General features: G+C 71.6%; 51 protein-coding genes and 1 pseudogene (2 of these 52 running past the window's edge). 25 read left to right on the top strand and 27 right to left on the bottom strand.

The genetic code is table 11. From position 1 onward, the window contains the following. Positions 1–411, bottom strand: the beginning of a protein-coding gene (locus AC3AGO_RS35155; protein ID WP_487824363.1) for a cytochrome P450. The gene continues 828 nt to the left of window position 1, outside the view; 411 of the gene's 1,239 nt are visible here — the first part of the coding sequence; the start codon lies at positions 409–411; the stop codon falls past the left edge of the window. A gap of 150 nt (positions 412–561) precedes the next feature. Then, positions 562–1,209, bottom strand: coding sequence for a TetR/AcrR family transcriptional regulator (locus tag AC3AGO_RS35150; protein ID WP_487824362.1), 648 nt, complete (start codon positions 1,207–1,209; stop codon positions 562–564). A gap of 228 nt (positions 1,210–1,437) precedes the next feature. Here AC3AGO_RS35150 and AC3AGO_RS35145 point away from each other — a divergent pair, with 228 nt between their 5' ends. From AC3AGO_RS35145 to AC3AGO_RS35130, 4 genes are all read left to right on the top strand, one after another. Continuing rightward, positions 1,438–2,160: a GntR family transcriptional regulator gene (locus tag AC3AGO_RS35145; protein ID WP_487824361.1), complete on the top strand. Its 723-nt coding sequence runs from the start codon at positions 1,438–1,440 to the stop codon at positions 2,158–2,160. Continuing rightward, on the top strand, positions 2,157–3,155 hold the full coding sequence (locus AC3AGO_RS35140) for an ADP-ribosylglycohydrolase family protein (RefSeq protein ID WP_487824360.1): 999 nt from the start codon (positions 2,157–2,159) through the stop codon (positions 3,153–3,155). Before AC3AGO_RS35145 ends, AC3AGO_RS35140 begins: the two co-directional genes overlap by 4 nt. A gap of 83 nt (positions 3,156–3,238) precedes the next feature. Continuing rightward, the gene (locus tag AC3AGO_RS35135; RefSeq protein ID WP_487824359.1) at positions 3,239–4,756 is read left to right on the top strand and encodes a purine-cytosine permease family protein; all 1,518 of its coding nucleotides are present in this window, start codon (positions 3,239–3,241) and stop codon (positions 4,754–4,756) included. Continuing rightward, positions 4,753–5,721, top strand: a complete 969-nt coding sequence (locus AC3AGO_RS35130) for a PfkB family carbohydrate kinase (RefSeq protein ID WP_487824358.1) — start codon at positions 4,753–4,755, stop codon at positions 5,719–5,721. The genes AC3AGO_RS35135 and AC3AGO_RS35130 overlap by 4 nt, the downstream gene beginning before the upstream one ends. Positions 5,722–5,773: 52 nt before the next feature. Here the strand turns inward: AC3AGO_RS35130 and AC3AGO_RS35125 are convergent, their stop codons facing one another. The 7 genes from AC3AGO_RS35125 to AC3AGO_RS35095 form a co-directional block, all read right to left on the bottom strand. Further along, positions 5,774–6,574 (bottom strand): helix-turn-helix domain-containing protein, encoded by an 801-nt coding sequence (locus AC3AGO_RS35125; protein ID WP_487824357.1) that lies wholly within the window; start codon positions 6,572–6,574, stop codon positions 5,774–5,776. Positions 6,575–6,735: 161 nt separating this feature from the next. Beyond that, positions 6,736–8,373, bottom strand: a complete 1,638-nt coding sequence (locus tag AC3AGO_RS35120; protein ID WP_487824356.1) for an FAD-dependent oxidoreductase — start codon at positions 8,371–8,373, stop codon at positions 6,736–6,738. A gap of 82 nt (positions 8,374–8,455) precedes the next feature. Beyond that, positions 8,456–9,415 (bottom strand): AurF N-oxygenase family protein, encoded by a 960-nt coding sequence (locus AC3AGO_RS35115; RefSeq protein WP_487824355.1) that lies wholly within the window; start codon positions 9,413–9,415, stop codon positions 8,456–8,458. A 67-nt stretch (positions 9,416–9,482) separates the two neighbouring features. After that, positions 9,483–11,009: a flavin-containing monooxygenase gene (locus AC3AGO_RS35110; protein WP_487824354.1), complete on the bottom strand. Its 1,527-nt coding sequence runs from the start codon at positions 11,007–11,009 to the stop codon at positions 9,483–9,485. 362 nt (positions 11,010–11,371) lie between these two features. Beyond that, positions 11,372–12,064 carry a TetR/AcrR family transcriptional regulator gene (locus tag AC3AGO_RS35105; protein ID WP_487824353.1) on the bottom strand — a complete coding sequence of 231 codons (693 nt, stop codon included), beginning with the start codon at positions 12,062–12,064 and terminating at the stop codon, positions 11,372–11,374. A gap of 320 nt (positions 12,065–12,384) precedes the next feature. Then, positions 12,385–13,506 (bottom strand): epoxide hydrolase family protein, encoded by a 1,122-nt coding sequence (locus tag AC3AGO_RS35100; protein WP_487824352.1) that lies wholly within the window; start codon positions 13,504–13,506, stop codon positions 12,385–12,387. A gap of 52 nt (positions 13,507–13,558) precedes the next feature. Next, on the bottom strand, positions 13,559–14,908 hold the full coding sequence (locus AC3AGO_RS35095; protein WP_487824351.1) for an MFS transporter: 1,350 nt from the start codon (positions 14,906–14,908) through the stop codon (positions 13,559–13,561). A 165-nt stretch (positions 14,909–15,073) separates the two neighbouring features. Here AC3AGO_RS35095 and AC3AGO_RS35090 point away from each other — a divergent pair, with 165 nt between their 5' ends. The 4 genes from AC3AGO_RS35090 (at position 15,074) to AC3AGO_RS35075 (ending at position 19,226) form a co-directional block, all read left to right on the top strand. Beyond that, positions 15,074–15,658 carry a CGNR zinc finger domain-containing protein gene (locus AC3AGO_RS35090; protein WP_487824350.1) on the top strand — a complete coding sequence of 195 codons (585 nt, stop codon included), beginning with the start codon at positions 15,074–15,076 and terminating at the stop codon, positions 15,656–15,658. A 96-nt stretch (positions 15,659–15,754) separates the two neighbouring features. After that, positions 15,755–16,297 (top strand): nitrobindin family protein, encoded by a 543-nt coding sequence (locus tag AC3AGO_RS35085; protein WP_487824349.1) that lies wholly within the window; start codon positions 15,755–15,757, stop codon positions 16,295–16,297. 266 nt (positions 16,298–16,563) lie between these two features. Then, positions 16,564–18,783 carry an AMP-binding protein gene (locus AC3AGO_RS35080; protein WP_487824348.1) on the top strand — a complete coding sequence of 740 codons (2,220 nt, stop codon included), beginning with the start codon at positions 16,564–16,566 and terminating at the stop codon, positions 18,781–18,783. 173 nt (positions 18,784–18,956) lie between these two features. Then, entirely contained in the window at positions 18,957–19,226 is a 270-nt protein-coding gene (locus tag AC3AGO_RS35075; RefSeq protein ID WP_487824347.1) for a hypothetical protein, read from the top strand. Between the two features lie 52 nt (positions 19,227–19,278). On the opposite strand, the gene AC3AGO_RS35070 is transcribed toward AC3AGO_RS35075, so the two are convergent. The 3 genes from AC3AGO_RS35070 to AC3AGO_RS35060 all read right to left on the bottom strand — a co-directional run bounded on the left by AC3AGO_RS35070 (position 19,279) and on the right by AC3AGO_RS35060 (position 23,565). Continuing rightward, a complete protein-coding gene (locus AC3AGO_RS35070) occupies positions 19,279–21,627 on the bottom strand; it encodes a winged helix-turn-helix domain-containing protein (RefSeq protein ID WP_487824346.1) in 2,349 nt (782 codons plus the stop codon). Positions 21,628–21,975: 348 nt separating this feature from the next. Then, positions 21,976–22,359, bottom strand: a complete 384-nt coding sequence (trxA, locus tag AC3AGO_RS35065) for a thioredoxin (RefSeq protein ID WP_487824345.1) — start codon at positions 22,357–22,359, stop codon at positions 21,976–21,978. 465 nt (positions 22,360–22,824) lie between these two features. Then, positions 22,825–23,565: a transglycosylase SLT domain-containing protein gene (locus AC3AGO_RS35060; protein WP_487824344.1), complete on the bottom strand. Its 741-nt coding sequence runs from the start codon at positions 23,563–23,565 to the stop codon at positions 22,825–22,827. Between the two features lie 942 nt (positions 23,566–24,507). Here AC3AGO_RS35060 and AC3AGO_RS35055 point away from each other — a divergent pair. Both AC3AGO_RS35055 and AC3AGO_RS35050 read left to right on the top strand, forming a co-directional pair. After that, positions 24,508–24,723 (top strand): DUF5133 domain-containing protein, encoded by a 216-nt coding sequence (locus AC3AGO_RS35055; protein ID WP_487824343.1) that lies wholly within the window; start codon positions 24,508–24,510, stop codon positions 24,721–24,723. Between the two features lie 239 nt (positions 24,724–24,962). Then, positions 24,963–25,924: pseudogene (locus AC3AGO_RS35050) on the top strand (alpha/beta hydrolase family protein). A 191-nt stretch (positions 25,925–26,115) separates the two neighbouring features. On the opposite strand, the gene AC3AGO_RS35045 reads toward AC3AGO_RS35050, so the two are convergent. From AC3AGO_RS35045 to AC3AGO_RS35030, 4 genes are all read right to left on the bottom strand, one after another. Continuing rightward, a complete protein-coding gene (locus AC3AGO_RS35045) occupies positions 26,116–26,289 on the bottom strand; it encodes a hypothetical protein (RefSeq protein ID WP_487824342.1) in 174 nt (57 codons plus the stop codon). 253 nt (positions 26,290–26,542) lie between these two features. Next, a complete protein-coding gene (locus tag AC3AGO_RS35040; RefSeq protein WP_487824341.1) occupies positions 26,543–28,519 on the bottom strand; it encodes a glycoside hydrolase family 3 protein in 1,977 nt (658 codons plus the stop codon). 300 nt (positions 28,520–28,819) lie between these two features. Beyond that, entirely contained in the window at positions 28,820–29,488 is a 669-nt protein-coding gene (locus AC3AGO_RS35035) for a response regulator (RefSeq protein ID WP_487824340.1), read from the bottom strand. Then, complete coding sequence (locus tag AC3AGO_RS35030) at positions 29,485–31,275, bottom strand: sensor histidine kinase (RefSeq protein ID WP_487824339.1); 1,791 nt, start codon at positions 31,273–31,275, stop codon at positions 29,485–29,487. The genes AC3AGO_RS35035 and AC3AGO_RS35030 overlap by 4 nt, the downstream gene beginning before the upstream one ends. 414 nt (positions 31,276–31,689) lie before the next feature. Here AC3AGO_RS35030 and AC3AGO_RS35025 point away from each other — a divergent pair, with 414 nt between their 5' ends. The 3 genes from AC3AGO_RS35025 to AC3AGO_RS35015 all read left to right on the top strand — a co-directional run bounded on the left by AC3AGO_RS35025 (position 31,690) and on the right by AC3AGO_RS35015 (position 34,787). Further along, positions 31,690–33,177 (top strand): GntP family permease, encoded by a 1,488-nt coding sequence (locus tag AC3AGO_RS35025; protein ID WP_487824338.1) that lies wholly within the window; start codon positions 31,690–31,692, stop codon positions 33,175–33,177. Between the two features lie 285 nt (positions 33,178–33,462). After that, positions 33,463–34,074: a TetR/AcrR family transcriptional regulator gene (locus AC3AGO_RS35020; protein ID WP_487824337.1), complete on the top strand. Its 612-nt coding sequence runs from the start codon at positions 33,463–33,465 to the stop codon at positions 34,072–34,074. 41 nt (positions 34,075–34,115) lie between these two features. Continuing rightward, positions 34,116–34,787: an enoyl-CoA hydratase-related protein gene (locus AC3AGO_RS35015; protein WP_487824336.1), complete on the top strand. Its 672-nt coding sequence runs from the start codon at positions 34,116–34,118 to the stop codon at positions 34,785–34,787. Between the two features lie 168 nt (positions 34,788–34,955). Here the strand turns inward: AC3AGO_RS35015 and AC3AGO_RS35010 are convergent, their stop codons facing one another. The 4 genes from AC3AGO_RS35010 to AC3AGO_RS34995 form a co-directional block, all read right to left on the bottom strand. Continuing rightward, positions 34,956–37,037 (bottom strand): ATP-binding protein, encoded by a 2,082-nt coding sequence (locus tag AC3AGO_RS35010; RefSeq protein WP_487824335.1) that lies wholly within the window; start codon positions 37,035–37,037, stop codon positions 34,956–34,958. 275 nt (positions 37,038–37,312) lie between these two features. After that, positions 37,313–37,645 carry a hypothetical protein gene (locus AC3AGO_RS35005; RefSeq protein ID WP_487824334.1) on the bottom strand — a complete coding sequence of 111 codons (333 nt, stop codon included), beginning with the start codon at positions 37,643–37,645 and terminating at the stop codon, positions 37,313–37,315. A 490-nt stretch (positions 37,646–38,135) separates the two neighbouring features. Then, a complete protein-coding gene (locus AC3AGO_RS35000; protein WP_487824333.1) occupies positions 38,136–38,396 on the bottom strand; it encodes a hypothetical protein in 261 nt (86 codons plus the stop codon). A gap of 232 nt (positions 38,397–38,628) precedes the next feature. Beyond that, on the bottom strand, positions 38,629–38,850 hold the full coding sequence (locus AC3AGO_RS34995) for a hypothetical protein (RefSeq protein ID WP_487824332.1): 222 nt from the start codon (positions 38,848–38,850) through the stop codon (positions 38,629–38,631). 175 nt (positions 38,851–39,025) lie between these two features. Between AC3AGO_RS34995 and AC3AGO_RS34990 the strand changes: the two genes are divergently transcribed. Next, complete coding sequence (locus AC3AGO_RS34990; protein WP_487824331.1) at positions 39,026–39,490, top strand: hypothetical protein; 465 nt, start codon at positions 39,026–39,028, stop codon at positions 39,488–39,490. 113 nt (positions 39,491–39,603) lie between these two features. Here the strand turns inward: AC3AGO_RS34990 and AC3AGO_RS34985 are convergent, their stop codons facing one another. Further along, positions 39,604–40,389: an SDR family oxidoreductase gene (locus AC3AGO_RS34985; protein ID WP_487824330.1), complete on the bottom strand. Its 786-nt coding sequence runs from the start codon at positions 40,387–40,389 to the stop codon at positions 39,604–39,606. A 393-nt stretch (positions 40,390–40,782) separates the two neighbouring features. Between AC3AGO_RS34985 and AC3AGO_RS34980 the strand changes: the two genes are divergently transcribed. Beyond that, complete coding sequence (locus AC3AGO_RS34980) at positions 40,783–41,277, top strand: hypothetical protein (protein ID WP_487824329.1); 495 nt, start codon at positions 40,783–40,785, stop codon at positions 41,275–41,277. Positions 41,278–41,313: 36 nt separating this feature from the next. On the opposite strand, the gene AC3AGO_RS34975 is transcribed toward AC3AGO_RS34980, so the two are convergent. Next, on the bottom strand, positions 41,314–41,829 hold the full coding sequence (locus AC3AGO_RS34975) for a metallophosphoesterase family protein (RefSeq protein ID WP_487824328.1): 516 nt from the start codon (positions 41,827–41,829) through the stop codon (positions 41,314–41,316). Between the two features lie 195 nt (positions 41,830–42,024). Next, the gene (locus tag AC3AGO_RS34970) at positions 42,025–43,230 is read right to left on the bottom strand and encodes a PucR family transcriptional regulator (protein ID WP_487824327.1); all 1,206 of its coding nucleotides are present in this window, start codon (positions 43,228–43,230) and stop codon (positions 42,025–42,027) included. Positions 43,231–43,421: 191 nt separating this feature from the next. On the opposite strand from AC3AGO_RS34970, the gene AC3AGO_RS34965 reads away from it, so the two are divergent. The 5 genes from AC3AGO_RS34965 to AC3AGO_RS34945 are packed head-to-tail and all read left to right on the top strand — an operon-like array spanning position 43,422 to position 48,318. Continuing rightward, complete coding sequence (locus AC3AGO_RS34965; RefSeq protein ID WP_487824326.1) at positions 43,422–44,210, top strand: ABC transporter ATP-binding protein; 789 nt, start codon at positions 43,422–43,424, stop codon at positions 44,208–44,210. Positions 44,211–44,242: 32 nt separating this feature from the next. Further along, on the top strand, positions 44,243–45,034 hold the full coding sequence (locus AC3AGO_RS34960; RefSeq protein ID WP_487824915.1) for an ABC transporter ATP-binding protein: 792 nt from the start codon (positions 44,243–44,245) through the stop codon (positions 45,032–45,034). Next, complete coding sequence (locus AC3AGO_RS34955) at positions 45,031–45,921, top strand: branched-chain amino acid ABC transporter permease (protein ID WP_487824325.1); 891 nt, start codon at positions 45,031–45,033, stop codon at positions 45,919–45,921. Before AC3AGO_RS34960 ends, AC3AGO_RS34955 begins: the two co-directional genes overlap by 4 nt. Then, a complete protein-coding gene (locus tag AC3AGO_RS34950) occupies positions 45,914–47,029 on the top strand; it encodes a branched-chain amino acid ABC transporter permease (RefSeq protein ID WP_487824324.1) in 1,116 nt (371 codons plus the stop codon). Before AC3AGO_RS34955 ends, AC3AGO_RS34950 begins: the two co-directional genes overlap by 8 nt. Next, positions 47,029–48,318, top strand: coding sequence for an ABC transporter substrate-binding protein (locus tag AC3AGO_RS34945; RefSeq protein ID WP_487824323.1), 1,290 nt, complete (start codon positions 47,029–47,031; stop codon positions 48,316–48,318). The genes AC3AGO_RS34950 and AC3AGO_RS34945 overlap by 1 nt, the downstream gene beginning before the upstream one ends. Before the next feature lie 86 nt (positions 48,319–48,404). Here AC3AGO_RS34945 and AC3AGO_RS34940 read toward each other — a convergent pair whose 3' ends face one another. Then, positions 48,405–49,286, bottom strand: coding sequence for a LysR family transcriptional regulator (locus AC3AGO_RS34940; protein WP_487824322.1), 882 nt, complete (start codon positions 49,284–49,286; stop codon positions 48,405–48,407). Positions 49,287–49,415: 129 nt separating this feature from the next. Here AC3AGO_RS34940 and AC3AGO_RS34935 point away from each other — a divergent pair, with 129 nt between their 5' ends. Beyond that, on the top strand, positions 49,416–50,048 hold the full coding sequence (locus tag AC3AGO_RS34935) for a dihydrofolate reductase family protein (protein WP_487824321.1): 633 nt from the start codon (positions 49,416–49,418) through the stop codon (positions 50,046–50,048). A 179-nt stretch (positions 50,049–50,227) separates the two neighbouring features. After that, complete coding sequence (locus tag AC3AGO_RS34930) at positions 50,228–51,148, top strand: aminoglycoside phosphotransferase family protein (protein ID WP_487824320.1); 921 nt, start codon at positions 50,228–50,230, stop codon at positions 51,146–51,148. 677 nt (positions 51,149–51,825) lie between these two features. Here AC3AGO_RS34930 and AC3AGO_RS34925 read toward each other — a convergent pair. Continuing rightward, positions 51,826–52,491 carry a response regulator gene (locus AC3AGO_RS34925; RefSeq protein ID WP_487824319.1) on the bottom strand — a complete coding sequence of 222 codons (666 nt, stop codon included), beginning with the start codon at positions 52,489–52,491 and terminating at the stop codon, positions 51,826–51,828. After that, on the bottom strand, positions 52,488–53,642 hold the full coding sequence (locus tag AC3AGO_RS34920; protein ID WP_487824318.1) for a sensor histidine kinase: 1,155 nt from the start codon (positions 53,640–53,642) through the stop codon (positions 52,488–52,490). The genes AC3AGO_RS34925 and AC3AGO_RS34920 overlap by 4 nt, the downstream gene beginning before the upstream one ends. Positions 53,643–53,871: 229 nt before the next feature. Here AC3AGO_RS34920 and AC3AGO_RS34915 point away from each other — a divergent pair, with 229 nt between their 5' ends. The 3 genes from AC3AGO_RS34915 to AC3AGO_RS34905 all read left to right on the top strand — a co-directional run bounded on the left by AC3AGO_RS34915 (position 53,872) and on the right by AC3AGO_RS34905 (position 56,011). Beyond that, entirely contained in the window at positions 53,872–54,312 is a 441-nt protein-coding gene (locus AC3AGO_RS34915; RefSeq protein WP_487824317.1) for a DUF6223 family protein, read from the top strand. Positions 54,313–54,637: 325 nt separating this feature from the next. Continuing rightward, positions 54,638–55,234: a beta/gamma crystallin family protein gene (locus tag AC3AGO_RS34910; protein ID WP_487824316.1), complete on the top strand. Its 597-nt coding sequence runs from the start codon at positions 54,638–54,640 to the stop codon at positions 55,232–55,234. A 162-nt stretch (positions 55,235–55,396) separates the two neighbouring features. After that, positions 55,397–56,011, top strand: coding sequence for a hypothetical protein (locus AC3AGO_RS34905; RefSeq protein WP_487824315.1), 615 nt, complete (start codon positions 55,397–55,399; stop codon positions 56,009–56,011). Positions 56,012–56,213: 202 nt separating this feature from the next. Here AC3AGO_RS34905 and AC3AGO_RS34900 read toward each other — a convergent pair whose 3' ends face one another. After that, positions 56,214–56,495 carry the 3' portion of a DUF2867 domain-containing protein gene (locus AC3AGO_RS34900; protein WP_487824314.1) on the bottom strand. Its footprint extends 303 nt past the window's final position, so 282 of the gene's 585 nt are visible here — the last part of the coding sequence; its start codon lies beyond the right edge, outside the window; its stop codon occupies positions 56,214–56,216.

Genomic DNA, 56,495 nt, shown 5'->3' with positions numbered 1-56,495 from the left:
GAAGTCGTCGGTCATCTTCTGCACGGCGGGGCGCAGTGCCTCGATTCGTTTGACGGTGAAGGCACCGCTCACCATGCGCCGCAGCCGGGCGTGTTCGGGGTCGTCCATGCCGACGAAGCTCATGTCCGTCTTGCCGCCGCGCGCCTTCGCGGGGTCGACCGGGCTGGGGAAGCCGGGGTGGGAGAAGTCGGCACTGAGCCGGGGGTCGCCCAGCAGGGTCTTCTGTTCCGCGTGGCTGGTCACCACCCAGGGGGTGCTCTCTCCCCAGGAGCGGACCCGGGAGACCGGCCCGCGCGCCGGGAGGGCGCGCATGCCGGGCGAGACGCCGAACGGGCAGCCGGCGGCACGGGGGTGGGGGAATGCGGGCAGGCCGTCGGCGGGGTTGGCGTCCGCCTGGGGTGCGGTGCTCATGCTCGTTGCTTCCCTTCAGTAGGGGGTGACCCGGCTCGGTAGGGGGTGACCCGGCTCGGTACGGGGCAGGGCGGGGCGGTACGGGACAGCTCGGTACGGGTCGGCGCGGCCCTCACGCGTGGCCCGCCCCCTCACGCGCACCGCGCCCCCTCACCCGCGAGCCGACGTGACCGGGGCGGTGAGCAGGCCGACGATGGCGTCGGTCAGCGCGTCGGCGGTGCGTTCCCAGGTCTCGTGCAGCAGGCCGGCGTGCTCGGCGAGGGCCCGCTCCCGTTCCGCGCACATGTGGGTGATCACGTTGCGGGCCATGGCACCGCGTTCGACGCGCACCTCGGGCGGCACACCGTCCAGGCAGCGGCCGAGGCCGTCGAGGATCTGCCGCAAGTACAGGCGGGCGCACGCCTCTTCGGAGACCAGGGCACTCATGGCGGGATCGGTCATGACCTGGACGGTCATGCGGGCGTTCCAGGAGGGGGTGCCGAGCGCGGCCAGGTGTTCCGTGACGGGCCGGACCAGGGCGCCGGCCCAGCCTCGGAGGTCTTCGCTGTCGCCGAGGGCGCTCACGTACTGGCCGCGGAGCCGGTCGGTCTGTTCGCCGCGCCACGTCATGATCGCGCGGACCAGTTCGGTCCTGCTGCCGAAGTGGTAGCCGACGACGGCGTTGTTGCGCTGTCCCGCCGCCTCGGCAATCTGCCGGTGGGAGACGGCGGCCGGCCCGTGCTCGGCGAAGAGGCGTTCCGCCGCGGCCATGATGGCTTCCCGCGTTCCGGCCGTACGGTCCTTCTGAGCAGTGGTCATGGCAGTCACCAGCTCTGTACTCGGGGTCCTTCTCCGTGACGGCCGGACGGGCCGCGCCTGCCCGGTGAGTGAACACCCTGCCCGGGAATTAAGTCAAACGATTGACTTAAAGACGAGGCCCGCAGTCGGCCCGCAGTCGGCCCGCGATAAGCCCGCAGCCGGCCCACGACCACACTCGTGAACTGCTACCCCTGGACCTGTCCAGTCCTGTCTGCTTACAGTTCATACATGCCTGGACAGGTTCACAAGCATCAGCGCATCGCCAGGGTGCTCGCCGACGAGATCAGAGCCGGCGTGCACACCACAGGAGAGCGGCTGCCCGGGGAGCACGTACTCACCGAGCGGTTCGGCGTGAGCCGTACGACGCTGCGGCAGGCACTCCAGGCCCTCGGCGAGCAGGGGCTCATCGCGACGCACCCCGGCATAGGGTCGTTCGTCACCTTCGACGGGGCGCCGCTGGACAACCGGCTCGGCTGGACACGCGCCCTGGCGGGACAGTCGACGGAGCTGGCCACCGACGTACTGCGGTTCGAGATCATCGCGGATCCGGCCCTCGCGGCCGAACTCGGCACCGGACAGGACGAGTTCATCGCGCTCGACCGGGTGCGGCGGATCGCGGAGGACGGCAGGGGCGTCTCGCTGGAACACAGCCGGGTGCCCGCCGTCGGCACGCTCGCCGACCTTCCCGAGCGGGGCCTCACCGAGGGCTCCCTCAACAAGACCCTGCTCGCGGCCGGGCGGATCTCCCAGTCCGGCGAGGGCCTGGTCTCGATGCGCGGGCTGGACGAGGAGGAGGCCACGGTGATGCACCGCTCCCCCGGCGAGCCGTTCCTGCGGCTGGCCCAGGTGTACCGGGCCGCCGACGGGACCGTGGTCGAACAGGTCACGAGCCTCCTCGACCCCGCCAGGTTCCAACTGCACGTCCGCTCGGGGCGAGGAGATCACCCATGACCACCGATCCGTCCACCCTCGACCGCGCGCTCGGCGCGTTCCACGGCCTCGCCCTCGGCGACGCGCTCGGCATGCCCACCCAGGTGATGTCCCGGCGCGACGTCGTACGCGCGTACGGGACGCTGACCGGCTTCGCGCCGGCGGGGCCCGACAATCCGGTGAGCGCGGGGATGCCCGCCGGGTCCGTCACCGACGACACCGAACAGGCCGTCCTCGTCGCCAAGTTGCTGGTGGAAGGCCGCGGGCACATCGATCCGCTGCGGCTCGCGCACGAACTCCTCGACTGGGAGAAGGAGATGCGGGCCAAGGGTTCCCTGGACCTGCTCGGCCCCTCCACCAAGGCGGCACTCGACGCGGTGGCCGCCGGTGTGCCGCCCGAGGAGGCCGGAAAGCACGGTGCGACCAACGGCGCGGCCATGCGGGTCACTCCGGTCGGCATCGCCTTCCCCGCGGACTCCCCCGCGTTCCTGGACCGGGTCGTGGAATCCTGCCAGGTCACCCACGACACGACGCTGGGCATCGCCGGTGCGGCCGCCGTCGCCGCGGCCGTGAGCGCCGGGGTCGGCGGCGGCACCCTGGAGGAGGCCGTGGCCGCGGCCATACAGGCCGCCCGGGCCGGTGCCGAACGCGGCCACTGGATCGCGGGCGCCGACATCGCCTCCCGTATCGCCTGGGCGTCCGAGCTGGTCAGGGGCATCCCGGAAACGGACGCCCTGGACCTGGTGAGTTCGCTGGTGGGGACGAGCGTGGCCAGCCAGGAGTCCGTACCTGCCGCCTTCGCCGTGCTCTCCGTCGCCGGCGGCGACCCGTGGCGCAGCAGCCTGCTCGCGGCGAACCTCGGCGGCGACAGCGACACCATCGGCGCGATCGCGGGAGCGGTCGCCGGCTCCGTCGCCGGCCTCGCCTCGCTGCCCGCCGACGCCGTCTCAACACTCCGTACCGTCAATGGACTTGAGCTGGAGCCCCTCACGGAGCGCCTGCTCGCGCTGCGCTGACCGCGCACCCCACTGCTCCGGCGGCGCCTTCCGCGCCGGCCGGCCGGCATCTCATCCCTCCGCAGACGCAAGGAGGTTCCGCCATGACCGGTTCAACGACGAACGATCAAGCGGGTACTCAAGGACAGGTCGGCGCCATCGAGACACGGGGCATCGAACCGGTCCCCGACAGCGAGCGCCACGGCCACGCGAGCCAGATGTTCTGGACCTGGTTCGCGGCGAACATCTCGATCCTCGGGCTGCCGCTCGGCGCGACCCTCATCGCGTTCCGCGGCCTGAACATCTGGCAGGCGGTCCTCGTCGCCGTGCTCGGCTCGGTCGGGTCGTTCGCGCTGGTGGGAGTGCTCAGCCTGGCCGGCAAGAAGGGCGGCGCGCCGGCGCTGACGCTGTCCCGCGCCGTGTTCGGGCAGCGGGGCAACGCAGGGCCCACGCTGATCAGTTGGCTCAGCCGGATCGGCTGGGAGACGATCTCGACGACGACCGCGGCGTACGCGCTGCTCGCTCTGCTGCGCTGGGTGTTCGGCTGGCGCCAGAACACCGTGCTGACGCTGCTGTGTCTGCTGGTCTTCATCGGCTGCACCCTGCTGATCAGCGGTCTCGGACACGCCACCATCATGTGGATCAACAAGTGGGCGACGGTCGCCTTCGGGGTGCTGAACCTCGTGGTGATGGGCTTCCTCGTCGCCACCGTCGACTGGACCAAGGTGCTGGGCGCCGACGCCGGCCCGGTGAGCGGCGTCGTCGCGGGGATCGGCTTCATCGCGGCCGGTACGGGCATCGGCTGGGCCAACGCCGGTGCGGACTACGCCCGTTACCTGCCCCGCAGCATTCCCGGCAGCCGGCTGGTGACCGCCTCCGCGTTCGGCGCGGGCATCCCGCTGGTGCTGCTGATCTCGCTGGGGTCGCTGCTGTCGGCCGGTGACGAGACGCTGGCGCAGGCGTCCGACCCGGTGGCGGCGATCAACGCCATGCTGCCGTCGTGGATGGCCGTCCCCTATCTCATCGCGGCCTTCGGCGGACTGCTGATGTCCAATCACCTCTCCACGTACTCGGCGGGGTTGACGATGCTGACGCTGGGGCTGCGGGTTCCGCGGTATCTCGCGGTGGCGCTGGACGTCCTGCTGATGTTCCTCGGCGGCATCTACTTCATGCTGATCGCGAAGGACTTCTACGGTCCGTTCTCGACGTTCCTGACGCTGCTCGCGGTGCCCATCTCGGCCTGGGTCGGGGTGATCCTGGTGGACTCGGTGCGGGGCCGTACGTACGACAACGAGGCGCTCATGGACACGGGCCGCACCAGCCGCTACTGGTTCACGGGCGGCTTCGGTCTGCGGGCGTTCCTCGCGTGGCTGGCCGCGATCGTGTTGGGGCTGCTGTTCACGCAGGCGGCGACCAGCGCGGACGACGTGTGGTTCACGGGTCCGTGGGCGCACACCTGGCTCGGTACGAACGGGCTGGGCTGGGCCGTCGCCATGGCGGTGGGCGCGCTGGTGTACGCGGTGTGCGGCCGGGAGAAGGAGCCGGAGCCGGTCCGTACGGGCGGGGAACCGGCGGCCGGGACCGCGCCCGGTGGCGCCGAGACGGTGGAGGCGAAGCAGTGAGCGGGCGGCTGTTCCTGGCGGGCAACGTGATCGCCGATCTGGTGATCGAGGTGCCCGCGCTGCCCGAGCGCGGCGGCGACGTGGTGGGCACCCGTACGGAGCTGACGGCCGGCGGCGGCTTCAACACCCTTGCGGCAGCAGGGCGGTTGGGGGCCGAGACGGTGTTCGCCGGGCTGCACGGTACGGGCCCGTACGGGGATCTGGTGCGTGAGGCGCTCGCCTCGGAGGGTGTCCGTACGCTGCTGCCGGCCCGTACGGACGGCGACACGGGCTTCACGGTGGCGCTGGTGGACGCGGGCGGCGAGCGGACGTTCGTGACGAGCTTCGGCGTCGACGCCCGGATGACCCCGGCCGAGGCGGAGCAGATCGCGGCGGACGTAAGTACCGGCGACATGGTCCAACTCTCCGGCTACGGGCTGGTGATGCCCGTCAACGGCCCGCTGCTGTCCTCCCTCGCGGCGGACCTGCCGGCCGGGGTGACGGTGTGTCTCGACCCGGCACCGCTGGTTGCCGATATCCCCGCCGAGGTGCTCGATCCGGTGCTGGCCCGTACGGACTGGCTCAGCGCGAACGCGCGCGAGGCGGCCCTCATGTCGGGCGAGTCCGAGCCGGGCCGGGCGGCCGCCGCGCTGCGGGGCCGGCTCGGGCCGGCGGCGGGCGTGCTGGTCCGGGCGGACAAGGACGGGTGCTGGCTGGCGCCGCCGGACGGTTCGGCGCCGGTGCATGTGCCGGGCTTCCCGGTGGAGGCCGTGGACAGCAGCGGTGCGGGCGACGCCCATGTGGGCGCGTTCCTCGCCCTGTTGGGCGAGGGCGCGGATCCGTACGCCGCGGCCCGTACGGCCAACGCCGCCGCGGCGTACGCGGTCGCCCGCCGCGGCCCGGCGACAGCCCCGACCCGCACGGAACTCCTCGCGTTCGTACGGGAGATGGCGGCCGATGACGTCGTGGCGGCACTGGAGGGCTGACCGTCTGCCCTGGCGCCGTACGTGCTGTCGCCGTGTGCGCCGTCCTGGTGCGTCACTGGGGCTTCCCTTCGGTGCTGTCGGTCAGCGCGCCCGGCGTGCATCCGGCGAACGCCAGTACGTCGCGGTGCAGATGGGACTGGTCGGCGTAGCCGCAGGCGATCGCTGTTTCCGTGAGGTCCTTGCCGGCGAGGAGGCGTCGGGCCGCATGGTCGAACCGGACGAGCATCGCGGCGCGCTTCGGGGTGAGACCGAGCTGGGCGTGGAACCGGGACCACAGCCGTTTGCGGCTCCACCCGCAGGAAGCGGCGAGGTCGCCGACCCGCGTGCGGCCGCGGTGGGCGAGGATGTGCTCCCAGCTGGCGGCCACTTCGGGGTCGATGGACGGTGACTTCGCGCAGCGGCGCACCAGGAACTCGTCCATCAGCGCGAAGCGTTGCGGGCCCGCGGCGGTGGCGGCCAGTCGCTCCCGCAGCCGTACCGCTTGCCGTCCCCAGATGTCCTCCAAGTCCGCGACGACGCCGGTCAGTTCGGCCAGCGAGGCGCCCAGTACGGCGGGGGCGACCGTCGGGGACAGGTGCAGCTCCAGGCAGTCGACTCGCTCGCTGCGGATGCGCGTGGGCCCGGGGAACAGGGCGGCGACGAGACTCCCGAGTCTCTGCCGCCCTGCGGTGCCGTCGACCGTCAGCATGGCGTCCTCGAACCCGATGACGACGGTCACGACGGGCTGCGGCAGGACCCGCATGTCCAGCCCGGTGCCCTGAAGGTCGCGGAATCCCGCCATGTCGACGCCGGCTGCCCGTACGCCGCCGGCAGGCACGGTCACCTCCCAGCCGGCCTCGGCCTCACGCCCCACGGGACCCCCCGGATGTCGTACCGCTGACGGCTGTTGACCGCGCCGGCGCCGTGGTGGCCGCGGCGCATACCCCCACTGTCGCCGAGGGCGGGGCCGGCCGTCTTGGACGAATGTTCCCGGCGGCTCAGGGAGCCCCGGAGGCGCACCTCGTCCCGGAGACGTCAGGGAGTGACAGGGCGCAGCTGCCGTCCCGCGGGCGTGGTGTCGGCGGCGTCCAACAGGGCTTCACGGGTGGGGAGTTTGACGCGGGGACGGCCCTGGAGCGCGCCTGCTTCGCGTTCGGCGCGGTCGATGGTCTGCCACTCGTCGAGGCCGAGGGCGTTCTGCGTGGTGAAGGTGGGGGCGGTGCCGTGGGGCGGGGCAGGCGGGGTCAACTCGCCTGCGGCGAAGTCGTCGAGGAGGGCTTCGACCGTCTCCTGCGAGCACGTCTTGTTGGTCCCGATGAAGCCGGTGGGCCCGCGCTTGATCCAGCCGGCGACGTAGACGCCGGGGGCGACGCGGCCGCCCTCGTGCGCCACGGTGCCGGTGGTCTCGTCGAAGGGCAGGCCCGGGACGGGCCGGCCACGGTAGCCCACCGAGCGCAGTACGAGCCCGGTTTCGAGGGTCTCGGTGTCGCCGGTGGGCGTTGCCCGTACGGTGCCGTCACCGTCGGTGTGCAGGGTCGTGCGGGTGACTTCCAGGCCCTCGACACGGTCGGTACCCAGGATGCGTACCGGCGCGGTCGTGAAGCGCAGGACGATGCGCCGCCGCCCCGGAACGGGCTTCCTCGCGGCGAGTTCGGCCAGCAGCCGGACGCGCGGCGAGTCGTCCGCGAGATCCTCCGGCCACCCCTCGACGAGCACGTCGATGTCGTCGAGAGCGGACAGGGCGAGCAGTTCGGGCAGCGTGAAGGAGGCTTCCGCCGGGCCGCGCCGGCCGAGGACGGTCACCTCGCGGATGCGGCTCGCGCGCAGGGCTGCCAGTGCGCCGTCGGCGATGTCCGTACGGGCCAGGGTCCCGGGGTCGGCGGTGAGGATGCGGGCCACGTCCAGGGCGACGTTGCCGTTGCCGATGACGACGGCCCGTTCGCTCTCCAGGCCGTGCGCGGCGTCCTGGTGGTCGGGGTGGCCGTTGTACCAGGCGATGAGGTCGGTGGCGGAGGTGCTGCCGGGCAGGTCCTCTCCCCCGATCCCCAGCCGCCGGTCCGTCGAGGCGCCCACCGCGTAGATCACGGCGTGGTAGTCGCGGGCCAGATCCTCGTGGTGGACGTCCGTGCCGATGCCGACGTTGAGACGGTAGGTGAAGCCGGGCTGGTTCTCGATGGCCTCGAAGAGCTTGGTGACCTGTTTGGTGTCCTGGTGGTCGGGGGCGACTCCCGCCCGTACGAGCCCGTACGGGGTGGGCAGCCGGTCGAAGACGTCCACCGTCACACCGGGGTGGGTCAGCAGTTCGTCCGCCGCGTACAGCCCGGCCGGGCCCGCGCCGACGACCGCGACCCTCAACGGGCCCTCGGGAAGGCGGCGTTGGGGCGCGACGAGGGCCAGCGGGGTGCGGTCCGGGTGCGGATTGTCCTCGTAGTAGGCCGCGTTGAGGTCGAGGAAGGGCTGCTCGGCGGCGGTGAGCAGGGTGTGCGGCTTCAGCGCGTCGACGGGGCAGGCCGTGGTGCACGCTCCGCAGTCCACGCAGGTGCGCGGGTCGACGTAGAGCATCTCGGCCTGCGCGAAGCCGGGTTCGCCCGGTGCGGGGTGGATGCAGTTGACGGGGCAGGCCAGGACGCAGGACGCGTCGGCGCAACAGGAGCGGGTGACGACGTAGGGCATCGCGGGGTCCCGGGGTCGAGGAGGCGTCGGGAAGGTCTCGGGCGAAGAGGGAGGCGTCGGGGAGGGCTCAGGCGGAGAGAACTCAGGCCGAGAGGGAGGCGGGCTGGCCGCGGTAGCGGGAGGGGCGGCCGTCGATGCGCAGCAGCTTCCACACGCGCCGCGAGACGGGATTCATCAGGCCGGTGTCCTCCGCGAGCATCCGCACGTCCGCGAACAGGTCACGCAGCATCTTGCGGCCCTCGGGGCTCTTCCAGAAGATGTCCCGGATCACCCAGCGGGGTACGCCCATCTGCTCGGTGAGCCGCTTGTTCGGGATCATGATGACGTCGCCCAGGGTCCGCATCACCACCGGATACGCGACCGACAGCGTGCCCTTGCGCAGCTTGCCCAGACCGGGTGTCTTCTGCCGCAGGAATTCGTGCGCGAAGGAGATGTGCCGGGCCTCCTCCGCGATGTGGATCTGCATGATGCGCCGCAGCAGCGGGTGCTGGTCGGCGCCCGAGCGCAGAATCGCCTTCTGTACGTGGTCGATCGGCTCCTCGCCGGCCAGCACACCGGTGAAGAAGACCTCCGGCCACAGTGAGCCGGCCAGCGGCAGGAAGCGGCTCAGTACGCGGAAGGCGGGCCGCCCGCCCGGTGCGTCGCAGCCGGAGCGGTTCACGAACTCCTGGAACATCTGCGTGTGATGGGTCTCCTCCGTGCACTCGTGGGTGAGGTAGCGGAACTCCCGTTTCCCGTTGGGCAGGCTGAAGAGATAGTCCATCGCGCCGCGGATGAGGACGTTCTCGAACTGCATCCCCACCTTGGTGATGTTGGCCATCCGCCACAGGCCGATCTCGATCTGCCGCTCCAGCGGCTGCTGTTGATACCACGGGTGGCCGCCCAGCGGATCGACCTCGGGCAGCACCCAGCGCGGGTCCTCCAACTGGACGGCCCAGTCCGGGTTGTCCCAGTCGATGTCCTCGAACGCGTCGAAGTGGGTGTGCACCGAACCCTCGGAGAGAGTCTGGAGCACCTCGTCGTACGTCTGCTGCCTGCTCATCGCGGACCTCGATTCCGTCGGGGCGGCTGGGGTTGTGCGGTGTGCCGGTGCGGGCGGGGCGGGGCCTTCAGGCCGTACGGGCCGGCGCGTCCGCCTCTTCCTGGGCGGAAGGGGAACCCGTCGACGCGGCCGGCGTACGGCTGAAGCGCAGTGCCGGGTCGTCGAGCCGGGAGCGTCGCAGGGCCCGCCGGTCCCGGTAGTAGTTGTTGAAGATCTTCCAGGGGGCGCGGGTGCCCTGACGGGGCATCACGGCGTCCCCGCGCTGGATGTAGCCGGAGCTCAGCGAGTCGCCCATCGCCGACTCCTGCGCCCGGTCCTCCTCGCCTGCGACCGGAGTGACCCGGGTGTAGCCCTTCTCCCGCATATGGGCCACGAGCCGGCTGATGTAGCCGGAGGCCAGGTCGGCCTTGAGCGTCCAGGACGCGTTGGTGTAGCCGAGGATGATCGCCAGGTTGGGGATGCCGTCGAGCATCACGCCCCGGTAGACCACGTGGTCGCGGGTGTTCACCGGGCGCCCGTCGACCTCCAGTTGGGCCCCGCCGGCGATCTGCACCTGGAGTCCTGTGGCGGTCACGATGATGTCCGCCGGGATCTCCTCCCCGGACGTGAGCCGGATGCCCGTCTCGGTGAACGTCTCGATGTGCTCGGTGACGATCGACGCGTCGCCCTTCCGCAGCACCTTGAACAGATCGCCGCCCGGCACCACGCACAGCCGCTGGTCCCAGGGCTTGTAGGAAGGCGTGAAGTGCCGCATGTCGATGTCCGGGCCGACCTGCGCCCGTACGCCCGCCAGCAGCACCTTGCGCATGACGGTGGGTGCCGCGCGGCAGGCGGCGTACAGGCCGCGCTGCATCGCGATGTTGCGCGCCCGGCCCAGCCGGTGGACCGGCCCGGGCGGCACGCCCACCGCGCGCAGCACGCGCGAGAGCGGGTCGTGGCGGGGCAGCGTCATGACGTAGCCGGGCGAGCGCTGCAGCATGGTGATGTGCGCGGTGTCCTCCGCCATCGCGGGTACGAGGGTGACGGCAGTGGCGCCACTGCCGATGACGACGACGCGCTTGCCCTTGTAGTCGAGGTCCTCGGGCCAGTGCTGCGGGTGGACGAGCGTTCCCGTGAAGCGCTCCTCGCCCGGGAAGCCGGGCCGGTAGCCCTGGTCGTAGTCGTAGTAACCGGTGGCGTTCACAAGGAAGTTGCTCGTGTACGTCTCGGACTCGCCGGTGCTCTCGTCCCGCGCCTCGACGGTCCACAGCCCGGCCTCGCTCGACCAGCTCGCCCGTACCGCCTTGCGCCCGAAGCGGATGTGCTCGGTGACGCCGTGCTCTTCGGCGGTCTCCTGTACGTATCCGCGGATGCTCGGCCCGTCGGCGAGGATCTGCGTGCCGTGCCAGGCGCGGAACCGGTATCCGAAGGTGTACATGTCCGAGTCCGAGCGGATCCCCGGATAACGGAACAGGTCCCAGGTCCCGCCGATCCTGCTCCGCCGCTCCAGGATCGCGTACGTGGCGCCGGGGTTCTCCTCGACCAGATGGCAGGCGGCGCTGATGCCGGACAGGCCCGCGCCGAGAATCATCACGTCGACGTGCCGCTGCGTCATGCCGTCTCTCCCTCTGGTTCGTGTGTCGTGTACGTCTGCGTCGGTTGGCATGCCGTGGTGCGTGTACCTCATGCCGGTGCCGGTGTTGCCTGCGTACGTGTCCGGCGGCGCCGTCCTCAACGCCCGCCGACCCGCGGCCGGTTGACGCCCCGGAGGCGACTCGCTCGCGCCCTGGGGGTTACCCGAGGTAGCCCCAAGTTAAATGCGACAGCGTGTTTCAGATATCGCCCTGCGAGGTGACCTACATCACTCACCTCCCTCGGTCCGACCCCCACAGGGAACCCTCAACGCCGTCTGCGTTACCTCTGGTTGACCGAACGCCGCCGGCCCGCGGAGGCGAGGTGCCCAAGGCCGGGCGTGACCTACTGGCCCGCCGGGAGGTCGGAGACGGGGTGGTCCGGGGCGATTTCCACGCCTGCCATCCGCAGGCTGCCGTCCAGGACGGACCAGATCGAGCGGGTGAGGAACTGGGCGAGCTCGTCCGCGCTGAGCGCGTTCGCCTTGCCGGCAAGCCAGTTGTTCACCGAGGCGTCGACGAAACCGACCAGGCCGGAGGCGATCGAGGGAGCCAGGCCGGTGTCCTTGCCGAAGGCGCCCAGCAGACCGGCGAACACGTCCCCCGTACGTACCGCGATCGCGGCCTTGGTGCCCTTGACCGCACGCGAACCCCTGCCCGGTCCCTGCGAGCCCGCGCCGAGGAAGGCGTGCCAGCGCGGGTGCGCGGCGATCCAGCCGAGGTACGCGTCGACTGCCCGGCGGATGGAGGAGATCACCGTGCCGTCCGGTTCGAGCGCCGGCGCGAGTTCGGCCATGAGGGAGTCCATGACCCGCTGCCGGATCAACTCGTCGAGGTCCGCACGGTCCTTGAAGTGCCGGTAGACCACCGACCGCGGCAGCCCGATGCGTTCCGCGATCTGCTTCACGCCGACGTCCGGGCCCTGCTCCTCGATGGCGGCCAGGGCGGCATCGAGAAGGTCGGCCTGACGCTGCGCCTTGTGCGCGTTCCACCGCGTCGAGCGCCCGTCGATGCCCGGCCGGTTCCTCGTCTCCGCCATCCGGACACCCTAGCCGCGCGGCGGTTTCGCCCTGCGGGGCCGGGTGGCCCCTTCCCGGCTCCCGGCGGCTCCCGGTGCGGAAGGCGCGGGAACGGCGCCGCCGCCACGCATCTGACGGCACGTCGGTCCGGGAGACGGCTTCAAGAGCCGTCAGAAACCCCCTGGGTCTTTCAGCTGTTGCGGAGCTGAGGAGGCGTATATCGGGCCGAGCCGGGCAACGTTCGCCCATTGCACCGCCCCCCAACGTGATGTGCCGGTAGCCCGGGGGACGGACAGGACCGTCCCCTGGGCGTGGGCTTCCCAAGGGGTGGCACGGACAGTCAGCGGAACAGGCGGAAGAACCCGCGCACCTGCTCGACCAGCGACTCCGGCTGCTCCAACGCGGCGAAGTGGCCGCCGTGCGGCAGCTCCTCGAACCAGCGCAGGTCGGTGAACCGCAGCTCGGCCTCCCGCCTCGACGGGCGGGTGATGTCGCGCGGGTAGACCGACAGCCCGGATGGCGCGGTCACCTTGTCCCGGAAGTTGGCGAAGCTCTCCCAGTACAGGCGCGCCGACGACGTGGCCGACGCGGTGAACCAATAGACCGAGATCTCGTCGAGGATCGTCTGCCGCGACAACGCGTCCTCGGGATGGCCGTCGTTGTCCGTCCACGCCCAGAACTTCTCGGCGATCCAGGCGGCCTGCCCCGCCGGGGAGTCGGTGAGGCCGTAGCCGAGCGTCTGCGGCCGGGTCGCCTGGATCGCCGAGTACCCCCGGCCGGTGCGCTGCATTTCCTTCTCGGCCTCGAGATTCGCCAGCTCCGCGGGTGTCGGGTCGTTGAACGTGCCCGCCGCCACGGATCCCAGGTTCAGATGGACGCCGGCGACCCGCTCGGGCGCCACCTCGCCCAGCCGCGCGGACACCGCCGAACCCCAGTCACCGCCCTGCGCGCCGTACCGTTCGTAACCCAGCGAGACCATCAATGTGTCCCAGGCGCGCGCGGTGCGAGTGACGCCCCACCCGGTCGTCGACGGTTTGCCGCTCCAGCCGTACCCGGGCAATGACGGCGCGACCACGTGGAAGGCGTCCGCCGGATCACCGCCGTGCGCGCGCGGGTCGGTCAACGGGCCGAGGACCTCCAGGAATTCGAGCACCGAACCCGGCCACCCGTGCGTGAGCACGAGCGGGAACGCGTCCGGCTCCGGCGAGCGGACGTGCAGGAAGTGGATGCCCAGCCCGTCGATGGTGTCGCGGTACTGCGGGAACACGTTCAGCCGCTCGGCGAACCCGAAGTCGTAGTCCTCGGCCCAGCTGCGGCAAAGCTCCTGCGTATACGCCAGCGGCAGCCCCTGTGACCAGTCGTCCACCGGCTCGCGCTCGGGCCACCGTGTCCGTCGCAATCGTTCACGCAGGTCCGCGATCTCGGCTTCGGTGATGCTGACCTCGAATGGCTCGGCGGACATGGCAAGGCTCCCTGCTGGTCAAGGTGTTACCGGATCAGATGCGGGTGGACTGTCAGCGCGGGCTTCCACGCGTGGCGTCGGGTTCGGGGCGGCGGTCGGTGGCAGGGCGCCGGGTCAGGGTCAGGCTGAGGACGAGTCCGGCCAGAGGGAGTGCCGCGAGCACGGTGAGGGCCATCGGCGCCGGCACGATGCCGGACAGACCTGCGACAGCGGCCGGACCGACCCCGCCGCCCAGGGCGTTCATAAAGTTGAGCAGGCCCTGTGCGGTGTGGCGGTCGTCCGCGGCGACCAGGTCCGGCGCGAGGCTCACCAGTACGGCTTGGGCGCCGGCGAACCCACACACGGTCAACGCCGTGCCGACGACGATCGGGACCGGCCCGGTGGAGACCGCGACCACGAGCACGCCGACGACGGCGAGTGCCGCAAGCCCGGCCGACACCTGCCAGCCGGTGAACCGGTCGGTCAAGGTACCGACCAGCCGCCCGGCCGGCACCGAGCAGGCGGCGGCCGGGGCCAAGAGCACGCCGGCTTCCAGAGGGCCACCGCCCGTGGCCTGCTCGATCAGGGACGGGGCGCGGAACAGCACCCCGTAGTAACCGGCGAAGACGGTCCCGCCGATGAGCCCGGCCGCCAGGAAGCCGCGGGATGCGATCACCCGCCGAGGCACGAACCCGTCGGGCGTGCTTCGCACGCGCCACCACAGACCCACGGCGGCGAGCGCCCCGGCGGCAGCCACGACGAGCGTGACCGGAGCGGGCAGGCCGACCGAGTGCGCCTGCAGCAACGTGATCAAGGAGCCGGCGAGTACCGACAGCACGGCCGCGCCGACGATATCGAGTCGCCCGGTCGAGCCGTTTCGCTCGCCGCTACCGCTGCCGCTGCCGCCACGCGTCAGCGCGCGCCTGCTCGGCAATGCGGCCGGCAGGAGGGGCAGCGCGAGGACCGGGATCGCGAGCACGGCACGCCACCCGAGCCATGCGGTCACCGCCCCGCCCATCAGCGTCCCGCACCCTGACGCCGTCGCGCTGGCGGCCGCGATGATTCCCAGGGCGCGGATCCGTTGCCGCCCGGGAAGGGCGGTGGCCGCGGCAAAGACGGCGATCACGGTCGCGCCCGCCCCGGCGCCGCCGATCAGCCGGCCGACGATCACGACGGACAGTGCCGGCCCGGCCCCGGCGAGCGCGGAGCCCGCGGCGAGCGTCACGACCCCGGCGACGAGGACCTGGAAGGGGCTCCAGCGGACCAGCAGCCGGCCCGCGACCGGCATCGCGAGCGCGGAGGTCAGCGACCACGCGGCAAGAATCCATGCGGTGGCCCCGAACGGCACCGCGAGTGCGCGGCCGATGGCCGGCAGGGCCACCGACGGCGCTCCCAGTGCCACGTACATCGGCAGCACCAGCATCCCCAGAGTCAGCCCCAGCCGACGCCCGTCCGGGGCGTCCGTCCGCTCCGGTGGCGGGGCCCCGCCAGACGGGATGGCCTGCGGCGTCGTTCCCTGCCGAGTACGCTGTAACACGCTAAACCCCCTTTGGGTGTAACGCTACGGAGCAGTGAGGAGACACGTCAAATGCAGGATGCGTGTTACAGCCCAGGGGTGGTCCAGACGGCCGTCGACCTGGCCAACACCTTGAGGCCGATCAAGGGAGAGGACGCGCTCGAGACCGTGGAGCAGCTCCGGGACTTCCTCGACGACCATCCCGCGGCTGAGCCTCCGAGTTCGGCCGCGGACCAAGGGACCGGTCCGCGGCATCTCACCCGTGCCGACCTGGAGGAAATCCGCGCGTTGCGCGAGACGGTGCGTGAGGTGCTCGAACGGGCGGACACGGACGCGGACGAAGCTGCGGCTCTGATCAACGACGGTCTGCGTCGCAGCCACGCCACCCCGGTACTGCGCCACGAGGACGACCGCTGGTGGACCGAGGTGACCTCCGACACCGACCGCTGCTCGGCGCACCTTGCCGCGGCTACGCTCAGCGCACTGGCCTCCGTGATCGCCACGCTCGGTCCCGCTCGTCTCGGCGTATGTGCCGGGCTGACCTGCCGGGCCACCTTCGTGGACCTCTCGCGCAACGGCTCGAAGCAGTACTGCACCCGAACCTGCGCACACCGGGTCAGCGTCGCGGCCTACCGGAGCCGGCGCAGCCCGCGTTGACACTCCAGTCCGAGAACGGGGTTGACATGCCGCGTAGCCATCAGAAACGACCTAGGCTGCCCTGCGGCATCGGCCCCCGACACCCAGGAGCACACCGTGTTCGACTCCGCACCGGAGCACCCGTACCCCGACGGCCACCGCGCGGACGAGGCGCCCGCGCCGCATGCGCTGCTCGCGCCCGTACTGGGGCTGCTGGGTACGTGGCGGGGCCGGGGTGAGGGTGAATACCCGACGCTCGACGAGGACTTCGCGTACGAGCAGGAGGTCACGTTCAGCCATGACGGGCGCCCGTTCCTGCGGTACGAGACGCGGGCGTGGCTGGTCGACGCCGACGGTGCGCCGTTGCGGCCGTCGGGCCGCGAGAGCGGCTGGTGGCGGATCCAGCCCGAGGGGCGGGTCGAGGCGCTGATCACGCAGCCGACGGGCATCGCGGAGATCTCGGTCGGCCAGGCCGCCGAGGGGACGGTCGAACTCTCCACCGTGGAGGTGGCCCGTACCCCCACGGCGAAGGAAGTCGACGAGAGCCGCCGCCGCTACGCGCTGACCGATGCCGACACGCTCACGTTCCGCCACGAGCTCGCGGCAGTCGGCCAGTCGCTCCAGCACCACCTCTCGGCGCGGCTGGTACGCAGCAAGTAGCGGGCGGAGTCTGCCGTACCGAGAGCCGTCCGGCCTCGCAGCCGACCGCACGGAGGGCCGTCCGGCTCCGCAGCTGCCCGTACCCGGCACGGGAGTTCAGCCGGCTGTGCCGCTCGCGTCGCCGCGTGAGCCAGGGCCCCCGGTTCCCGCGGCAGATCCGCGCGCGGGAGCCGTGTCCGCACTCTTCCCGGAGCGGGCGGCCGCGTTGTTGGGTACGACTCAACAGGTGTCGGCCCTCCGGGTGGGCCGCGGAGAAGGAGTGGCGCATGCTCGTGCAGGTCAGCTCGTCCGGCATCCGTATCGACGCGCCCGAGGACTGCGGTCGGCTCGCCGTCGCCGTTCACGGGCTCACCCGTGACGCCGCCGACGCGGCGCTGCGGGACGCCGGGCTGGGCCGGTTCGCGGACGGTGAGACGGTGGAGCTGGAGGTGGCGGCTGTCGCCGCGGCCGCCGCGCCCCTGGCCACCGTCCCCGACTGGCACACCGGTTGGGAGGCGCTGGTCGCGCAGCTGTCCGTCGGCGCGCCCGGCCCGACGGACCCCACCGGTACGGGCACCGTGCACGTGCCGTGCGCCTGGCGCGAGTCGAGCCCGTACGAGGACGCGGTCACCGCCGCGCAGGAGGATCCCGAGGGCTTCTGGCTCACGGCCGCCACCGCGGTCACCTGGGAACGCCCGCCCACGGTCGCGCTGGACGAGCGGGACGCGCCGCTGTACCGGTGGTTCCCCGACGGGATGCTCAACACCTGCGTGAACGCCGTCGACCGGCACGTGGCCGCCGGCCGCGGCGCACAGCGGGCGCTGGTGTACGAGAGTCCGGTCACCGGCAGCCGCCGCGAGTACACCTACGCGCAGTTGCTGGCGGAGGTCGAGCGGTGCGCGGGGATGCTGCGCGCGCAGGGCGTGGGCAAGGGCGACCGGGTCGTCGTCTATCTGCCGATGGTTCCCGAGGCGGTCGTGACCATGCTGGCGTGCGCGCGCCTGGGGGCCGTGCACTCCGTGGTGTTCGGCGGTTTCGCCGCGCGCGAGCTGGCGCTGCGCATCGACGACGCCCGCCCGAAGGTGATCGTGGCCGGGTCCTGCGGTGTCGAGCCGAGCCGGGTCGTGCCCTACAAGCCGATCCTGGACCAGGCTCTCGAACTGGCGACGTACCGGCCCGAGTTGTGCGTGATCGTGCAGCGTCCCGAGCTGCGCGCCGACCTGGGCCCCGGCGACGCCGACTGGCACACCCTCATGGACGCCGCCCAACCGGCCGGCCCCGTACCGGTGTTGGCGACCGATCCGCTCTACATCCTCTACACCTCCGGCACGACCGGGAAGCCCAAGGGCGTCGTGCGCGACAACGGCGGCCACGCCGTCGCGCTGACCTGGTCCATGCGGAACATCTTCGACACGGGCCCCGGCCAGGTCTTCTGGGCGGCCTCCGACGTGGGCTGGGTGGTGGGCCACTCCTACATCGTCTACGGGCCGCTGCTCACCGGCGCCACGACCGTGCTGTACGAGGGCAAGCCGGTCGGCACGCCCGATGCGGGCGCGCTGTGGCGGGTGGCCGAACGGTACGGAGTGGAAACGCTGTTCACCGCGCCCACCGCTCTGCGCGCCGTCAAGAAGGAGGACCCGCACGGCACACTGCTGGAAGGGGTGGACCTCTCACGGCTGCGGCTGCTGTTCCTGGCAGGCGAGCGCCTCGACCCCGACACGTACGAGTGGGCCTCCGGTACCCTCGGCGTGCCCGTCATCGACAACTGGTGGCAGACCGAGACCGGTTGGCCCATCGTCGCCAACCCGCGCGGCCTGCACCCGATGCCTCTCAAGCCCGGTTCGCCGTCCGTGCCCGTACCGGGTTACCGGCTGCGCATCCTCGACGAGAAGGGCCGCGAGGCGGGGCCGGGCATCGAGGGCGCGGTCTGTCTCGAACTGCCGCTGCCGCCGGGCACGTTGACGACGCTGTGGGAGGACGACGAGCGGTACCGGGCCTCGTATCTGGAGGCGCAGCCGGGTCACTTCTCCACGGGCGACGGCGGGTTCGTCGACGCGGACGGCTACGTGCACATCATGGGCCGCACGGACGACGTCATCAACGTCGCCGGGCACCGGCTCTCGACCGGGTCCCTGGAGGCGGCGCTGGCCTCGCATCCCGCCGTCGCCGAGGCCGCCGTGATCGGCGTGCACGACGCGCTCAAGGGTCAGGTGCCGCGCGCCCTCGTCGTCCTGAAGGCCGGGGCGGCGGACGCCGGGGACGCCGGTGCCGAGAAGCTGCGGGCGGAGCTCGTGCAGACCGTACGCGATCAGGTCGGCGCGGTCGCGGCGCTGCAGCAGGTCGACCTCGTCACGGCGCTGCCCAAGACCCGGTCGGGGAAGATCCTGCGCAAGGCGATGCGCCGCATCGCCGACGGCCACACGGACCCGGTCCCGCCCACCATCGAGGACCCCGCCGCGCTGGAGGCGGTACGCCGCACGCTCGACGACACGGCCGCGACGGACTGACCCGGAGGGGCGGCCCCCGGGTCGCTCCCTCCCCATCTCGCGCCCCTCGGCGGTACGGCGCCGGAGGGTCGTGTCGCCGCGGGTACGTCGTACTCACCCCCGGCGGGTGAGGCGTGCGCGGGGTGGGCGGCGGCGAGAATGAGCCAGGCCCCGGCGGTGAAGAGGGTAACGCCATGGACGGGACCGGGGAGGGCGAAATGCCGCAGGGAGGCGAAGAGTTCGAGATCCGGATCAGGGGCACGCTCGGCGACTCGTTCCGCGAGGCGTTCGGCGAGCTGACCGTCATCCCCTGTCCGGCCGAGACGGCACTGCGCGGCGCCGGGATGGATCAGGCCGCGCTCTACGGCATCCTCGACCGGATCCAGTCGCTGGGCCTGGAACTCGTGGAGGTGCGGCGGCTCCCGGCGTCCGGCGACTCCGACGTCTCGCCCGGCACGGACTGAGCAACCGCCGGCCCACGAGTCAACCGACCCCAGTGGACAACGGAGTGCGGGATCACAGCAGCGCCAGCTCGCGTGCGCGCCGTACCGCCGCCGAGCGCCGCGTCACCTCCAACTTGCGGTAGACGCTCTTGAGATGGGTTTTCACGGTGTTGACCGACAGATACATCGCGTCGGCGATCTCCTCGGTGGTCATGGTCCGCGCCAGGTGCTCCAGTACGTCCCGCTCCCGTCGGCTGAGCGCCGCACCGCGCGTACCGCCGGCGCTCATCTCCCCTGCCCGGGCGGGCACTTGGGGCGTAGCCGAAGGCTCCGCGACGCGCGAGTGGCGGCGCGAAGCAGCGCATGCCTGATGCACCGCGCGTTCCAGCCCGTCCGTGGGCCAGGGGCCCGCCACCGCGGCGCACAGTCCCCGTACGGTCTCGGGCGCGGGCGGGCCGCCGGTCGCGCACAGGCCCGCCACCTCCCCGGCCAGCAGGCCGAGGGCGGCGACGGGCGGGTCCGGCAGCGTGTCCAACGCCGCTTGTGCGGCTGCCAGTTCGTGCCGTACCCGGTCCGTCTCGCCGCGTGCGAGGCAGACCCAGGCGTACACCGCGTGGAGTGCGGCCCGGGAGCGGTCGGTGGGCGACGGCGCGGGAGTCGGCGGGGCCTGGGCCCGGGCCACGAGGTCGGCGGCGGAGCGGATCCGTCCGCGCAGCGTTTCCAGGAGGGCGAGCGCGATGAGGCAGTCGCGGCGCAGTGTCCCGCCCTCTGCCGGGCCGGCCGCGGACAGGGCCGCGGCGAGCGTGCGTTCCGCGTTCTTCAGCCGCCCGCGGCGCAGTTCGTCCTCACCGCGCACCAGGAGCGTCAGCGCCCTCAGCTCGGGGCAGCGGTCGCGTGTCTCCTGCGGCAACCGGACGTACAGTTCCGCCACTTCGCCCGCGGCCGCGAGCGCGGCGACGGGTTCGGAGGAACGTGCCGCCGCTGTACGGATCGCCGCGCGGGTGAGGGCGGAGGCGAGGACCGGGTCACCTGTGCCGGCGCCCGGTCCTGTGGTCTCTTCCAGGGCCTCGGCGCAGGCCTCGACGTCCCCGTGTGCCAGCGCCAACGCCGCGGCGGCCAGGGCGGTTTCCGGCTCGCGAGGGCTTGCGGACGTCTGCGTGACGCCCTGGAGGAGGCGGTGGGACAGCCCGTCCGGCAGCCGGTCGCCGGTCAACCCGAGGAGTTGGCCGACCGCGAGGTGTCCGACGGCCAGCCGGGCGGCGTACGGAGCGTCCTGTGCGGCCAGGGCGTGTTCCAGCGCCTCGGGCAGCAGATCGCGCTCCCCCAGCCAGGCCGCCGCCCGGCGGTGCAGGAGCGGCACCTGTACGGGGGCCTCGTGGCGCAGCCGCAGCCGCAGTACGTCGCGGAACATGCGGTGGCAGCGGTACCAGCCCTGACCCAGGGGCTGCAGAAAGGAGTTCTCCCTGACCAGCGCGGCGAACTGGTCCCCGGGCTCCTCCCCCGCGACCGCGGCGGCCAGCTCGCTGTTCATACGGTCGAGGATGCTGGTGGACAGCAATATGTGCCGTGTGGGGGCGGTTTGGGCGTCCAGGACCTCCTCGGCCAGATAGCTGACGACGGCCTCCTCGTCTCCGGCGAACCGCTCCACGAAGCGTGCCGGGTCCGGGTGTCCGGCCATGGACATGGCTGCCAGCCGCAGTCCCGCCGCCCAGCCCTCCGTACGCTGCGTGAGCCGTCGCACTGCCGCGCCGGCCAGCGTGACGCCGTGCTGGGCCAGCAGAGCCACCGTTTCCTTCTCCGTGAACGCCAGGTCAGCTGTGCGCAGTTCGGCCAGTTCGCCGGAGAGCCGGCGGCGGTGGAGGTGCAGGGGCGGGTCCCTGCGGGCGACGATCACCAGGCGCACCGCCGGGGATGCGTGCCTGAGCAGCTGTGTCACGTCCTCGGCGAGGGCCGACGCCGGTTCCGGCTGGAAGTCCTCCAGGACGAGCACCAAGGGTTCGCTGCGCTGCGTCAACGCGTAGGTCACGGAGGCGCCTGACTGCCGCTCACCGTCCGGGGCGGGACGGCCCGCGGCGGTCCAGGGGACGGGAGCGGGCAGTTCCACTCCGCAGGCGCGCAGCCTGGCCGCCACGCGCGGCCAGAAGACCTCCCGCGACTCGGTCCCGCCGTCGCAGGAGACCCACACCACCGGGCCCGGTGGCGCGGCGCCATGGGCCCACTCCGTGACCAGCGCGCTCTTCCCGGCTCCCGCGGGGCCCATCACCACGGTCAGGGGTCCGAGTACGCCTTCGGAGAGCCGGGCGACCAGTCGCGGTCTGGGGACGAGCCACCCCGGCAGCGGAGGTACGGCGGTGCCGGGCCCCGGTGCGGGACACGGCTCGGGGTCGGGGCGGGAAGGCGGGCTGCCCGGGGGGTCACTCATCACCGCACCTCACTCTCGCGCGCGACGGTGCGTGGTGCGCGAGAGTGTAGTCCCGCCGGGGCGGGGGCGACCCCTGCGAACTCTGCCTCCCCCGGGCCGAGTTGCGCTGCTGCCGAGCCGCCCCCGCTCCCCCGTCGGCGGGCATGTGCCCTGCCGGCATGGTCCCGCCGCGCACCGGCGCGACGCCTCACCCGTACGGGGCGAGAACCACCTGCCGCTGCCGCTCCCCCGGCCCCCACCCGACGGCAACCGCGCATGACAACGGCCCGGTGCCCGCCCGCGTACGGGCGGCGCACCGGGCCGCTGTTTCTCCGGAGCCGCACCCCGCAAGGGTCCGCGGCGCGGGGCTTACTGCTCGGAGGCCTCGGGGGCGGCACCGGCCTCGACGGCCGATTTCCGCACTTCCTCCATGTCCAGCTCGCGGCCCTGACGGATCACGTCCTCCAGGGCCTCCTCGGGCAGGGCGCCCGGCTGGGAGAAGATCACGATGCGCTCGCGGACCATCATCAGCGTCGGGATCGACTGGATCTCGAACGCCGCGGCCAGCTCCTGCTGCGCCTCGGTGTCGACCTTCGCGAACGTCAGGTCCGCGTGCCGCTCGGCAGCCGCCTCGTAGACGGGCGCGAACTGGCGGCAGGGGCCGCACCAGCTCGCCCAGAAATCGATCAGGACAAAGTCGTTGCCCGAAACGATCTCGTCGAAGTTCTCCTTGGTGAGCTCGATGGTGCTCATATCCTGCTCCTGCGTCGGTGAGGCGTCGGTACCGCCACGGTCCGCGTCGCGAACCGGTACGGCCGACGACGGTAACGTGCCGATCCCGGTCCGCATTCCCTGAATACGGACAAGGGCGGCACATCGGCCTCGATGACTTCACCGGCCCCGCTGAAAGGAGCCCGGCGTGTACGGGTGAGGCCCTGGGAATGTCACCGGGTGACGGGGGCCAGGCCGGGAGCGATACCGGCCCGTACGCAAGCGGCGCGATGCCGGACCCCGGGTGCACGGCGCAATGCCGGACCTCGGACAGGTCCGTCGTACCGGACCTTGCGTGAGCGGCCCATGAGGGGGGAGAAGGCGTCGGCCCTTGGTGCGGCACTGGACTCAAGGGCGCTTTACCGCCGGAGGATTCTGCTGCCGGGGCTATTCACCGCCGGAGCTTTTGCCGTCGGCACCTTTGCCGTCGGCTTCGGCTCGGACGACTCAGTACGCCGAGTCGACGTTGTCCATCGAACCGTAGCGGTCGGCCGCGTAGTTGCAGGCGGCAGTGATGTTCGCGACCGGGTCGTTCAGGTCCTTCTTGGTGCCCTTGACGTGGTAGTGGTCGAAGGTGGGCTGAATGACCTGGAGCAGACCCTTGGACGGGGTGCCCTTCTGGGCGTTGACGTCCCAGTCGTTCATCGCCTTCGGGTCGCCGCCGGACTCACGCATGATGTTGCGCTTGATGCCGTTGTACGAGCCGGGAATGCCCTCGGACTTCATGATGGCCCGCGCCTCGCGGATCCAGCCGTCCAGGTTGTTCGGGTACTGCTTGACCGCGGCGCGCTGCGCCTTGCGGCTGGCGGCGGCCTTCGCGGCGCGCTCCTGCTTGGCCTTCTTCTCTGCCTTCTCCGCCTTCTCGGCCTTGGCCTTCTTGGCCGCGGCCTGCTGCTGGGCGCCGGAGCCGCCGACGGCCTGCTGGCCGACGACGTTGGCCAGCTGATCGGGGCCGGAGCGCTGAGCGGGCAGGAGGCCGTCCTGGCTGCTCACCGAGTGGGTGGTGCCGTGCGTGGCGACCTGGCTCTGCACGATCTCGGGCTTCGCCTCCTGCGGCTTGCCCTCCGCGCCGGAGGCCACGCCGGGGACGAGCGAGACGGTGATCGCCGCGGCGCCGGTGACGGCGACGCCGGCTGCGGACAGCCGCTGGGTGTTGGTCAGTCGGGTGGAGCGAATGGAGCTGAGCATGGGGTTGCGGACCCTTTCCATAGATTCCGATCGCAGGCACTGCGCCGTCAGAGAGCGGATTTCTTTTCCGACGCCGTGCGACCGGACCAATTGTTAAGGGACCGAAAAGCGTGCATCAAAAGTGTGACGTACTATCCTCCGTAGTGGGCGAGGACCCGTTTCGTTGATCCTTTCAGTTCCCGCCTTCTGCGGGATTCAGGGCACCACCGGGAAGTCGGACACTAATCCCGTTCGTAAGTGACGTGCGTCCTATGCCTGGTGTCACAAGAAGCGGGGGGTTTGGCGACAGTGCGCGGTCACCGCCACACGAACCGTGGGCAATTTGGCGGGATGAAAAGGACAGGAAGGGAGTGAACGGGCTCTCACTTCAGGCTCTTGACATCGACCGGTAAGGACCATCGCAGACGTCCACTGCGACGCTTCGCCGGTGCCGTCCATTCCCCTGCGGATCCGGAAAAAGCCGGGGTGAATGCCGGACCGCACGCGGAAACGACGCCTTCTTCATGGCAGCCCGGCACCGTGGCGAAGGCGGGATCTCCGGTGTCCGGCAAGGCCCGGCGGAGGCACACGGAACGAATACGTGAAGGCCCGCGCCGAAGTGCGGGCCTCTCTTCAGCGCCACTTCCCCGTGAGAGCCCGGTTCTGCGCCAAAGGCCTCCGCGACGGCGATGTGAAGCGCCCGCCACCGCCCCGGGCGCGGCCGTTCGGGCGGACCTGTTCCGGCCGACGGCAGTGCTCCGCCCCGCGGACGACAACGGACCGTACTTTCAGACCGGGCTGTCCCGTACGGGGCAGGCGGCCGGACCCGTCCGGCCGCCGGTCGAGCCGCTCTCCCCTGCTCGGGGCAGCCCCACCCCCAGCGCTCGCACCGCATGTGAGGGGCGGCCGGGGGTACCCCGCCCGTACACCGAGCCCGCTCGCACAGCCGCCCGAGGAGACGCCGTGCTCAAAGCCTGCCCCGCCGTCCTGCAGCAGCTTCTCGATCAGTACGAGGCCCTGGTCGTGCAGCTTCAGCAGGGCGACGGCCCGCAGCTGCGCTCCCAGCTCGCCGACCTCACCTACACCTTGTGCGTGACCACGGGCACCAAGGACGTGGAGACCGCACTCGAGGCCGCCCACAGCCGGCTGGCGGAGCAGGCGCCCACCACCGGCAGCTGACCAACTCCCCCACCTGTCGGCCCAGTTGAGCGCTGCGCCCCGAGGCGGCGAACGCTTCGCTGCGGCAGTGGACCCCGGGCGGGCCTTCCGGGCGGTTGACAAAGCGGAACGCTGCTCCAAATACTAATCGGAGCAGCGTTCCGCTTCAGTGTGACCGAGGCCGAACGCCCCTGCCCACCTGTCTGCCGCCGCCCCCGTGGGGACGACCGGCGGCCCAGCCCAAAGGGGAACCACACATCGTGAACGCCTCCGCCGACACTCCCGCCGCCTTCGGCCCGCCCGCCCCCGTGCTGTCGTTCAGCCCGGTGGTGCTGCCCATACCCGGACGTCCCGTTGACCTCCAGGTGCGCGTCTCCGCACCCGTGACCGGCACCGGCCTGCCCGTGATCCTGCTGTCCCACGGCCACGGCCCCTCGAACAATCTCTCCTCGCTGAACGGCTACGGGCCGCTCGCCGACTTCTGGGCGGCGCACGGATTCGTCGTCGTCCAGCCCACCCACCTCAGCTCCAGCACACTGAGCCCGCTGCTCGGCGACACTCCGGGGGCACCCTTCTTCTGGCGCTCGCGCGCCGAGGACATGACGCACATCCTCGACCGGCTCGACGTGATCGAGACCGCCGTACCGCAGCTCGCCGGACGGATCGACCGCGGCAAGGTCGCCGTGGCCGGGCACTCACTCGGCGGCTTCACCGCCTCCCTCCTGCTGGGCGCCCGCATCACCGACCCCGACACCGGAGAGGAGGTGAACCTCGCCGAACCCCGCATCACGGCGGGTGTGCTGCTGGCCGCGCCCGGCCGGGGCGGCGACGTCCTGAACGGGGTCATGGCCGAGCAGGCGCCGTACTTCCGGAGCATCGACTTCTCCGCGATGGCCACGCCCACGCTGGTCGTCGCCGGCGACAAGGACGACCCCGGCACTTCACGGACATGGGCCCGGACTGGTACGCGGACCCGTACGTCCTCGCCCCCGGCCCCACATCCCTGCTCACCCTGTTCGACGCGGAGCACGGGCTCGGCGGGATCTCCGGGTACGACGCCGCCGAGACCACGGACGAGAACCCCGGGCGGGTCGCCGCGGTCGGGCAGCTCACCGCGGCCTACCTCCGCACCCGTTTCCACCCCGCCGACACCGCGTGGCAGACGGCCCGCGACGCGCTGACGACCGGTCCCGGCGATTTCGGACGGGTCGAGTCCAAGTAGCCCGGGTTCGGACGCACGGCCTCGGGCACTCGCCCTCAGACCCTCACGCCATGAGGGCCGCCGAAGGTTCCACACGCCCGGAGACCCACCAACTGGGCCTCCGGGCACTCCCGTTGGACGGACGCGGGGACCCAGGCGGCCATGGGGACTTGGAAGCCGTCTCCCGAACCGGGCCCTCGCGTCGTGACCGGCTATGCGGCGTCGTCCGGGCCGTCGTCATTCCGGCGAACGGGCCCCGGCTTTCGCGAAGAGGCCGCCCGTTCCTCCTTGGCGCGCGCTTCCTGGTGCGTTTCGGCCGCGCGCTTTCCGCGTTCGGCCTCACGCTCTTCCTCCCGGCGCCGCTGTTCGATGTCCTTGTCGCCCATGACGGTTCCTCCTGTCGTGCACGGACGCCCGCTGAGGGGCTCGTCCTCTTGCGCGGGGCGGGTGACCTCCAGCGGACAGGAAAAACCCGCCGCCGACAGGGCTGGCCGTACCGGCATGGACGGCACCACAGCCTGACCGCTCCACCGGCAACTGACCAACTCCCGGAACTGGCAAGGTGGTTGACCGCTTCCGCGGTCGCCGGTGCCCCGGGCCGGCGGCCGGCCCGGGGCGGTGTGCGGGGCAGCGTTCCGGTCAGCGGTAGCGCAGGCCGGAGCCGCGGTCGAAGAGCGGGTCCTCGGAGTCATCGGGGACGTCTCCGTGCTGGGCCTCGACCGCCTTCGTCGACGAAGGCAGCTCGAACGGCAGCCGGCCTGCGGGCCGGCGTTCGCCGAACACGGTCTGCAGCAGCACCTCGTCGGAGACGCCGTAGTTCGCCAGCACCGCGTCCGCCTGCCCGACCACGTCGGTCAGGATCAGCGGCCGGTCCAGCTTGGGCGCGGCGACGGTGGGCACGCCGGCCGCCTTCGCCGCCTTCAGCGCCCGGTAGTCCTTCTCGGAGCCGGTGAAGCCCAGCCCGGTCAGGTCGGACCCGCCACGCGGGTCGGTCAGCCGGACCACGGCGAGATCCGCCTTCGCCGGATCGTCGACGACCGTCAGCCCGCGCTTCTCGGCCGCCTTCGCGGCGACGCCGTGCAGATAGACGGAGTGCACCTTCGACTTCCGCGCGGGCAGCGTCCGGTCCTCGTTGGTGAGGAGGGTCTGCGACGCGGCCTGGGCGCGGTCGCCGGTCCGCTGGAAGGCGCGGTTGCCCACCACGGCGTCGGCCCGTTCCGGGTCCGCGTAGGGGTTCTCGAACAGGCCCAGCCGGAAGGTCTGCTCCAGGACGCGCCGGGCGGAGGCGTCGATCCGCGGTTCGGAGATCATCTTCTTCCGCACGGCCTCGACGACGGGGGCCGGGTCGTCGGAGCCGCCGATCTGGTCCACTCCGGCGTTGACGGTGGCCGCGGTGCGCTCCAGGACGCTCGCGTCCTCCATGCCCCAGGGCATGGCCGCGCCCCAGGAGCCGATGAAGGATTTCGGCGGCTTGTTCTCCTTGCACGCCTGCGGGCAGTCGTTGGTGATGCCCCAGTCGGAGACGATCACCCCGTCGAAGCCGTAGGTGCCGCGCAGCAGATCCTTCAGCAGGTAGGAGTTGTACCCGGCGCCGACCTGGTCGAGCTTGTGCCCCCGGTGCACGAGGTTCTTGAGGATCGAGTACGTGGGCATCACGCCGGAGGTGCCGGCGGCGAACGCACCCCGGAACGGGGTGAGATGGGCGGCGAAGTTGTTGCCGGGGAACGTCGCGTACCGGCCGTAGTAGTAGTGGCTGTCGTAGCCGTTGTCCTGCGCGCCGTAGCCCGCCCAGTGCTTGGTGACGGTGGCGACGCTGCCGGTACCGAGGCCGCCGGTGCCGTTCTGCAGGCCGGCGACGTAGGCCTTGATCTGGTGGCGGGCGGTCTCCGGGTCGGAGCCGAAGGTGCCGTTGATGCGGGTCCAGCGGGGCTCGGTGGCGATGTCGGCCTGCGGGGAGAGGCCCTCGCTGATGCCCATGGCGCGGTACTCCCGGCGCACGATGTCCGCGAGTTCGCGGGTCAGGCGCGGGCTGCCGGTGGCGGCCATCCCGGTGGTGTCGGGCATGGCGGTGGTGCCGGAGCCGGCGACGGTCTGTCCCTCGGTGACGGAGAAGCCGTTGCGCGGGTCGGTGGAGACGACGACGGGGATGCCCAGGGGCTGCTTCTCCGCGATCTCCTGGACGGCGTTGTTCGCGGTGGCCAGCGCGCCGGGCTTGGCGGACAGGCGGGTGATGACGCTGGTGAGGTGACGGTCCTTCACCAGCCGGGACGCCTTGGCCATGTCGTAGCCCTGGCCCGAGGAGGTCAGCGAGCCGTGGACCATCAGACCGGCCTTCTGCTCCAGGCTCATCCGGCCGACCAGGTCCCGCGCCCGCTGTTGCGGGGTGCGCCGCCAATCCTCGTACGGGGTGAGGGAGTCGTTGCGGTCCAGGTCCCGGAAGCGCAGCCCGTCGGTCTCGATCACCGGGACGTCCCGGGAGCTCAGTTCGGGCCGGTCCGGTTCGCGGGCCGAGGCCGGCCCGGGTGCCATGACGAGCGTCCCCAGGACCGCGGCGGCGGCCAGTCCCGCCGTCCGCGCCCGGCGTCTCGATCGCGCGTGTGCCGTGGTCCGCTTCATTGCGGCCTCCTTCGCGCAGGGCGGCAGGCGCGGCGAACACACCTGCCCGCAGCGGTTGTTGGTTCAACGCATGTCGAAGCGCGTTAAAAGTAAGTGCACTGAGCATCTCCGACAACCCTTTGGACACGACCCGTTCACCAGGTGCGGCAGCACGCACAGGTGCACCCTCGCCTCGGTCCGCGCAGTCAGCCGGTCACGTCGCCGCGTCCATGCCTCGATCGCGAACTGCGGGGCGTACGGCGGAGATACCGCCGATGCCGTCAAGGAGTGAAGCCGCAGCGGCGCCCGTCATCGGTGCGCTCAGGAGGTGGCGTACTCCTGCTCGGGGCGGCCGGTGGCTCCGTAGCGGAGGCGCATGCCGAGGTGGCCTCGTTTGACCAGGTCGGCGAGGTAGCGCTGGGCGGTCGCGCGGGAGACGCCGGTGAGGCCGGCCACCTCGCCGGAGGAGAGCGGCTGTCCGGCGTCGCGTACGGCGGTCAGGACCAGTTCCCGGGTGACGGTCTGTGCGGCGGCCGCGCGGCTGCGGCGGGGCGGGCCGCCGCGGAGCGCGCCGAGGGCGTCGTCGATCGCGTCCTGATCGAGGGTGTCCGCGGCGGCGAGCCGCCGATAGCGGGCGTACCCGCGCAGCTTCTCGGCGAGCAGCTCCGGCGGGAACGGCTTGAGCAGGTACGCGAGCGCGCCGGCCGACAGCGCGCGGCGCAGCGTCTCGCCTTCGGCGGCGGCGCTGAGGACGATGCTGTCGCAGTGCAGGTCGCGGAGGAGTTCGGTGCCCGGTCCGTCGGGCAGGTAGATGTCGACGAGCGCCAGGTCGACGGGAGTTCCGGCGGCCGCGTCGCGCGCTTCCCGGGCGGTGCGCGCGGTGGCGGCGACGGTGAATCCCGGTACGTCGTTCACCAGGTCCGTGTGCAGATCGGCGACGCGGAAGTCGTCGTCCACGACCAGCACCGACAGGGGTGCGGGGGCGTTCACTGCGCTCCTTCCATTGCGCCGTCCATGACGCCGGGCAGCCGGGCGACGAACACCGCACCGCCGGAGACCTGTTCGGGCTCGGCGGGGTGGTCCGCGGTGGCGTGCGGTGGGCCGCCGTGTTCGGCGAGGCGGATGTCGCCGCCGTGCGAGCGGACGATCTGCCGGGTGAGGGCCAGGCCGAGTCCGCGGCCGCCCGGTACCGGCGCGTGGTCCTTCGTGGACACGCCCTCCTGGAAGATCTCGTCCGTACGGTCGGCGGGGATGCCGTTCCCCGAGTCGGCGACGGTGATCAGCAGTGTGGTGCCGTCGGCCATCAACTCGACCTCCACGCACGGGTGTTCGCGTGTCCCGTCCCGGGCGGCGTCGACCGCGTTGTCGACGAGGTTGCCGAGCACGGTGGTGACGTCGACCGGCGCTGCCACTGCCGCGTCGACCCAGGTGGCGCCGCCCAGTACGAGCGTCACGCCGCTCTCCCGCGCCTGGGCCGCCTTCGCCGTGAGGAAGGCCCGCAGATAGGGGTCCTTCACGGCCTCGATCCCGGTCACCGACGCACCGAGCGGCCCGGAGTCCAGGAGGCTGTCGATGTAGGTGGTCATCTCGGTGGTCTGGCCGCCGTGTGCCAAGCCGGAGAGTACGTGCAGCCGGTTGGCGAACTCGTGGCGCTGGGCGCGCAGCGACGTACTCATCGTCTGTACGGCGTCCAGTTGCCGCGTCAGTGACTCCACGTCCGTGCGGTCCTTGACAGTGAGCAGCGTGCCGAGGTCCTGGCCTTCGCGGTGGACGGTGCGGGCGGAGAGCACCAGCACCCGGTCGCCGACAACGGTGAGCACCGGTTGCCCGGTGGGCTGCCGGATCTCGCCCAGGACGCGCGGTGTGAGCCCCAACTCCTCGACGGGGCTGCCCGGTTGGGCAGCGGTGTTGAGCAGCCGGCGCACCTCGTCGTTGGCGACGGTGACGGCGCCAGCGCCGTCGACGGCGAGCACCCCGTCCCCGATGCCGTGCAGCACGGCTTCCTGTTCCTGGACGAGTCCGGCCAGCTCTTCCGGTTCGAGGCCCATGGTGAGCCGCTTCCAGCGCCGGGCGAGCAGAGCGGACGCGGCGATGCCGAGCAGCAGGGCCACGACGAGCCAGCCGAGTCCGCCGAGCAGGACGCGCAGCAGCTGGGCCCGTACGTCGGAGGCGGCGACGCCCACGTTGGCCTCGCCGACGACGCGGGTGGTGGACCCGGGCGCGTAGACGGGGACTTTCGCGACGACCTCGTTGCCGAGGTTCGCGCGGTGGTGGGCCAGCTCCTCGTGGCCCGACAGCGCCTTCCTGGGGTCGGTGCTGACTTCTCTGCCCAGCTCTGCCGTGTCGGGGTGGGCCAGCCGGACGCCCCGGTCGTCGGTGACGACGACGAACAGGGAGCCGGTGCGTTTCCGTACGGTCTCCGCGAGTTGGCGCACGGGCTCCGCCGCGAGGACCGAGCGGGATGTGTGCGCGGCGCCGCGGCCGGGGTGGGCGTGGGCAGCGGCCGAATACCGCTGGGCTGCGGCGCGTACGGCGGGCTGGGAGGCGACGGTACGGGCCACGGCCAGCGCGCGGAGCTGGTGTTCGTGGATCAGCCGGTGGTGGTTGACGTAGGCGAAGGCCCCGAACGCGACGGCGAGGGCGCCCGCGACCACTCCGCACTGGAGCAGCAGCACCTGGCTTCTCAGCCGCAGCCGCAGTCCCCGGCGGGGCCGCTGCCGGCCGCGCGGCGCGGGCCACGGGGCCCGGCGGGCGGCAGGATTCTCGGAGGGCTTCACCGGATCAACGTATCCGGCGCCGCCGGCGCTCCCGCGTCCGCCCGTACGCTTCGGCCGCGGAGGCCGAGCATTGCGAGCACAATGCGCACAACTCGCAGAACAGCGGTTTCGCGGGTTGCGCGCAGATACTGGAGCGCCTCGACGGCCCACGGATAGCTTCCCGCAGGGCCGTACGGCGGCCGGGACCGCGGGGCACCGACGCGTGCGGCGGTCCGGCAGCCCGGCCCAAGAGCCGCCGTGACCAATGGAGTTCCGAGTTCTCATGACAAGGCTATGCACCGCGCCGTACGCCGGCGCCCCGCGCACACCGGGCGCGGCATTCCGTACCCCGCACCGCGGATGGGCTCACGCTGCCGTGGCCGGGCCGGCCGCCGTGGCCGGACACGCCGGTACGGCGGGACGAGGGGGTCTGCAGTGACCGCGCACGCCTGGATGCTGCTCGCCACCCTCGCCGGAGCCATCGCCGCGCTGATCATCCTGATCAACTCCCGGCTGAGATTCCACCCGTTCGTCGCCCTCATGACGGTCGCCATCGGCTCCGCACTCGTCGCGGGCCTCTCCACGGAGGAGATCGCCGAGTCGGTGGAGAAAGGCGCCGGCGGCATCCTCGGCGACGTCGGCATCACCCTCGCCTTCGGCGCGATGCTGGGCCGGCTGCTCTCCAACTCCGGCGCCACGGACCGGATCGCCCGGCTCATCGTCGACCGTGCCAGCGAGCGCTCCCTGCCCTGGTACATGGCGGGCGCGGCATTCGTCATCGGCATCCCGATGTTCTTCGAGATCGGGCTGATCGTGCTGCTGCCGCTCATCTTCAGCGTGGCGCAGCGCCTCGAGGGCAGCGACAAGATCAAGGGATCGCCGTACGTCTACCTGGCCGCGCCCGCGATCGCCGCGCTCTCGACGCTGCACGGCATGACGCCCCCGCACCCCGGCCCGCTCATCGCGGTCGAGGGCCTGCACGCCGACCTGGGCACCACGATCCTCGTCGGCCTCGTCTGCGCGGTACCGACCGTCATCCTGGCCGGCCCCGTCTACGGCCGCTGGATCGCACCGCGTCTCGCGGTCTACCCGGACCGGGAGTTGACGGCCCAGTTCACCGGGGAAGCGGCTGCCGGCACGACCGGTGGCGTGGGCTCCGGCACAGCTGATGCGCCCGGTACGCCCCCGGAGCCGGGCGGGACCGCGACGCGCACCGCTGTCGCGACCCGTGCGACCGGGACCGCCCCCTCGGGGAAGAGGATCCCGACCGGCTGGGCGCTGACCGCGGTGCTCGTTCCCGTGCTGCTGATGCTGCTGCGCACGCTGGCGGAGCTGGTGTGCGACGAATCGAGCCCCGTACGCCACGTGCTGACCTTCACCGGCGAGCCGGTCATCGCCATGTTCGCCGGCTTCCTCTTCGCGCTGTTCGTCCTCGGCTACCGCAGCGGCATGCCGTCCGACGAGGTACGCAACTCGCTGACGGAGAGCATCAAGTCCGTCGCGAGCATCCTGCTGATCATCGCCGGGGGCGGCGCCTTCAACCAGGTGCTGGAGGACTCCGGCATCGGCAAGGCCATCGAGTCGGCCGCGACCGGCGTCCACCTCAACGTGCTCGTACTGGGCTGGCTGCTGGCCCTCGTGCTCTCCTTCGCCACCGGCTCGGCCACCGTCGGCATCGTCGCCGCGACCGGCATCCTCGCCCCGATGGCCGCCACGGAGGGCAGCCTGCACACCTCACTGCTCGTCGTCGCCATCGGCGCGGGCTCCATCGGCCTCAACTACGTGAACCACGCGGGTTTCTGGCTGGTCAAGGAGTCCTTCGGCATGACGCTCGGCCAGGCGACGAAGTCGCACACGATGATCCAGACGATCGTCAGCGTCTGCGGACTCGTCATGACGCTGCTCATCTCCGCCTTCATCTGACGCCTCTCCCCTCCCCCACCCCCTTGTGCCGGGGCCGCATCGCGGTCCCGGCACAGTCGTGCGCCCTTCTGGCCCGCCTGCTTCCCACCTGCTTCCCACCTGTCGCAACGGTGATTCCGCAGACCCCTTGCATGCGCTATGCCATAGACCATAAATTACTCGCCGGTAGCAACGTGTCGGCCCGTACCCCGGCCGACGGTCTGGAAGGCACGCACCCGGAATGTCCCGAAGCCCGAACTCCGCCCCCGCAGGCGGCTTCCGCACGGTCGCCGAGGCGGTGGGAGCGTGAGCCCGCGCAGGGGTGAGAGCCGCGAGCGGATGGTGCTCAGCGCTGCCGCGCTGCTGCGGGAGTACGGCGCCAGTGCCACGAGCATCGACCGCGTACTCGCGCACAGCGGTGCACCGCGCGGCTCGGTCTACCACCACTTCCCCGGCGGGCGGGCACAGCTCGTCGATGAAGCGGTGGCACTCGCCGGGGACTTCGTCGCCGCTCTCATCGAGACCGCCGTGCAGGCCGATGACGCCGTGGAGGCGGTCGACGCGTTCTTCGCGCTGTGGCGCGACAGGCTCGTCGAGAGCGGCTTCCGGGCCGGCTGCCCCGTCGTGGCGGTGGCCGTGGAGACCAACGACGACGCCCCTCAACTCGCCCGCTCCGCCGCCTCGGTGTTCGCCCGCTGGAGAGAGGCGCTGGCCGCGATGTTCGTCCGGCACGGGCTGCCCGACGAACGCGGAAAGAGGCTGGCGGCCTTCGTCATCGCCGCCGTCGAAGGCGCGGTGATCATGTGCCGTGCCGAGCAGAGCACCGCCCCGCTCGACGCCGCCGCCGGTGAAATCCACGACCTGCTGGTCCACGCGTTGCACGACCGTCCCGACACCGGTCACGAGCCCCGCTCATGACCCGCCATCACCTCACAACCGCCCCGACTGAAGGAGTCCCCGTGCCCACACTCGACCGCCAGGACAACGTCTTCGTTCTCGACCTGGGAGACGGCGAGAACCGCTTCCACCCCGACTGGCTGGCGTCGGCAAACGCCGCCCTGGAGGAAGTGGAGAAGACCGAGGGGCCGCGCGCCCTGGTGACCGCGGCCACGGGGAAGTTCTACTCCAACGGCCTCGATCTGGACTGGCTGTTCGCCCACGCCGACCAGCACCAGGAGTACGTGGTCTCCGTCCATGAACTCCTGGCCCGCATGCTGTCGCTGCCCGTGGTCACGGTGGCCGCCCTGCAGGGGCACACCTTCGCGGCCGGCGCGATGTTCTCCCTGGCCCACGACTTCCGGGTGATGCGTGCCGACCGCGGCTTCTGGTGTCTCCCGGAGGCCGACATCAACATTCCCTTCACGCCGGGGATGTCCGCCCTGATCCAGGCCCGACTGGCTCCACAGACCGCGCACGAAGCGATGGTCACCGCCCGTCGCTTCGGCGGCCACGACGCCGCCACCGCCGGCGTCGTCGACCACGCGGTGGACGAGGACGCCGTCCGCTCGACCGCGATCGAGATCGCGCAGGCCCAGGCGGGCAAGGCCGGCGACACCCTCGCCACCATCAAGAGCCGCATGTACGCGCCGACCCTGACCGTACTGCGCGACAAGGACGTCCAACTCGGCTGACGTCCAACTCGGCTGACGCCACCGGAGTCCGGGCCGGGCACCCGCCATGGAGTGCCCGGCCCGGACCCCGGCGCCCCGCCAACTCCCGGGGGCGTCGGTCCCGTGCGACGCGGCCGGGCGGCTTCTCGCGACAGCGGCGGCGTGCACGGGGTCCGGCGTACGGGAGGACTATCGCGTGTGCAGCGCGTAGGCGATGCCCTCGTCGACGGACTTCTCCAGGCCTGTGCGGTGGGCCGCGTCGTAGGCGTGGTGTCCGAGGGCGTCGCGGAGTCGGTGTTCGCAGGCCTGGCGGGCCGCGACGAGTTCCCGAGAGGTCATCTGCGCGCGGCCGCACTCGCACCAGAGGGTGTCCGCGGTACCGAGCAGCTGTGCGGCCTGCTCCGGGTCGGCCGCGGCGACGGCCTGGGCCAGTGCGTCGATGGTCAGCGCGGCCCCCAAGGGGTCACGCAGCAGCCACCTGATCCTGACGGCGTCGCGGGCGTACCGGGTGGCCCCGGCCGTGTCCCCGACGGCCAGCGCGGCTGCGGACAGGAAGTAGAGGGCGTAGCCGCGCAGCCACTGCTCGTCGAGCCGTTCACACTCTTCGAGGAGGATTGCGGCCGCCGTGCCGGTCCGGGCGAAGTCTCCCCGGTGGAGATGGGCCAACGGCACAGCGGCGAGGATCAGGAGCCGGACAGTGACGGAGCCACCGCCGCAGTCGGGCGAGCGGGCCGTCTCCCTGAGGAGGGCGAATGCCTGTGCCGCCCGGCCGGTCAGCGTCAGGTGCACCCCGGTGAGCCAGAGCGCGGCCGCGGTCGCCGCCGGGTCGCCGAGTCGGTCCGCGAGCGACGTGCAGGCGGTCTCCCGTACGGAACCGGCGTCGAGGTCACCTTGTAGACAGGCCACGTAGCCGCAGGCCCACTGGGCCCAGAAATGCTCCGGGGCCGGGTCCGCGTCCGGCGCGGTGTCCGGGGCCGTTGCGAGGGCCGCTTCCAGGTAGTGGCGGCCTTCGCGGTGGAAGCCGCAGGCGATCCAGAAGAACCACAGGTTGCCCGTCATCTCCAGCGAGCAGCGCGGGTCCGGGCCGGCGAGGCAACACTCCAGCGCGGTACGGAGGTTGGCGTGTTCAGCGGTGCAACGCTCGTACCAGGCCACCTGCTCTGGGCCGATCCACTCGCGGTTGCCGGTCAGCGCGAGCCAGCGGTAGTAGTCGCGGTGCCGGAGCTCCAACGCGGGCTCCTCACCGAGCCTGCACAGCCATTCGCGGCCGTACTCACGCACCGTGTCCAGCATCGAATACCGGGGCCCGCGCGGGCTGTCGGTCCGCTGCAGGACCGACTTGTCCGCCAAGGCCGACAGCAGCCCTGGCACCTCCTCCGCACTCATCGGTCCCCCGGAGCAGACGCAGGCCGCCGCTTCCTGCTCGCAGCCGCCGGCGAAGACCGATAACCGGGCCCACAACAGCCGCTCCAGCGGGGCGCACAGCTCGTGGCTCCAGCCGATCGTGGTGCGCAGCGCCCGGTGCCGTGGCTCCCCCTCGCCCTCGTCACCGTCGGAGGACGCGAGCGTCTCGAAGCGGGCCCGAAGGCGTGTGGAGAGCCCGGCCAGGTGCATCTCGGGAAGCCGCGCGGCAGCCAACTCCACGGCGAGCGGGATGCCTTCCAGGCGCGCGCAGATCTCGGACACCTCCGCGCCGTTCCGCGCCGTGACGGCGCCGGGTGCCGCGTCGGCGGCGCGCTCCATGAACAGCACCACCGCCTCGGGGAGTTGCTCCCGATGGGTGTTCCCCGTCGCGGTGACGGGCAGCGGCGGCACGGTCAGCACCTGCTCGCCCGGGGCTGCCAGCGGGCGGCGGCTCGTGGCCAGCACGCGTACTCCGGGCGCCGCGGCCAGCAGCTCCTGTACGAGGCCGGCGCAGGCGGCTGCCAGATGTTCGCAGCAGTCCAGGATCAGCAACAGCCGCCTGTCCGCCAGCCATTCGGCCACCACTTCGCTCGCGGGCCGGGTGGACTGGTCGACCAGCCGAAGGGCTTTGTACAGGGCGAGTGCCAGTGTCGTCCCGTCGCGCACAGGGGAGAGTTCGACCAGCCACACTCCGTCGGGGAAGGCCGGTGACAGCTGGGCCCCGACGTGCTGTGCGAGGCGGGTCTTGCCCACTCCGCCCACCCCGGTCAGGGTCACCAGCCGTTCCTCGTCCAAGTGGTGCGCAATGCGCAGGAGTTCGTCCCGGCGCCCCACGAAACTCGTCGACTCGGGCGTCAGATTCCCCACCGCCCGGCTCTGCCCGGCTACCTCCACGGTGGCCCCCATCCCGTCCCCGGACCGCTGCCCCTGCCCGGCCCGAGTCCCCCGAGGACTCCACGCTACTCAGCAACCGGGAGGGCGGACAGCCGCTCACAACCCGGGCATGCGCCCCACCCGCGCCACCGCATGGAGAGGTCAGCCGGGAGTGCCGGCTTCGGGACCGGTACCTTCCTCCCCCTCGCACGGCGGAGATCCGAGCTGCACCGTACGGTGGTGCGGCCGCCGGATGGCGGAACGCGTCCTCAGCCCGGCCACATCTCCCTGGCGGGGGCCATCGCCCAGCTCCACGTGGCGGACTCGTCGAGCTCGGCCTTGAGGACCTGGTCCTCGTCGCTGTCTCGCGCCCGCTCGCGGGCCATGCCGATCTGCGCCAGCAGCGCGAGGTGGAAATCCTCCGGCAGGGACGTGCCGCCCTCGGTGCTCCTGTGGGCCAGCACGACGGTTTCCTGCGAGCCGATCGCGCCGCCGGAAAGCCGTTCGGAAGTGGCGCTCATCCAACTGATCGTGTCGACCCGCACCAGGCTGCTCTCGTGGTGATGGGTCGGGCTCTGGCACAGCACCCAGATGTCAGCCATCCGTACCTCCCGTTGCCGGCCGTCTTCTCATGTCCCGCCACAGTCGGTCCCGGCGGCTCCGAAGGCATCGAACACGCCGGGCGACGCCCCGTGAGCGTACCGGCAACGAGGTCCACTCAGGAGTGGGCGGCGGCCCCGACCCTCCGGAGGCCGGCCGCGGCGGGATTCGGCCGGGGTCGCGAGAGGTGCCCTGTCACGCCCCCGAACGGCACTCCGTGGCACAGCGCGCTCTGCCACTTCCATTGTCGCAAAACATGCTGGACATCGGCGGATGCGCTCGAAGGGCAGCGGGAGTTGGCGCGACGGACTTCCCACCCGGGGCATCACGCCGCGGCTACGGGGCGGCTCGATGTCGGTGCCGCGGTGCCGCACAGCGACGCCAGTGCCGCACGCCTGCGCGGCACTGGCGGGCCACTGCTGGAGGGCCAACACGAGGGGCTGCGGGTCCCGTTCGGGGTCGCGCAGCCGGCCTCGCGGGCCGGTACGGGCGCTACTTCCGGGGGCCGCGGCTGCTCGCGTCGCGCTGACGGACAGGGGCCACGGGCTCCGGCGTCTCCTCGGGTTCGGGGCTCTCGTCGAAGGCGACGTCGGCGAAGTCCGGTGCCCGGAAGACGTCCGCGGAAACGGGCGGCGTGTCCTCCGCGGCGTGGTTCACGACCGCTTCGGGTGCGGAGAACAGCGTGCTGTTGTCGATGACACAACTCCCTGAGGGATGAAAAGCGTTGAAGGAGAAGGCTACGTGCTCCGGCACCCCGCGATGTCGCACCTCAGAGCCCGGCGCGGATCGCCGGACCCCGACGCGGTACGCGGAACGGTCCCGTAAGGGAGCGCGCGTCGGTCCGGGCGCCGAGTGGTGGGAACCCCGCTCCGGCGCGCGAGCGGGACCGGTACGCCTCCGTAGTCCATGCGCACGGCATGGCACGCAGGTCACGTCGCTGCCCCGGTCGCTGGGCGCGGCAGCGAGAACGCGTGTCAGAGCTCGATCAGAGTGCGGTCATCTTGCTGAACGGGCTGATGATCCGCTGCCGGAAGGTGCCGAAGTCGACGAGGACGGCGTCCTCGCCCTCCAGTGAGACGACGCGGCCGAGGCCGTGCGTATCGTGAGTCACGCGGTCACCTACTGCGAAATGCTTGACCGGCGGCGCAGCAGGGGTGTGGAAGGGACTGGTGGCCAGGGTGCGCCGGGAACCGGCTCGCTTCGTCATTGCTTCCAGTATGCGCCTTCTTCGGGCCGACCGGTGCCCAGCCGCCATGAGAACCGGGCGGGAACGACCTTTTTCGGTGCGGCGCGATGAGTCACGGCGACCGCCGGGGTCCTCATTGAGCAGGCCCGTCTTCCCCTTTCCGCCGGAGCGGGCCGTCCGAGGAGAGGAGAGCGCCATGAGGCAGCCGACGCCCCATTCCGCACTGCGCCGCCTGGACGTACTCGTGGGCGCGTGGGACATGTGGGCCATGGGCGGGGAGGCCGGGCCCGTACGGACGGAGTTCGCCTGGCAGGAGGGCGGCGTGTTCCTCGTCCAGCGTGCCGACGTGACTCCCGGCTCCACGATCCCCGCCGAATGGGGCCCGCACGTACCGTTCCCGACCGTCACCCTCACCGGATACGACGACACGGCCGACGAGTTCACGACGCTCTACGCCGACGGGCGTGGCGTCGCCCGCGTGTACCGCACCAGCGTCGACAACGGCGTCTGGCGCCAATGGCGCGCGGCCCCCGGCTTCCACCAGCGCTTCACCGGCACCTTCGGCGAGGACAACGACGCCCTGACAGGCGGCTGGGAACGCTCGGCAGACGGCGAGAAATGGCTGACCGACTTCGACGTCACGTACGTCCGCGTGGGGTGACGGGCCCTGCGGGGCGAGGCCGCCCGGGGCCGGCCTCCCCGGGCGGCAGACGCACCAGCTCCGGCCCGACGTCGGCGCGGACGACGTCGCGCGTACGGCTGCTGCGTGCCGGGTCAGTACTTCTCGGACTGGCCGCCGTCGATGGGGACGGTCGTGGCGTTGATGAAGGCGGCGTGGTCGGAGAGGAGGAACGCGACCAGGTGGCCGACCTCTTCCGGCTTGCCGAAGCGCTTCATCGGGTTGACGCTGACGAATTCCTGCCCCGCCGCTTCCCAGTTGTCGGGGTCGAGCTGCTTGAGGGAGCCCTCGACCATCGGGGTCATGATGGCGCCGGGCGCGATGGCCTTGACGGAGACGCCGAACTGCCCGTACTCGATACCGGAGTTGCGGGTGAGGCCGACGACGCCGTGCTTGGCGGCCGCGTAGCCGGACTGGTTGCCGATGCCGCGGATACCGCCGACGGAGGCGGTGTTGACCACGGTGCCGGCGCCCTGTGCGCGCAGGACCGGGAGGACGTGCTGGAGGCCGAGGAACACGCCGCGCAGGTTGATCGACACGACTCGGTCGAATTCCTGGGTGCCGTAGTCCTCGGTCAGGTTCTGCTTGCCCTCGATGCCGGCGTTGTTGAAGAAGCAGTCGATGCGGCCGTACGCCTCGGTGGTACGGGCGACGTAGCGCTCGACATCGGCCTCGTCCGTGACGTCGGCGACGATGCGGACGACCTCCGTACCGGGTGCGGCCTTCTCGACCTCGGCCGCGGTCCCGGCGAGCCCGGCCTCGCTGATGTCCACCAGGGCGAGCTTCGCGCCCTCGGCCGCGACCTGCACCGCGGCTGCCCGGCCCAGTCCCGAGCCGCCGCCGGTGATGAGCACCACCTTGCCCTCGAACCTGTCCTCCACGACCTGCCTCCACAACCAACCGGAATGAACTGATCCGCGCACGAGATTACTCACGATCACGGCCAGGAGCGCGGGCACACTCTCTCCTTCCAGATCCCGGGTCAGGGGCAGAAACGCGCGGGCGCCCGGTCGGTGATGCCGGTCATGGGCCCGCCGTTTCCCAACCACCGGGCGGGCGTGACGCGTTCACGCATTCGCGGCGTCGGATGTGTTCCTTCCGCGGGCTCGGCGGGAATTTTACGGGGGACGAGTTCTTCGTCGGGTTCTTTCACTCGGTGGATTTGCCGAGCCGGTGGGTGTGCGGGGTCGGCGTGTGTGGAGAGGGATGTGGTGCGGGTGAAGCAACGGGGAGTCAGATCAGACGGCTGGCGGAGATTCAGGATTCCGCTGGCCGTGGCGACGGGTATGTGCCTGCTGGTGACGCCGTTCGCGGTGGGCGACACCTTCGGCGGGGAGTCGACGCAGCGGGATGCGACACCGCACAAGCAGGCCGCCGCGCCGGAGAAGCGGGCTGCGGCGCCGGAGAAGCCCGTCTCGGTGCAGACGTTCCCGGGAACCGACGCGGACGGTGACCCGTCGCGGAATTCGGTCTGCCCGATCGATGTGGACGGCAATCGCGGTTACCGGATCTGCGAATTCCAGTACTTCCGTTACGAGTGGAAGAACGGAAGCCTCGAATATTTCGTGGTCGGCACCGGCTATTCGGTCTGGCACGCGTGGACCGGTTCCGGCGGCTGGAAGGGTCTGGGCGGCAGCGTGCGTCACGAGACGCCCAACGGCACCTGGGACACGGACCCGGCGGGCGTCGCCACGGTCAGCCCCGGACACAACTGCTGGTGGCGGCCGCGCGGCAACGGTGAATGGCCGGGCAGTTGGCGCCTGTGCTGAGCCGTACGCGCTGAATCCCCCGGGACGCGCGGCCGGTCATCTGCTCGGCTGCCGCGGGGGCAGGCGGTGCAGCTGCACCTCGCCGAGGTGGCCCCCGTCGGCTTCGACGGTCATGTAGGTGCAGTACGGCTGGCGTCGCCGGTCCGTCGGCGAGCCGGGGTTGAGCAGCCGCAGCCGGCCGTCGTCCGCGGTGCTGTCCCACGGGATGTGGCTGTGGCCGAAGACGAGGACGTCGAGGTCGGGATACTGCTCTGCGCAGCGTCGCTCGCGTCCCTGGGAGGGGCCGGTCTCGTGGACGACGCCGAAGCGGAGGCCGGCGAGTTCACCGCGGGCCACTTCCGGGAGTCTGGCCCGCAGTTCGGGGCCGTCGTTGTTGCCGTACACGGCGATGAGGCGGTGCGCGCGGGCCTCGAAGAGGTCGAGGGTCGCGGCGTCGACCCAGTCGCCGGCGTGCACGACGACGTCGGCGGCGTCGATCTCGGCGAGGAGCGGGTCGGGCAGCACTTTCGCGCGTTTGGGCAGGTGCGTGTCGGTGGTGAGGAGCAGCCGCATCCGCCCGACGGTAGCCGACGGCGGCACGCGGTTCGGGGTGCCGCACGGAAGGCCGAGGGCTGCTCCCGTACGCGCGCCGGCCCGTACGGGAAGCGCTTCGTAAGCGCGCCGGCCCTCGTACGGGAATCACCCCGTACGCCCCCGTACCCGCGCCCCGCCCCGCCCCGTCCCGTCCCGTCCCGTCCCGTACGGGAGTCAGCCCGTAGCCGACAGCCGATACGCGTCGAGGGCGAGGGTCATCTCGGTCAGGTCGCGGGGGCGGGCGAGTGAGCGTGAGGTGAGCTGTTCGAGGCGGCGCAGGCGGTTGAAGACCGTGTTGCGGTGGCAGTACAGCTGTTTGGCGGCGCGTCCGGCGGAGGCCTCGCAGGCGAGCCACGCCTCCAGGGTCTCCAACAGGACGGCGCGGTCGGCGGGTTCGAGGGCGAGGACCTCGCCGAACACCTCGGTCACCAGAAGCGCGGCGAGTTCGGGGCGGCTGACCACGAGCGCGGTCGGCATGCGCTGGTCGAACCGTACGAGCCCGGTGGTGTCCGGCGGGCAGGCGCGCAGGGCGAGTTCGGCCAGCCGGCGGGCCTGGGCGAGCCGGCCGAGGCCCTGTACGACGGGGCTGATGCCGCCGGGCCCCGGGCAGCGTCCGTCGAGCAACTGGTGCAGGCCGTCGAGGTTCTCGTCGGGTCCGAGGGCGACGACGCCCACTTCGCAGTCGGCGCGCATGCGCCAGACGAAGCGGTAGCCGGGGCGCTGGATCTGCCGGTGGAAGGATTCGCGGCGGTGGTGCCGTTCGGCGCGCAGGGCCACCACCGCGTACGGGCCGCGTTCCGGCAGGTCGAGTCCTGCCGCCGCCCTGCCGACCAGTCCCGGGGTCTCGTCGCCTGCCAGCAACGCGTCAAGCAGTGCCTGGAGTTGCTCGTCCGTGCGCCAGCGCAGTTCCTTCTCGGCCGCGCGGTAGGCCTCGGACGCGGCGGCGGCCTGTGCGTCGACGGCCGACCAGACCATGGTCGCCGAGCGCATCAGTACGTTCAGGTTCTCCGGGCCGCGACGTACGACGCCTTCCACGAGGGCGTCCCACACGAGGTAGCCGGCGTTGCGGTAGGCGTGCACGAGCAGGTCGAGCGGGAGTCCCTGCAGGGCTCTGCGGCGGCCCAACTCCTCGGCGTGGCGCAGGTCGTGGCGCGGTGCGTCCCGGGGCGCGGAGATCGTTTCGATGCCGACCCGCATCGCCTGTTCGGCTTCCTGCAGCTGTTCGTCGTGGGTGAGCACCTGGCGGTAGACCGGCGAGTGTCCGGCCAGTTCCCGTACGTGGGTGTCGACCAGGTCCGGTACCTCGTCCAGCAGTGCCGTGCAGGCCTCCCCGAGAAGTTTCCAGTCGTGCCCGGTCCTTCGTGGTCTGCGCTTGGTCATGGACCCCTCCCCTGTGCCGGAGGATGCCATCGCCCGGGCCGTTCGGCAGGGCTCTGACGCCGGACGTTGGTCCGGTGCACAACGGGTGCGTGTGCCTGCTGGTCCCCGGCAGCGTTTCGGCCGCACCGCGTGGACCGGGGCCCCGCGCGGTGCTGGGGTGAGCGCCACACGACGACTGGGAGGCGCTCAGGGTGGCTGGATCCGGACTGGTGGTACGGGACGTGTCGGTCGGCTACGGCCCCGTACGCGCTCTGCGACAGGTGTCACTGGAGGTGCCCGAGGGCGCCGTGGTCACTGTCCTGGGCGGGAACGGGGCCGGCAAGTCGACGCTGCTGCGGGCCCTTTCGCGCACGCTCTCCTTCCACGGCGGTGCCGTCACCGGCGGCAGTGTCACCTTCGGCGGGCGTCCGCTGGAGCGGCCGGTGGCCGCCGGGGTGTGTCATGTGCCGGAGGGGCGGCGGGTGTTCGCGCGGATGACGGTGGCGGACAATCTGCGGGCCGGGGCGCTCGGCGCCCGGGGGCCGCGTTCCGGCAGGGCGGCGGCGCTGGAGCGGGTGCACCGGCTGTTCCCCGTACTGGCCGAACGCGCCCACCAGCACGCCGGGTTGCTCTCCGGCGGCGAGCAGCAGATGCTCGCGCTGGGCCGGGCGCTGATGGCCGGGCCCCGGCTGCTGCTCCTCGACGAGCCCTCTCTCGGTCTCGCCCCGCTGATGGCGGCGCGCATCGCGCGGACCATTCAGGAGATCAACGCGGAGGGCACCTCGGTGCTGCTCGTCGAGCAGAACGCGGCGCTCGCCCTGCGTCTGGCGTCCCGCGCGTACGTCCTGGAAGTCGGTGAAGTCGCCCTCGCGGGGCCCGCATCCGAGCTGGCCGCCTCCGACGAGGTGCGCCGCCGCTATCTGGGCGCGGTCGACGAGGACGCGGCGGCCGAGAGCGTCGAGGCGCTGCCCGCGTTACCGCGCTGGGGAGGCCACCGGTGAACCCGCAGGACGCCCTCCCACCCGCGCCCGAAGTGCCGGCCGTCACGCCCGGCGTCGAGCCTCTGCACGTACGGGAGGTGACCGTACGGTTCGCCGGGCTCACCGCGCTGGACGCCGTCAGCTTCAGCGTGCTGCCGGGCACCGTGCACGCCCTCATCGGGCCCAACGGCGCCGGAAAATCGACCTGTTTCAACGTACTGACCGGCGTCTACCGGGCCACGAGCGGCAGCATCCACTACGGCGGGCGCGAGCTGACCGGCCTGCCGCCGCACCGCATCGCACAGCGCGGCGTCGCCCGTACCTTCCAGGAGCTGGCGCTCGCCCCGCGCACGACCGTCGCCGACAGTCTGATGCTGGGGCGCCACCGGCTCACTCGCTCCGGGTTCGCCGCCACCGGACTGCGGCTGCCCCGCGCGGCGCGCGAGGAGCGCAGGCACCGCGAACGGGTGCGGGAGATCGCCGAGTTCGTCGGCCTGGAGAAGCAGCTCGACACTCCGACGGGGGCGCTGCCGTACGGGCAGTTGAAGCTCGCGGAACTCGCCCGCGCCCTCTGCCTCGAACCCGGGCTGCTGCTGCTCGACGAGCCGGTGGCCGGCATGACCGCCGAGGAGCGCCGCCGTACCGCGGCCGTGATCGCCGGGGTCCGCGACAGTCTCGGCATCTCGATCCTGCTGGTGGAACACGACATGGGGGTGGTCATGCGGCTCGCGGACACGGTCACGGTGCTCGACTTCGGGCGCCTGATCGCCGACGGCACTCCGCGCGACGTGCAGAGCGATCCGGACGTCGTACGCGCCTACCTGGGCGAGGAGGCCGCGTCGTGAGCACCTTCGCCGAACTGCTCCTCAACGGCGTCTCGTTGGGCTCCGTGTACGCGCTGATCGCGCTCGGCTTCGTCGTCATCTTCCGGGCCACCGAGGTCGTGAACTTCGCGCACGCCTCGCTGCTCCTCGCGGGCGGCTACCTCATCGCCTCGCTCCACGACGACATCGGCTTCTGGCCCGCGCTCCTCGTCGGCATCGGCGGTGCGGCGGCGGTCGGCGCGGCCGTGGAGTTCCTGGTGATGCGCCGCTACAAGGGCAGCAACCACAGCGTGCTGGCCATCGCCACCATCGGCGTCGACATCCTCCTCACCACGGAACTCACCCGCCGGCTGGGCACCGACGTACTCGCTCTCGGCGACCCGTGGGGCGACGCGGTGCTGACGGTGGGTCAAGTGTCCGTACCGCATACGCAGATCGCCGCCTTCGTGGCCGCCGCGCTGCTCATCGGGACGTTCCTGCTCGCCTTCCGCTTCACCTCGTGGGGCGTGGCGATGCGGGCCGCCGCCGAGAGCCCGGAGACGGCCGCGCTCATGGGCGTACGGCTGGGGCGGGTGTCGCTCAGCGCGTGGGCGGTGGCGGGCGGACTGGCCGCCGTGGCCGCGCTGTTCCTCACGGTCTTCCCCACGCCCGGGCTGGAACGTGCCACGTCGCTGGCCGCTTTGAAGGCGTTCCCCGCGGCGATCCTAGGCGGTCTCGACTCCACGACGGGCGCGCTCGCCGGGGGGCTGATCGTCGGCATCACCGAGTCCCTCGCCACCGGATACCAGAGCGATCTGACCTTCCTGGGGCGCGGACTCGGCGATCTCGCCCCGTACTTGGTGATGCTGGCCGTCCTCCTCGTCCGGCCCGCCGGTCTCTTCGGCATGAGGGAGCCGGCCCGTGTCTGACAACCGCGCACACCCCGCCGCGCTCCTCACCTCCCCGCTCCGCCGCCGCTTCGGCAAGCGGCTGCGCCGGCCCGCCGCGTACATCTGGATCGCGGGTGCCGTACTGCTGCTCGCGCTGCCCTTCTACCTGGACCGCTTCTGGCTCCAGGCCGGGCTGTTCGCGATGGCGGCCGCGATCGGCGCGATCGGCCTCAACCTGCTCACCGGATCCGCGGGCCAACTCTCCCTGGGACACGCGTTCTTCCTCGCGGTCGGCGCGTACGGCTACTGCGTCCTCGCGGGCGACAGCGAGGAGGGCCTCACCGGACTCGGCCTGCCCACGTGGCTGGCCGCGGTGCTCGCGGTGCTGCTGTCCGGGCTCGCGGGCGGCCTGTTCAGCCCGATCGCAGGGCGGCTGCGCGGCGCGTACCTGGGCATCGCCACCCTCGCACTCATCTTCATCGGCCAGCACGTGCTGTTCAACGCGCGCGATCTGACCGGCGGCTTCAACGGGCGCGACGTACCACCGCTGAGCCTGTTCGGGCTCACCTTCGACGACAGCGAACTCGTCGTCGCCGCCGTGCCGTTCGGGGCCTCCGAGAAACTCTGGTACGCCGGACTCGTCCTGCTCCTGGGCTGCGCCCTGTTCGCCCGGGGTGTGCTCCGGGGCCGCCCCGGACGCGCCCTGAACGCCATCCGGGACCACCGCATCGCTGCGGGCGTCATCGGCGTACCGGTCGCCCGCTACCGGGCCGGCGTGTTCGTCCTGTCCTCCATGTACGCAGGGCTGGCGGGCGTGTTGCTCGCGCTGGCCTTCCAGCGGACCGTGCCCGACTACTTCGGCATGGTCCTGTCCCTCGAATACCTCGCCATGATCGTCATCGGCGGGCTGGGCTCGGTCGCGGGAGCGGTGGCCGGAGCGGCCTTCGTCTCCCTGCTGCCCCAGCTCCTGACCCGCTACAGCGACGCGCTGCCGCTGGTCGCCGACCCCGGCTCCGGCGGGGTCACACCGGGTGAGGCGTCCCGGTACCTGTACGGCGCCGCCGTGGTGGCGGTGGTGCTCTTCCTGCCCGGCGGCCTCACCGGCCTCGCCGCCCGGCGCTTCAGGCCAACTCCACGGGAGAAATGATGAGTCCACTGGGATCCACCCCACGCACGCGCCCCTCCAGGACACCGGCGGCGCTCGCACTGGCCGCCGCCCTCGTCCTCACCGGGGCGCTGAGCGGATGCAGCTCCAAGGCCGAGGACGACAAGGGCGGAGGGGGCGCGGGAGGCGTCAAGACCGGCGAGGGTGTCACGGCCGAGACCATCACCCTCGGCGCCCTCACCGACATGACCGGCGTCTACGCGACCCTCGGCAAGAGCATCACCCAGGCGCAGCAGCTGTACGTGAAGCAGGTCAACGCCGAGGGCGGCGTCTGCGGCCGCAAGCTCGCTCTCACCGTCCGCGACCACGGTTACGACCCGCAGAAGGCAGTCGCCGCGTACACCGAACTGGAGCCGGACGTACTGGGCTTCGCGCAGTTCATCGGCTCGCCGTTCGTCGCCGCCGTCAAGCAGCGCATCGAGAGCGACAAGGCCCTCGTCCTCCCGCAGGCGTGGTCGGCCGACCTGCTCGGCAGCCCGTACATCCGCGTCATCGGCTCCACGTACGACTACGAGACGATCAACGCGATCGACTTCCTCATGAAGGAGAAGGGGCTCAAGAAGGGCGACAAGCTCGGGCACGTCTACTTCGAGGGCGACTACGGCGAGAACGCCCTCCAGGGCTCGCGCCACATGGCGACGAAGGCCGGCGTCAGCGTCGTCGAGCAGAAGATCAAGCCGACCGACAACGACATGACAGCGCAGGTCGCGGCCCTGAAGAAGGCCGGAGTCAAGGCCGTCGTCCTCAGCGCGGGACCGCGCCAGGCGGCCTCGCTGGTGGGCGTGGCGGCGGCCGGCAAGTTCGACGTCCCCATCATCGGCAACAACTCCGCCTTCTCCCCGCAGCTCCTCGCCACCCAGGCGGGCCCGGCCCTCACGAAGAACTACTGGGTCGCCTCCCCCTCCCTGCCCATCGGCGCCGACACCCCGGCCGCGAAGAAGCTCGTGAAGGACTACCGGGCCGCGTACCCGAAGTCGTCCCTCGACAACGGCGTCGTCGCCGGCCGCACCGCGGCCTCCGTCTTCACCGAGGCACTCAAGCAGGCCTGCAAGGACAAGGACCTCACGAGGGAGGGCGTCGACAAGGCGCTGCTGAAGCTCGACGCGTACGACAACGGCTTCGGCATCACACAGGACTTCACCGACCCGGAGACCTCCTCCTCCACGGAGAGCGTCATCCAGCAGCCGTCCAAGTCGGCCACCGGCGGCATGACAACGGTCCGCGCCCCGGGCGCGGCCCCCGCGACCAAGGGCTACACACCGGGCGGCTAGACCACCTTGAGCCCGTCACTCGGGGCCGCTTACGCGAGGCCGCACCCTTCACAGGGGGGGGTGCGGCCCCCGCTGCACGCGCGCCTTCAGTTGCCACCGTTCGAAGCCCGGGACTGGGCGGCCAGGATTTCGATCAGTGCGGTCGTGGCGGGTGGGTCCGGTGGGTCGCCGTACGTGGCGGCGTAGATGCGGCGGACGGTGCCGGTGAGCTGTGTGGTGTGGATGCCCGGGGCCCGGTGGGCGTGCAGGGCCAGTCCGTTGAGGATGGCGACGCCCATTCCGGCGGCGACGACCGACTGGGCGATGACCGTGTCGTCGCAGGAGTAGGCGATGCGAGGTGAGAAGCCGGCGCTTTCGCATGCCCTGGTCGTAGCGGCTCGGCAGCGTTCGCAGCCGCCGACCCAGGCGGACTCGCGGTGGTCCTCGAGGCGCTGACGCGGTTGGTCGGTGACGAGGTAGAGCGGATCGTCCAACAGGTGGGTGAGCCGGACTCCTTCCTCCTCCAGCGGAGTGTCGCTGTGCCGGAAGATCAAGGCGATGTCGACGTGTCCGGAACGCAGCATCTGCAGGCCCTCGGCCGGATGAGCGTCGACGAGGTTCAACTCGATTTCCGGGTGCGACCGCGACAGTTCGACGGCCGCCTTCGGTACGAGAGTGCTGAGGACCGTCTGGAAGCCGGCGAGCCGCACCCGCCCGGCACGAAGTCCCACGCGCGCCGCCAGCTCGACGGACGCGGCGTCCACGCGCCCCACGATCTCCGCGGCCCGCTGCGCGAGGAGTTCACCTTCGGGGGTGAGCCGGATTCCGCGGCCGACCCGTTGGACGAGCTTGGCTCCGGTGGCGACTTCGAGCCGCCCCAGGTGATGGCTGACCGACGGCTGGGAGTAGTGCAGCTCCTTCGCCGCTTCGGTCACCGATCCATGCCGGGCGACGGCCTCCAGAACCTTGAGCTGAGTCAGGTTCAGCATGGATTGAGTTTATCTATGAGATCTGATCCGAATTGGCATTGGACGTCATGACATTGATGCGTACATCATCGCTTCACGGCCGAGCTGATCCGACGCAGCGCGGTCGGCAGAAGGAAGGGAAGGACAGCCATGTCACTCGCCCGCGTCCACAACTTCGCCATCTCGCTCGACGGCTTCGGCACCGGTGAGGGCCAGGACCGCGACGCACACTTCGGCCACGCCGGCGAACGGCTGCACCAATGGATGTTCGCCACCCGGTGGTGGCAGCCCGGCGGCAGCGGCGGCGTCGACAACGCCTTCGTCCAGCAGCACGAGCCGGGGATCGGCGCCGAGATCATGGGCGCGGGCAAATACGGCCACCCCGGCTGGCACAAGGAGCCCGAGTGGAAGGGCGCGTGGGGCCCCAACCCGCCGTTCCACACACCGGTCTTCGTCCTCACCCATCACACGCGCCCCTCGATCGAGATGGAGGGCGGCACGACGTTCCACTTCCTCGACGCGTCGCCTGCTGAAGCCCTGGAGGCGGCCCGCAAGGCTGCCGGCGGCCAGGACGTACGCATCGGCGGCGGCCCCACCGTGGTCCGCGAGTTCCTTGCCGCCGGACTCATCGACCACATGCACATCGTGGTGGTCCCGATCCTTCTCGGACGGGGCGTACGTCTCTGGGACCAACTGGAGGGCATCGAGAAGGACTTCGAGATCGAAACCACCTCCTCCCCCAGCGGCGTCACGCACATGACGTTCACCCGCACGGAACGCTGAGCGGCGCGGGGAAGCCGCGTCACTGAGAACCGGGCGCAGGGAGCCGGGAGCCGGGGCCGTCCCGTCCCTCGCCGCCGAACTGTGAGGGCTCACCCCGTGGGCGTGAAGTCGGGCAGGGTGAGGTCCGAATGGGCCGCATTTTCGTTGCGCCCCGGAACGAAGCAGGCGACGCTCTCGCCATGCAGATGCACACCGGCCAGCTGAGCGTGTCGGCGGAGACCGTACGGGAGTTGGTCGACGCACAGTTCCCCCGGTGGCGGGACCTGCCCGTCCAGGGCGTGGCCTCGGAGGGGACGGTCAACGCGATCTTCCGGATCGGCGACCGCCTCGCCGCACGCTTCCCGCTCCAGCCCGGTGACGTCGCCTCGACGCGCGAGTCGCTGGAGGCGGAGGCGGAAGCGGCACGCGAGTTGGCCGGCCGTACGCCGTTCCGTACGCCCGAACCGGTCGCCCTCGGTGAACCGGGCTCCGGCTACCCCCTCCCCTGGTCGGTGCAGACCTGGCTGCCCGGCGCCGTGGCCACGACCGAGGATCCGAGTACGTCGGCCGCTTTCGCGCACGATCTCGCCGAGTTCATCCACGGGGTACGGGCCATCGATACGCGCGGCCGTACGTTCCGGGGAGAGGGCCGCGGAGGCGAACTCCGCGACCACGACGCGTGGGTGAAGACCTGCTTCGACCGCAGCGAGGAGATCCTGGACGCGGACGCCCTGGACCTTCCGCGGCTCCGCCGCATCTGGGACGCTCTCCGGGAACTGCCGCCCAGCCCCGCCGGCCCGGTCATGACGCACGGCGACCTCATCCCCGGCAACGTTCTCGTGTCCCACGGGCGCCTCACCGGAGTCATCGACGTCGGCGGCCTGGGCCCCGCCGACCCCGCACTGGACCTCGTCGGCGGCTGGCACCTCCTCGACGCCGGCCCGCGCCGGGTGCTGCGCGCCGCGCTCGGCTCCGACGACGTCGAGTGGGAACGCGGCAAGGCGTGGGCGTTCGAGCAGGCGATGGGCACGGTCTGGTACTACGTCGAGACCAACCCGCCCATGAGCCGCATGGGCCACCGCACCCTCCAACGCATCCTGTCCGACGACCCCTCAGCCTGACGGCGGGCAGAGGCTGTTCGGGCCGCGATTTCCATACGAGCGCCCCCCTGGGGGCAAGGCCCCGGTGCCGCAACGTCCTCTCCACGGATTGCGTGACGCCGGAGTGGACGTACGTGGGCACGAGTGGGACATGTCTTCCGTCTGCCGAAAGCGCCTGGCGGGTCTAGTGTGTTGAGTCTCCAGAAGGCGCCGGGATTGGGGGCGGCGATTCCCGAGAGGCCGGCCGCCGTCTCGACGGTGGCCGTAACGGTCCGGGACGCGTTACGACTTCCCCCTCGCGCCCCGGGCCGGACCCGGCCGTTCCCCACCACCGAGGCGTAACTGCCGCAGTCGGCAGGCTCCCTGACGAGGGCTCGTGGGTCAGGCCCCTCGCGCCGGCACAGAGCACAGGGGGTCCGTGAGCCGCCGCTCGGTTCCGGCCGGTGAAGGCCGCCCGGAACGGAGCCGCGTCGCCTTCGCAGGTGCGCCCGGGCGCCTTGCGGCAGCTGGTGTCCTGGGCACATGGGCCGAACCCAAGACGTTGCCCGCCGAGTACCACACACCTGCCGGCCAAATCCGCAGCCGCCCTGACGCCAGACTCCCGAAGTCCGCCCCGCCCCGGGCCGGCGGTCCGCGCACAGGCCCAACCCCCTGAGCACCGGCCCTCATCGCGTACTGCGGCTCGGCTCGGAACCGCCTCAGCGACCCTGCGGGGCGACCAGGCCGGACTCGTAGGCGAGGACGACGAGTTGGGCGCGGTCGCGGGCGTGGAGCTTGGTCATGGCCCGGTTGACGTGGGTCTTCGCGGTCAGGGGGCTGATCACCATGCGTGCGGCGAGCTCGTCGTTGGACAGGCCCTGCGCGACCAGGGCGACGGCTTCGCGTTCGCGCTGGGTCAGTTCTTCGAGCTGCGCGCCGGCATCCGCCGTACGGGGTGGCTGGGCGACGTACCGGTCGATCAGCTTGCGGGTGATCGCCGGGGCGAGCAGCGCGTCGCCACGGGCGGCGACGCGTACGGCGTGCAGGAAGTCCTCCGGCACGATGTCCTTGACGAGGAACCCGGCGGCGCCGGCGCGCAGCGCGTCGAAGACGTATTCGTCGAAGCCGTAGTTGGTGAGGATGACGACGTGTACCCCGGCCAGGGCGGGGTCGGCGGCGATGAGCCGGGTGGCCTCGATGCCGTCGAGGACCGGCATCTGGATGTCGATGAGCGCGATGTCGGGCAGGTGCTGTCGGGTGAGCGCCAGGGCTTCCTGTCCGTCGGCGCCCTCGGCCACCACCTCGATGTCGTCCTCGAGATCGAGGAGCGCGCGGAATCCGCTGCGCAGGAGCGGCTGGTCGTCGACCAGCAGGACACGGATCACGGCGTACGGTCCAGTGGCAGTTCGGCCCGTCGGTCCAGCGGCAGTTCAGCCCGTACGGTGAACCCGCCTTCGTCGCGGGGTTCCGCACGCAGACTGCCGCCGAGCGCGGTGACGCGTTCGCGCATGCCGAGCAGCCCGACTCCGGGTACGGGGGCGGCATCCGGCGTGGCCTTGCCGTCGTCGTCAACGCGTATGGCGAGGGTGTCCGGGCCGTAGCCGATCCGGATCTCCGCGGTGGTTGCCGCGGCGTGGCGGCCGATGTTGGTGAGCGACTCCTGGACGATCCGGTACGCGGTCCGGTCCACCGCGGCCGGTACGTCACGCTGCCGCCCCTCCAGCGTCAGCCTCGCGTCGAGCCCGGTCGTACGGGCCTGTTCCACCAACTCCGGGATGTGCGCGAGCCCTTGGGACGGCTTCTTGTCGTCGTCGCGCAGCGCCTCCAGGGTCGCCCGCAGATCCCGGGTCGCCTCGCGGCCCGCCTCCCTGATGGCGAGGAGGGCTTCCGGTACGGGTTCGCCGCGCTTGCGGGCCACGTGGACGGCGACTTCCGACTGCACCTTGATGATCGAGATCTGATGGGTGAGCGAGTCGTGCAACTCCCGCGCGATGTGCAGTCGTTCCTCGTCGGCGCGGCGCCGCGCGGTCTCCTCCCGGGTGCGCTCGGCTTCCTCCGCCCGCCGCTCGGCCTGCCGCAGCGCTTCGCCCGCGGCTGCGGCGGCGACCAGCCAGCCCAGTTCCAGGGCACCCCGGGCCTGCGCGAAGGCCTCGCCCGCGGGCCAGTCGTGCGGGGAGAGCAGGGCCGCGAGCGGGAGAGCGGCCAGCAGGGCCACGGACACCGCCGCCGTGGTGATGCGGTGGCCCTCCCGTACGGCGGCGTACACCGCGAACAGGTAGGCCACGGCCGGTACGTCGAACCCGATCGTCTGGTATCCGACCGCGCACAGTCCGGTGACGGCGAGTACGGGAACCGGGGCGCGTCGGCGCGCGGCGAGCGCCAGGCCGCCGGCCACCAGCAGGGCGTAGCCGAGCAGTTCGGCATCGGTGCCGGGGTTGTTCCCGGACAGCCCGACGGCCAGCAGCATCGCCGTCACGCAGAGGGCGATGGCCCAGTCTCTGGCACCAGCCCGGATACCGGGCCGTTCTGTGCTCATGCGCGCACCTTATCCGGATGCGGCTGCGCCCGACTCCCGCTCGTGGAGGAGCAGTTGACTACCACGGACGCGGTACTTCCGCCGCACCTGCCGCGTCCGCGGCAGCGGGGTGCGCCCTCCGTGGCAGCGCGAAGTGCCTGCGTGTGCTGGACGACCGGCGGCACGGGCGACGACATGCTGAAGCCACATCCGAACCTCGGAATCGAGGCTCACGACAGAGGAGAGAGCCATGAAGGCATCAGGAGCCCTGACTTCAGTCCGCGTCGCGCTTCCCGTGGCCGGAGCCGCCCTGATCGCGGTGTTCGCACTTGCCGGGCCGGCGGCCGCGCAGACCTCCGTCGCCGCCGGCGGTGCCGGCACCGGCGCCGGCCGGCTCCTGGCCCTCGTGGCCGCGTTACTGGCGCTGACGGGCGTGGTCGTCGGCGGACTGGCCCTGGCCCGCGCCACCGGTCGCATGCGTACGGGCCCCGAGCGTCGCGGAGCCTTCGCGGCCCTGGCGGCGGGCGTGGCCGGTACGGTCCTCGGCGCCCTGGTCGCGGCCACCGCCACCGGCGGCCTCGGCACCGGCAACGGCCTGGGCGGAGCCGTCGTCGCCCTCATAGTGGGCCTCACCGGCATCACCCTCGCCTCCACAGCCCTCACCCGCACCCGCACCCACCACAAGCCCTGACGCCCCCGCCCAACTCACCAAGCCGGCCCGGCCCCTCCCGCCGGGCCGACTTCCGGCATCCCGGGAGTCACCGGCTCTCCACACAGAGGGGCCGGCCATCTTTCACACTCTCCGGGGCTGCGCCCTCAGGCAGCGGGTGCAGCCCCCTCCGAGGCGCCAGGGTCGCATTCCGTTTGTGACCCTCCCCCACATTCGCGGGCGGGTGGTGCCGCGTTACCGGGCGTACGGGTGACGGGTTTCGGGCAATTGCGGGCTTCTGGTTTGAGCTCTGTCGAGCCGAGCATGTGTACCGCGCCAACTACCCCCCACGTCACAGGAGTTGGACATGCTCAACAGAAGGAACACGCACCACGCGCGCGTCACCGCGGCGGCGCTGGCCGTACTGGCCGGGGCCGTCGCGGCGCCCTCGGCGCAGGCCGCGGCGGACGAGCCGGCGGAGTCCGGGGCCCGGCACTGCGTCTCGGACGCCGCGACCGGACAGCAGAGCTGCTACGGAACGTTCACCGAAGCCGTCGGCGCCGCATCCGGCGGACGCATCACCGACGCCCCGGCGTCCGCCCGCGACGCGGCGCGGGACGACGGATTCCGAGCGGAGACACGGCAGTTCAACACGTCCGCCAGGACCATGGCGGACGGCGGCGTCATCCAGGGGACCTTCTTCGACGACCCGGGATTCGGCGGCGACTCGCTCACCATCACCGGTGAGTCCCTCTGCAAGAAGGACGGCGTCGTCAACTACCAGCACGATCTGGAGGACGGCTGGAAGAACCGGGTGTCCTCGGTGCAGCCCTGGGGCGGCTGCTGGGTCTGGCTGTATCCGGAGCCGGGCCTCGGCGGCGACCGGGACGGCCCGTTCAAGGAGAACGCGAGCGACATCGGCTCGATGATGAACGACCGCACCCAGTCGATCGGTTTCAGCTGACGCTCGGTTTCAGCTGACAACCGGAACCGGCTGACGATCGGAGCCGGCTGACGACCCGCGCTGCCTGACCGGCAGTTGACGCGCCGTCACACCGGTCCCCAGCGCCACCCCCACCGGCCCACAGCGCCGGACCCCCACCCCCCCACATTTCTGGAGACTGTCATGACCGGACGACTCCGGCTCTCCGTACTCCTCGCCGCACTGGCGACCGCGGGCACCACGGCCCTCGCGCCGACCGTCGCCCAGGCCGAGGAGCAGCCCACCACCCGCGAGCTCCTCGACAAGTGCGACAACGGCACCGACTCATGTGTCTTCCACCCCGACGGCCCGCCCGAGGACTCCATGGGCGAGGCGCATCAGGTGGGCGACAGCGCGTACAACTGCACGCCGGATCCCCAGCGTTCGACGGTGGGCTGGTCCGACACGACGGGCGAGTCCAACAGTGTCGGCGTGTCGTTGAGCGCCGAGTACGGCTTCGCCGAGGTCTTCAAGGTGAGCATCGAGACGAACTACAACCACACCTGGGAGAGTTCGCACACCGAGACCGACCAGACCAACGTCGACGTACGCCCCGGCGAGATGGGCTGGGTGACGCGCGAGGCCCAGACGCAGAAGGTCAAGGGCACGTACGAGCTGCACTTCCCGGACCGCTTCCACGGTCACTACATCTGGTACGTGCCGTTCGAGGCCACCGGTCCCAAGCCCGACGCGCCCAGCACGAAGACGCAGCACACGCGCACGATGACCGACCAGGAGAAGGCCGACCACTGCGGCTGACTCCAAGCCCCAAGCCCCGGACCGCGTACGGGACTTCGCACCCCGGAGCCCCGTACGTACGCCCGGCCGTCCCCCGCAGTACGCACGTACTGCGGGGGACGATCACCGCGGCCGGCCGGTCCGTCGGTCAGCCGAGGCGCCTCGCTGCCGCGCCGAGGCGCGTGCCCGGCCCCGAAGCGGACGCCTTCACGAACGGACGCCCTCACGAACGGACGGTCTGCCACCTGCGGTCCATCTGTTTCAGCAACTGCGGATAGACGATCAGGTAGCGAAGCGGCCGGATCCCGGCCATGTAGGCCCGCCCGAAAGTGCCGTTGGGTTTCACGAGTACGGCCATCTGCGCCCGGTAGCCGCCCGAACCGTCGGAGACCCAGCCGAAATGGGCCAGGTCGTGCACGGTCTTGTTGGACATCTCCCAGACCATCTCGTTGTCGGTGAGGTAGAGCGGGCGGAACGGCGTCCCTTCGGGCACCGGCGGCATCGG

The organism is Streptomyces sp. BL1 (genome assembly GCF_057628045.1).
The sequence above is the reverse complement of the archived record's forward strand: the minus strand, read 5'-3'. Positions and strand labels throughout refer to the sequence as shown.

Excerpts from the sequence above, each read along its gene's own strand:
- AC3AGO_RS35150 (WP_487824362.1), bottom strand. The coding sequence starts at position 1,209 with ATGACCACTGCTCAGAAGGACCGTACGGCCGGAACGCGGGAAGCCATC.
- AC3AGO_RS35145 (WP_487824361.1), top strand. The coding sequence starts at position 1,438 with ATGCCTGGACAGGTTCACAAGCATCAGCGCATCGCCAGGGTGCTCGCC.
- AC3AGO_RS35140 (WP_487824360.1), top strand. The coding sequence starts at position 2,157 with ATGACCACCGATCCGTCCACCCTCGACCGCGCGCTCGGCGCGTTCCAC.
- AC3AGO_RS35135 (WP_487824359.1), top strand. The coding sequence starts at position 3,239 with ATGACCGGTTCAACGACGAACGATCAAGCGGGTACTCAAGGACAGGTC.
- AC3AGO_RS35120 (WP_487824356.1), bottom strand. The coding sequence starts at position 8,373 with ATGCCCTACGTCGTCACCCGCTCCTGTTGCGCCGACGCGTCCTGCGTC.
- AC3AGO_RS35115 (WP_487824355.1), bottom strand. The coding sequence starts at position 9,415 with ATGAGCAGGCAGCAGACGTACGACGAGGTGCTCCAGACTCTCTCCGAG.
- AC3AGO_RS35110 (WP_487824354.1), bottom strand. The coding sequence starts at position 11,009 with ATGACGCAGCGGCACGTCGACGTGATGATTCTCGGCGCGGGCCTGTCC.
- AC3AGO_RS35105 (WP_487824353.1), bottom strand. The coding sequence starts at position 12,064 with ATGGCGGAGACGAGGAACCGGCCGGGCATCGACGGGCGCTCGACGCGG.
- AC3AGO_RS35100 (WP_487824352.1), bottom strand. The coding sequence starts at position 13,506 with ATGTCCGCCGAGCCATTCGAGGTCAGCATCACCGAAGCCGAGATCGCG.
- AC3AGO_RS35095 (WP_487824351.1), bottom strand. The coding sequence starts at position 14,908 with ATGCTGGTGCTGCCGATGTACGTGGCACTGGGAGCGCCGTCGGTGGCC.
- AC3AGO_RS35090 (WP_487824350.1), top strand. The coding sequence starts at position 15,074 with ATGCAGGATGCGTGTTACAGCCCAGGGGTGGTCCAGACGGCCGTCGAC.
- AC3AGO_RS35080 (WP_487824348.1), top strand. The coding sequence starts at position 16,564 with ATGCTCGTGCAGGTCAGCTCGTCCGGCATCCGTATCGACGCGCCCGAG.
- AC3AGO_RS35075 (WP_487824347.1), top strand. The coding sequence starts at position 18,957 with ATGGACGGGACCGGGGAGGGCGAAATGCCGCAGGGAGGCGAAGAGTTC.
- AC3AGO_RS35070 (WP_487824346.1), bottom strand. The coding sequence starts at position 21,627 with ATGAGTGACCCCCCGGGCAGCCCGCCTTCCCGCCCCGACCCCGAGCCG.
- trxA (WP_487824345.1), bottom strand. The coding sequence starts at position 22,359 with ATGAGCACCATCGAGCTCACCAAGGAGAACTTCGACGAGATCGTTTCG.
- AC3AGO_RS35060 (WP_487824344.1), bottom strand. The coding sequence starts at position 23,565 with ATGCTCAGCTCCATTCGCTCCACCCGACTGACCAACACCCAGCGGCTG.
- AC3AGO_RS35045 (WP_487824342.1), bottom strand. The coding sequence starts at position 26,289 with ATGGGCGACAAGGACATCGAACAGCGGCGCCGGGAGGAAGAGCGTGAG.
- AC3AGO_RS35040 (WP_487824341.1), bottom strand. The coding sequence starts at position 28,519 with ATGAAGCGGACCACGGCACACGCGCGATCGAGACGCCGGGCGCGGACG.
- AC3AGO_RS35005 (WP_487824334.1), bottom strand. The coding sequence starts at position 37,645 with ATGGCTGACATCTGGGTGCTGTGCCAGAGCCCGACCCATCACCACGAG.
- AC3AGO_RS34995 (WP_487824332.1), bottom strand. The coding sequence starts at position 38,850 with ATGACGAAGCGAGCCGGTTCCCGGCGCACCCTGGCCACCAGTCCCTTC.
- AC3AGO_RS34990 (WP_487824331.1), top strand. The coding sequence starts at position 39,026 with ATGAGGCAGCCGACGCCCCATTCCGCACTGCGCCGCCTGGACGTACTC.
- AC3AGO_RS34975 (WP_487824328.1), bottom strand. The coding sequence starts at position 41,829 with ATGCGGCTGCTCCTCACCACCGACACGCACCTGCCCAAACGCGCGAAA.
- AC3AGO_RS34970 (WP_487824327.1), bottom strand. The coding sequence starts at position 43,230 with ATGACCAAGCGCAGACCACGAAGGACCGGGCACGACTGGAAACTTCTC.
- AC3AGO_RS34945 (WP_487824323.1), top strand. The coding sequence starts at position 47,029 with ATGAGTCCACTGGGATCCACCCCACGCACGCGCCCCTCCAGGACACCG.
- AC3AGO_RS34940 (WP_487824322.1), bottom strand. The coding sequence starts at position 49,286 with ATGCTGAACCTGACTCAGCTCAAGGTTCTGGAGGCCGTCGCCCGGCAT.
- AC3AGO_RS34935 (WP_487824321.1), top strand. The coding sequence starts at position 49,416 with ATGTCACTCGCCCGCGTCCACAACTTCGCCATCTCGCTCGACGGCTTC.
- AC3AGO_RS34930 (WP_487824320.1), top strand. The coding sequence starts at position 50,228 with ATGCAGATGCACACCGGCCAGCTGAGCGTGTCGGCGGAGACCGTACGG.
- AC3AGO_RS34920 (WP_487824318.1), bottom strand. The coding sequence starts at position 53,642 with ATGAGCACAGAACGGCCCGGTATCCGGGCTGGTGCCAGAGACTGGGCC.
- AC3AGO_RS34915 (WP_487824317.1), top strand. The coding sequence starts at position 53,872 with ATGAAGGCATCAGGAGCCCTGACTTCAGTCCGCGTCGCGCTTCCCGTG.
- AC3AGO_RS34910 (WP_487824316.1), top strand. The coding sequence starts at position 54,638 with ATGCTCAACAGAAGGAACACGCACCACGCGCGCGTCACCGCGGCGGCG.
- AC3AGO_RS34905 (WP_487824315.1), top strand. The coding sequence starts at position 55,397 with ATGACCGGACGACTCCGGCTCTCCGTACTCCTCGCCGCACTGGCGACC.